This window comes from Bradyrhizobium sp. Cp5.3 (assembly GCF_000426265.1).
Lineage (GTDB): Bacteria > Pseudomonadota > Alphaproteobacteria > Rhizobiales > Xanthobacteraceae > Bradyrhizobium > Bradyrhizobium neotropicale.
This window is the reverse complement of sequence record NZ_AUFA01000001.1, coordinates 568802-625990: the sequence shown is the minus strand read 5'-3', so window position 1 is coordinate 625990 and position 57189 is coordinate 568802. Positions and strand designations below refer to the sequence as shown.

The 57189-nt window shown below is 65.1% G+C and carries 52 protein-coding genes and 1 tRNA gene (2 of these 53 only partly in view); 28 read left to right on the top strand and 25 right to left on the bottom strand.

The window, feature by feature from the left end:
- From K289_RS0102885 to ptsN, 8 genes are all read left to right on the top strand, one after another.
- Positions 1-74 carry the final stretch of a UbiA family prenyltransferase gene (locus K289_RS0102885; RefSeq protein ID WP_027550094.1) on the top strand. Its footprint begins 1252 nt before the window's first position, so the window shows 74 of its 1326 coding nt (coding positions 1253-1326); its start codon lies beyond the left edge, outside the window; its stop codon occupies positions 72-74.
- A gap of 118 nt (positions 75-192) precedes the next feature.
- Entirely contained in the window at positions 193-807 is a 615-nt protein-coding gene (locus K289_RS0102880; RefSeq protein ID WP_027550093.1) for a ribonuclease D, read from the top strand.
- A gap of 183 nt (positions 808-990) precedes the next feature.
- Positions 991-1731, top strand: a complete 741-nt coding sequence (gene lptC, locus K289_RS0102875; RefSeq protein WP_027550092.1) for an LPS export ABC transporter periplasmic protein LptC — start codon at positions 991-993, stop codon at positions 1729-1731.
- Between the two features lie 5 nt (positions 1732-1736).
- The gene (locus K289_RS0102870; protein WP_027550091.1) at positions 1737-2447 is read left to right on the top strand and encodes an LptA/OstA family protein; all 711 of its coding nucleotides are present in this window, start codon (positions 1737-1739) and stop codon (positions 2445-2447) included.
- A 217-nt stretch (positions 2448-2664) separates the two neighbouring features.
- A complete protein-coding gene (gene lptB / locus K289_RS0102865) occupies positions 2665-3654 on the top strand; it encodes an LPS export ABC transporter ATP-binding protein (RefSeq protein ID WP_027550090.1) in 990 nt (329 codons plus the stop codon).
- Between the two features lie 194 nt (positions 3655-3848).
- Positions 3849-5465: an RNA polymerase factor sigma-54 gene (rpoN, locus tag K289_RS0102860; protein WP_027550089.1), complete on the top strand. Its 1617-nt coding sequence runs from the start codon at positions 3849-3851 to the stop codon at positions 5463-5465.
- A gap of 82 nt (positions 5466-5547) precedes the next feature.
- On the top strand, positions 5548-6147 hold the full coding sequence (hpf, locus tag K289_RS0102855; RefSeq protein WP_027550088.1) for a ribosome hibernation-promoting factor, HPF/YfiA family: 600 nt from the start codon (positions 5548-5550) through the stop codon (positions 6145-6147).
- Positions 6148-6360: 213 nt separating this feature from the next.
- Positions 6361-6822, top strand: a complete 462-nt coding sequence (gene ptsN / locus K289_RS0102850; protein ID WP_027550087.1) for a PTS IIA-like nitrogen regulatory protein PtsN — start codon at positions 6361-6363, stop codon at positions 6820-6822.
- Between the two features lie 105 nt (positions 6823-6927).
- Here the strand turns inward: ptsN and K289_RS0102845 are convergent, their stop codons facing one another.
- From K289_RS0102845 to K289_RS0102810, 8 genes are all read right to left on the bottom strand, one after another.
- Complete coding sequence (locus K289_RS0102845; protein ID WP_027550086.1) at positions 6928-7200, bottom strand: DUF1150 domain-containing protein; 273 nt, start codon at positions 7198-7200, stop codon at positions 6928-6930.
- 50 nt (positions 7201-7250) lie between these two features.
- Positions 7251-7676: an Hsp20 family protein gene (locus K289_RS0102840; protein ID WP_027550085.1), complete on the bottom strand. Its 426-nt coding sequence runs from the start codon at positions 7674-7676 to the stop codon at positions 7251-7253.
- A gap of 247 nt (positions 7677-7923) precedes the next feature.
- A complete protein-coding gene (locus tag K289_RS0102835) occupies positions 7924-9012 on the bottom strand; it encodes a sn-glycerol-3-phosphate import ATP-binding protein UgpC (protein ID WP_027550084.1) in 1089 nt (362 codons plus the stop codon).
- 6 nt (positions 9013-9018) lie between these two features.
- Entirely contained in the window at positions 9019-9867 is an 849-nt protein-coding gene (ugpE, locus tag K289_RS0102830; RefSeq protein WP_027550083.1) for a sn-glycerol-3-phosphate ABC transporter permease UgpE, read from the bottom strand.
- A complete protein-coding gene (gene ugpA, locus K289_RS0102825) occupies positions 9867-10748 on the bottom strand; it encodes a sn-glycerol-3-phosphate ABC transporter permease UgpA (protein ID WP_027550082.1) in 882 nt (293 codons plus the stop codon). Before ugpA ends, ugpE begins: the two co-directional genes overlap by 1 nt.
- Positions 10749-10798: 50 nt before the next feature.
- On the bottom strand, positions 10799-12118 hold the full coding sequence (gene ugpB / locus K289_RS0102820) for a sn-glycerol-3-phosphate ABC transporter substrate-binding protein UgpB (protein WP_027550081.1): 1320 nt from the start codon (positions 12116-12118) through the stop codon (positions 10799-10801).
- Positions 12119-12411: 293 nt separating this feature from the next.
- Positions 12412-13617: a CaiB/BaiF CoA-transferase family protein gene (locus tag K289_RS0102815; RefSeq protein ID WP_027550080.1), complete on the bottom strand. Its 1206-nt coding sequence runs from the start codon at positions 13615-13617 to the stop codon at positions 12412-12414.
- 195 nt (positions 13618-13812) lie between these two features.
- On the bottom strand, positions 13813-14238 hold the full coding sequence (locus K289_RS0102810; RefSeq protein WP_027550079.1) for an organic hydroperoxide resistance protein: 426 nt from the start codon (positions 14236-14238) through the stop codon (positions 13813-13815).
- A gap of 158 nt (positions 14239-14396) precedes the next feature.
- On the opposite strand from K289_RS0102810, the gene K289_RS0102805 reads away from it, so the two are divergent.
- A complete protein-coding gene (locus tag K289_RS0102805) occupies positions 14397-14858 on the top strand; it encodes a MarR family winged helix-turn-helix transcriptional regulator (protein WP_027550078.1) in 462 nt (153 codons plus the stop codon).
- 59 nt (positions 14859-14917) lie between these two features.
- Here the strand turns inward: K289_RS0102805 and K289_RS0102800 are convergent.
- Together K289_RS0102800 and K289_RS0102795 are read right to left on the bottom strand one after the other, a co-directional pair.
- Positions 14918-14993 (bottom strand) — tRNA-Ala (locus tag K289_RS0102800).
- 100 nt (positions 14994-15093) lie between these two features.
- A complete protein-coding gene (locus tag K289_RS0102795; RefSeq protein ID WP_027550077.1) occupies positions 15094-15501 on the bottom strand; it encodes a TIGR02300 family protein in 408 nt (135 codons plus the stop codon).
- Between the two features lie 160 nt (positions 15502-15661).
- Here K289_RS0102795 and aroA point away from each other — a divergent pair, with 160 nt between their 5' ends.
- From aroA to K289_RS0102735, 12 genes are all read left to right on the top strand, one after another.
- Positions 15662-16999 (top strand): 3-phosphoshikimate 1-carboxyvinyltransferase, encoded by a 1338-nt coding sequence (gene aroA, locus K289_RS0102790; RefSeq protein WP_027550076.1) that lies wholly within the window; start codon positions 15662-15664, stop codon positions 16997-16999.
- Positions 16996-17634, top strand: a complete 639-nt coding sequence (gene cmk / locus K289_RS0102785) for a (d)CMP kinase (protein WP_027550075.1) — start codon at positions 16996-16998, stop codon at positions 17632-17634. Before aroA ends, cmk begins: the two co-directional genes overlap by 4 nt.
- Positions 17635-17899: 265 nt before the next feature.
- Positions 17900-19609, top strand: a complete 1710-nt coding sequence (rpsA, locus tag K289_RS0102780; RefSeq protein WP_027550074.1) for a 30S ribosomal protein S1 — start codon at positions 17900-17902, stop codon at positions 19607-19609.
- Between the two features lie 299 nt (positions 19610-19908).
- Positions 19909-20889, top strand: a complete 981-nt coding sequence (gene sppA, locus K289_RS0102775; protein ID WP_027550073.1) for a signal peptide peptidase SppA — start codon at positions 19909-19911, stop codon at positions 20887-20889.
- 172 nt (positions 20890-21061) lie between these two features.
- Entirely contained in the window at positions 21062-21367 is a 306-nt protein-coding gene (gene ihfB, locus K289_RS0102770; protein WP_027550072.1) for an integration host factor subunit beta, read from the top strand.
- A 72-nt stretch (positions 21368-21439) separates the two neighbouring features.
- Positions 21440-21832 carry a lipopolysaccharide assembly protein LapA domain-containing protein gene (locus K289_RS0102765; RefSeq protein WP_027550071.1) on the top strand — a complete coding sequence of 131 codons (393 nt, stop codon included), beginning with the start codon at positions 21440-21442 and terminating at the stop codon, positions 21830-21832.
- Positions 21833-21898: 66 nt separating this feature from the next.
- On the top strand, positions 21899-22558 hold the full coding sequence (locus K289_RS0102760) for a phosphoribosylanthranilate isomerase (RefSeq protein ID WP_027550070.1): 660 nt from the start codon (positions 21899-21901) through the stop codon (positions 22556-22558).
- Positions 22555-23796: a tryptophan synthase subunit beta gene (trpB, locus tag K289_RS0102755; RefSeq protein WP_035683608.1), complete on the top strand. Its 1242-nt coding sequence runs from the start codon at positions 22555-22557 to the stop codon at positions 23794-23796. Before K289_RS0102760 ends, trpB begins: the two co-directional genes overlap by 4 nt.
- On the top strand, positions 23793-24629 hold the full coding sequence (gene trpA / locus K289_RS0102750) for a tryptophan synthase subunit alpha (protein ID WP_027550068.1): 837 nt from the start codon (positions 23793-23795) through the stop codon (positions 24627-24629). Before trpB ends, trpA begins: the two co-directional genes overlap by 4 nt.
- Positions 24630-24740: 111 nt before the next feature.
- Positions 24741-25682, top strand: a complete 942-nt coding sequence (gene accD, locus K289_RS0102745; protein ID WP_027550067.1) for an acetyl-CoA carboxylase, carboxyltransferase subunit beta — start codon at positions 24741-24743, stop codon at positions 25680-25682.
- Positions 25679-27022 (top strand): folylpolyglutamate synthase/dihydrofolate synthase family protein, encoded by a 1344-nt coding sequence (locus tag K289_RS0102740; RefSeq protein ID WP_027550066.1) that lies wholly within the window; start codon positions 25679-25681, stop codon positions 27020-27022. The genes accD and K289_RS0102740 overlap by 4 nt, the downstream gene beginning before the upstream one ends.
- A 135-nt stretch (positions 27023-27157) precedes the next feature.
- A complete protein-coding gene (locus tag K289_RS0102735) occupies positions 27158-27901 on the top strand; it encodes a metallophosphoesterase (protein ID WP_027550065.1) in 744 nt (247 codons plus the stop codon).
- Positions 27902-27962: 61 nt separating this feature from the next.
- Here K289_RS0102735 and trxA read toward each other — a convergent pair whose 3' ends face one another.
- From trxA to ubiE, 11 genes are all read right to left on the bottom strand, one after another.
- Positions 27963-28283 (bottom strand): thioredoxin, encoded by a 321-nt coding sequence (gene trxA / locus K289_RS0102730; RefSeq protein ID WP_027550064.1) that lies wholly within the window; start codon positions 28281-28283, stop codon positions 27963-27965.
- Positions 28284-28350: 67 nt separating this feature from the next.
- Positions 28351-31860 (bottom strand): double-strand break repair helicase AddA, encoded by a 3510-nt coding sequence (addA, locus tag K289_RS0102725; protein ID WP_027550063.1) that lies wholly within the window; start codon positions 31858-31860, stop codon positions 28351-28353.
- On the bottom strand, positions 31854-35000 hold the full coding sequence (addB, locus tag K289_RS0102720; RefSeq protein WP_027550062.1) for a double-strand break repair protein AddB: 3147 nt from the start codon (positions 34998-35000) through the stop codon (positions 31854-31856). Before addB ends, addA begins: the two co-directional genes overlap by 7 nt.
- 235 nt (positions 35001-35235) lie before the next feature.
- Positions 35236-35958 carry a nucleotidyltransferase family protein gene (locus K289_RS0102715; RefSeq protein ID WP_027550061.1) on the bottom strand — a complete coding sequence of 241 codons (723 nt, stop codon included), beginning with the start codon at positions 35956-35958 and terminating at the stop codon, positions 35236-35238.
- 122 nt (positions 35959-36080) lie between these two features.
- Positions 36081-36398 (bottom strand): PilZ domain-containing protein, encoded by a 318-nt coding sequence (locus K289_RS0102710; RefSeq protein WP_027550060.1) that lies wholly within the window; start codon positions 36396-36398, stop codon positions 36081-36083.
- An 89-nt stretch (positions 36399-36487) separates the two neighbouring features.
- Positions 36488-38011 carry a tRNA (adenosine(37)-N6)-threonylcarbamoyltransferase complex ATPase subunit type 1 TsaE gene (tsaE, locus tag K289_RS0102705; protein WP_027550059.1) on the bottom strand — a complete coding sequence of 508 codons (1524 nt, stop codon included), beginning with the start codon at positions 38009-38011 and terminating at the stop codon, positions 36488-36490.
- Positions 38008-40512 carry a PAS domain-containing sensor histidine kinase gene (locus K289_RS0102700; protein WP_027550058.1) on the bottom strand — a complete coding sequence of 835 codons (2505 nt, stop codon included), beginning with the start codon at positions 40510-40512 and terminating at the stop codon, positions 38008-38010. Before K289_RS0102700 ends, tsaE begins: the two co-directional genes overlap by 4 nt.
- Before the next feature lie 266 nt (positions 40513-40778).
- The gene (dut, locus tag K289_RS0102695; RefSeq protein ID WP_027550057.1) at positions 40779-41237 is read right to left on the bottom strand and encodes a dUTP diphosphatase; all 459 of its coding nucleotides are present in this window, start codon (positions 41235-41237) and stop codon (positions 40779-40781) included.
- Complete coding sequence (gene coaBC / locus K289_RS0102690) at positions 41234-42685, bottom strand: bifunctional phosphopantothenoylcysteine decarboxylase/phosphopantothenate--cysteine ligase CoaBC (protein WP_027550056.1); 1452 nt, start codon at positions 42683-42685, stop codon at positions 41234-41236. Before coaBC ends, dut begins: the two co-directional genes overlap by 4 nt.
- Positions 42686-42742: 57 nt before the next feature.
- Complete coding sequence (ubiB, locus tag K289_RS0102685) at positions 42743-44317, bottom strand: 2-polyprenylphenol 6-hydroxylase (RefSeq protein WP_027550055.1); 1575 nt, start codon at positions 44315-44317, stop codon at positions 42743-42745.
- Positions 44314-45075, bottom strand: coding sequence for a bifunctional demethylmenaquinone methyltransferase/2-methoxy-6-polyprenyl-1,4-benzoquinol methylase UbiE (gene ubiE / locus K289_RS0102680; protein WP_027550054.1), 762 nt, complete (start codon positions 45073-45075; stop codon positions 44314-44316). Before ubiE ends, ubiB begins: the two co-directional genes overlap by 4 nt.
- Before the next feature lie 81 nt (positions 45076-45156).
- Here ubiE and mutM point away from each other — a divergent pair, with 81 nt between their 5' ends.
- Complete coding sequence (gene mutM, locus K289_RS0102675; RefSeq protein ID WP_027550053.1) at positions 45157-46038, top strand: bifunctional DNA-formamidopyrimidine glycosylase/DNA-(apurinic or apyrimidinic site) lyase; 882 nt, start codon at positions 45157-45159, stop codon at positions 46036-46038.
- A 268-nt stretch (positions 46039-46306) separates the two neighbouring features.
- On the opposite strand, the gene K289_RS0102670 is transcribed toward mutM, so the two are convergent.
- On the bottom strand, positions 46307-47047 hold the full coding sequence (locus tag K289_RS0102670) for a ParA family protein (protein WP_027550052.1): 741 nt from the start codon (positions 47045-47047) through the stop codon (positions 46307-46309).
- Positions 47048-47287: 240 nt separating this feature from the next.
- Between K289_RS0102670 and ggt the strand changes: the two genes are divergently transcribed.
- Positions 47288-48967 (top strand): gamma-glutamyltransferase, encoded by a 1680-nt coding sequence (gene ggt / locus K289_RS0102665; RefSeq protein WP_027550051.1) that lies wholly within the window; start codon positions 47288-47290, stop codon positions 48965-48967.
- On the opposite strand, the gene K289_RS0102660 is transcribed toward ggt, so the two are convergent.
- Complete coding sequence (locus K289_RS0102660; RefSeq protein WP_027550050.1) at positions 48968-50332, bottom strand: serine protease; 1365 nt, start codon at positions 50330-50332, stop codon at positions 48968-48970.
- Positions 50333-50422: 90 nt separating this feature from the next.
- On the opposite strand from K289_RS0102660, the gene K289_RS0102655 reads away from it, so the two are divergent.
- Positions 50423-51226, top strand: coding sequence for a molybdopterin-synthase adenylyltransferase MoeB (locus tag K289_RS0102655; protein WP_027550049.1), 804 nt, complete (start codon positions 50423-50425; stop codon positions 51224-51226).
- Between the two features lie 693 nt (positions 51227-51919).
- Here the strand turns inward: K289_RS0102655 and K289_RS0102645 are convergent.
- Positions 51920-52921, bottom strand: a complete 1002-nt coding sequence (locus K289_RS0102645) for a D-glycerate dehydrogenase (RefSeq protein ID WP_027550048.1) — start codon at positions 52919-52921, stop codon at positions 51920-51922.
- Between the two features lie 323 nt (positions 52922-53244).
- Between K289_RS0102645 and K289_RS0102640 the strand changes: the two genes are divergently transcribed.
- Entirely contained in the window at positions 53245-53775 is a 531-nt protein-coding gene (locus K289_RS0102640) for an SH3 domain-containing protein (RefSeq protein ID WP_027550047.1), read from the top strand.
- A gap of 89 nt (positions 53776-53864) precedes the next feature.
- Here K289_RS0102640 and irrA read toward each other — a convergent pair whose 3' ends face one another.
- Positions 53865-54356 carry an iron response transcriptional regulator IrrA gene (gene irrA / locus K289_RS0102635; protein ID WP_027550046.1) on the bottom strand — a complete coding sequence of 164 codons (492 nt, stop codon included), beginning with the start codon at positions 54354-54356 and terminating at the stop codon, positions 53865-53867.
- A gap of 355 nt (positions 54357-54711) precedes the next feature.
- Between irrA and fabA the strand changes: the two genes are divergently transcribed.
- The 3 genes from fabA to fabI form a co-directional block, all read left to right on the top strand.
- Positions 54712-55233 (top strand): 3-hydroxyacyl-[acyl-carrier-protein] dehydratase FabA, encoded by a 522-nt coding sequence (gene fabA, locus K289_RS0102630; RefSeq protein ID WP_027550045.1) that lies wholly within the window; start codon positions 54712-54714, stop codon positions 55231-55233.
- 40 nt (positions 55234-55273) lie between these two features.
- Positions 55274-56497: a beta-ketoacyl-ACP synthase I gene (fabB, locus tag K289_RS0102625; protein ID WP_027550044.1), complete on the top strand. Its 1224-nt coding sequence runs from the start codon at positions 55274-55276 to the stop codon at positions 56495-56497.
- A 151-nt stretch (positions 56498-56648) separates the two neighbouring features.
- Positions 56649-57189: the 5' portion of an enoyl-ACP reductase FabI gene (fabI, locus tag K289_RS0102620; protein ID WP_027550043.1), read on the top strand. The gene runs 260 nt beyond the window's last position; only the first 541 of its 801 coding nucleotides appear in the window; its start codon is at positions 56649-56651; the stop codon falls past the right edge of the window.

Here is a 57189-nt window from a genome sequence, read left to right as displayed (position 1 = left end):
TCTACACCTTCCGCGATGGCGCGAGCCGCATTACCGTGGCGGCGATGATCTGCATCATGCTGGCGGCGATCTGACGGCGCCTGCCGGGGAACAGCCGGCGCTTGCGCGACCCGCCTGCAGTGGATACATCGCGGGCAGCCCGATTAAGCCCATTGTGCCGACGCACCGACTAGACTGAGGTTTTGAAACGCCATGACCGTACGCCTGCATCGCGGCGACTTGCCCGATCTGTCCCGCTACACCGGAGCGGTGGCGATCGACACCGAGACGATGGGGCTGAACCCGCATCGCGACCGGCTCTGCGTGGTGCAGCTCTCGCCCGGGGACGGCAGCGCCGACGTGGTGCAGATCCCGAAGGGGCACACCGATGCGCCGAACCTCAAGGCGCTGCTCGCCAATCCCGCGATCACCAAGATTTTTCATTACGCGCGCTTCGATATCGCCGTTCTGTACCAGGCCTTCGGCGTGATGGCAGAGCCGCTCTACTGCACCAAGATCGCCTCCCGCCTGACGCGCACCTATACCGACCGCCACGGCCTCAAGGACCTCGTGCGCGAGGTGCTCAATGTCGACCTCTCCAAGCAGCAGCAATCCAGCGACTGGGGTTCCGACAGCCTGACCGAGCCGCAGCTCGCTTACGCCGCCTCCGATGTGCTGCATCTGCATGGCTTGCGCGAGCGGCTCGATGCCATGCTGGTGCGGGAGGGCCGCACGGCGCTGGCCCAGGCCTGCTTCGACTTCCTGCCGACGCGCGCCCGGCTCGACCTCCAGGGCTGGGAGGCCGAGGACATTTTCGCGCATTCCTGAAGGCCCCGGCCGGCTGCCAAAGAGGGGTCTTAAGCAGGCCTGCGCCCCGTTTCGGACACAGTCGTAACGGCCTGTCGCAGGCTGCATATTCCGGCGCCGCCGGGTACAATGGGGCGTCCTCGATTGGAGCCTTTGACTGGACAGGCCTGGACTGGACAAGGCTAGCGACGCCCCGGAGCATTGGTGAACTCGGCCCAGAATCCAACCTACGACGCCGCGCTTGCGGCGAAGTTTGCCAGCGCGGCACGGCACAGCCGCCTCGTCCGGATTCTGCGCATCGCGGTGCCGGCGACGGTGCTCCTCTCCTTGGCTGCGATCATCGGCGTGTCGATCTTCAATCCGTTCCGCATGCTGATGCCGAAACTGCCGCTCGATTCCGGAAACCTGGTGGTGTCGGGCACCAAGATCACCATGGAATCGCCGCATCTTGCCGGCTACACGCCGGACCAGCGGCCCTACGAGCTCTGGGCCAAGACCGCAACGCAGGACATCACCGACCCCGACCATGTCGATCTCTCGGACTTGCGCGCGAAAGTGCTGATGGAAGATCAATCGACCCTGTTCCTCGATGCCCGCACCGGACGGTTCGACAACAAGCAGCAGCAGCTCGACCTCCATAAGGACATCTTCCTGCGTACCTCGACCGGCTACGAGGCGCGGCTCAACTCCGCCTTCGTCGACATGGGCAAGGGCACGGTCTCCTCGGATGACCATGTCGACGTCAAGCTCACCAACGGCACGCTGTCCGCAGACAGGCTGCGCATCGCCGAAGGCGGCGACGTCATCCGCTTCGAGGGCAACGTCGTGATGCATCTGGACAAGCTGAGCACGGATGAGCCGGCTGCTGCTCCGCCTGCACCTGTTGAACCAACCCCGCCGGCGAAAACGCGCACGCCGCAGAACAAGTCTGCCAATTCAAGATGATTTTCATGGCCAAGTTTTTTCAGCGCAGTGCATGCAAGGCTGGCGTGGCCGTCGGCGCGGCTGCATTCGTCTTCGGTGTCGCGCTGATCGCAACGGGCGCGGCACATGCGCAGAGCACCATGCAAGGCGTGCCCAACGCGATGCAGGGCTTTTCGCAGAACCGCGACCAGCCGATCCAGATCGAAGCCGCTTCGCTGGAGATGCGCGACAAGAAGAAGGAGGCGACCTTCGCCGGCAATGTGAAGGTCGTGCAAGGCGACACCACCATGACCTCGAAGACGCTGGTGGTGTTCTACGAATCGGGCGGCGACAAGCCGGCAGCGCCGCAGCCCACGGCGGCGAAGGGTACGAAGTCCGCGCCGATGCAGTCGGCGACGCCGGGTCCGGGCGGCAGCTCCGCGATCAAGCGGCTGGAAGCGCGCGGCAATGTCGTCGTCACCCAGAAGGATCAGGTGGTGACGGGCGAGACCGCCATCTTCGACACCAAGACCAACCTCATCACCATGCTCGGCGGCGTGGTCCTGACGCAGTGCAAGAACGTTCTGCGCGGCGACCGGCTGATGGTCGACATGACCACCGGCGTGTCCCGTGTCGAATCCGACAGCGGCAAGGTGCAGGCTCTCTTGCCGCAGGGCGGCGGCAGCGATTGCGGCGGGGCGGGCAAGCCAGGGGCTGGTCCGCCTCTGCAATTGCCGGGTGCAAGTAAACAAAAGTAAATTCCAAAAGTGAATTCAATCACTTAAATCGGACGCGGGCGATCCGAGGTTGAAGCTTGCCCGACAAGATTGTATCTACCCAACGGGCTTTCGAGGCGGGATCCGCCGCTATCAAGGGTGTCTCCTGGGCAGGAGGCATCCTTTCACTCATGCTGCGCGAGCGAATCGCACACGCGCAGCAGGTCGCGGGATCACCGTGAAAGGCTAGAAGGCGGGGATGGTCGATTTACTCAGCATGTTCCGTCGGCGCCCCGCCAAACGCGGCCGGCCAGGATTCGCGCGTCAGGACATCACCGCGCTCGGCGACAGAGTCGGTGGTCTCATGGCCAGTCCGGTCCGGGATGCGCCGCCGATCGCGCGTGATCAGCCGCTCCAGGCGCCGGACCAGTTCCGCGCCGAGCCGCGGCCGCGTCCGCAACCGGCCCAGCCCGCCCAGGCGGCCGCCAGGCCCAACGGTTCGGGTGGCCCGCAGCTTCTCAGGCGGCCGGGCTTTCTGGCTGTGCATAGCGTGGAGAAGAGCTTTGGCAGCCGCCAGGTCGTGCGCGGCGTCAGCATCTACGTGCGCCGCGGCGAAGCCGTCGGCCTGCTCGGCCCCAACGGCGCCGGGAAGACCACCGTGTTCTACATGATCACTGGCCTGATCAACGCCGATCGCGGCGCGATCGAGCTCGACGGGCACGACGTGACGAAGCTGCCGATGTATCAGCGCGCCCGGCTCGGCATCGGCTATCTGCCGCAGGAAGCCTCGATCTTCCGCGGCCTCACGGTCGAGCAGAACATCCGCGCCGTGCTCGAAGTGGTCGAGCCTTCGCGCAAGAAGCGCGAGCAGCAGCTCGACGCCCTGCTCGACGAATTCAACATCACGCGCCTGCGCAAATCGCCGTCGATCGCGCTGTCCGGCGGCGAACGGCGCCGCGTCGAGATTGCGCGCGCGCTGGCGACGCGTCCGAACTACATGCTGCTCGACGAGCCCTTCGCGGGCATCGATCCGATCGCGGTCGGCGACATTCAGGACCTCGTTCGCCACCTCACCAATCGTGGTATCGGCGTGCTCATCACCGACCATAATGTGCGTGAGACCCTTGGCCTGACCGACCGCGCCTATATCGTTTATGCCGGTGAAATCCTGACCGAGGGCAGTCCGGAGGAGATCGTCAACGACCCGGACGTACGCCGCCTTTACCTTGGCGAGGAGTTCCGCCTCTAAAGCGTTTTCCAGCGAAGTGGACACCGGTTCGCGTGAAGAAAACGCGTCAAAACTAAAAGCCAGAGCCCCCGTTCCGATTTAATCGGAAAGGGGGGGGCTCTAGCCCGATTTTCCATTTCGTCAAGGCGTGTACATCGGGCCCGGACTAGGATAAGCAAAAATCGGACCAAATTTTTGGGAACGGTTCTTGCTTCATGGCGCTGACGCAGAGATTAGAGTTCCGGCAGTCGCAGTCGCTGGTGATGACGCCGCAGTTGATGCAGGCGATCAAGCTGCTGCAACTGTCCAATCTCGATCTCACGACCTTCGTCGAGGAGGAGCTCGAGCGCAATCCGCTGCTGGAACGGGCCAGTGACGAGCCGGCCGGCGGCGAAGCCCCGGCCGAGGCAGCCGAGTTCAACGATTCCGATGAATCGGGCGGCAGCAATGCTGACGAGACAGGCACCGGCGAGGCGTTCGAGCCGGGCCAGGAAGAGTGGATGAGCAAGGATCTCGGCACCCGCGCCGAGATCGAGCAGACGCTGGACACCGGGCTCGACAACGTCTTTTCCGAGGAGCCGGCCGAGGCGGCCGCGCGCAAGGCCCAGGATGCGGCGCCGAGCGTCTATACCGAATGGGGCGGCGGCGCATCCGGCGACGAGGACTACAATCTCGAAGCCTTCGTCGCGGCCGAGACCACACTTTCCGATCATCTCGCCGAGCAGCTCGCGGTGGCCTTCTCCGCGCCCGCGCAGCGCATGATCGGGCAATACCTGATCGACCTCGTCGACGAGGCCGGCTATCTGCCGGCGGATCTCGGCCAGGCCGCCGAGCGGCTTGGCGCATCGCAGCAGGACGTCGAGGAGGTTCTCGCCGTGCTGCAAAAATTCGATCCGCCCGGTGTCTGCGCGCGTAATTTGAGTGAATGTCTCGCGATCCAGCTCCGCGAGCTCGACCGCTACGACCCGGCGATGCAGGCGCTGGTCGAACATCTCGATCTCCTCGCCAAGCGCGATATCGCGGGCCTGCGCAAAGTCTGCGGCGTCGACGACGAGGACATTGCCGACATGATCGGCGAAATCCGAAGGCTCAATCCCAAGCCCGGCATGAAGTTCGGCACGTCGCGCCTGCAGACCATGGTGCCGGACGTCTATGTTCGTCCGGGTCCCGACGGCGGCTGGCAGGTCGAGCTGAACAGCGACACCTTGCCGCGCGTGCTGGTGAACCAGACCTACTATTCCGAGCTGTCGAAGAAGATCGGCAAGGACGGCGACAAGTCCTATTTCACCGACGCTCTCCAGAACGCGACGTGGCTCGTGCGCGCGCTCGACCAGCGCGCCCGCACCATCCTCAAGGTTGCGACCGAGATCGTGCGCCAGCAGGACGGCTTCTTCACGCATGGGGTGGCGCACTTGAGGCCGCTCAATCTCAAGGCGGTTGCCGACGCGATCCAGATGCATGAATCCACGGTGTCGCGCGTCACCGCCAACAAGTACATGGCGACAAATCGCGGCACATTCGAATTGAAATATTTCTTCACCGCCTCGATCGCATCGGCCGATGGCGGCGAGGCGCATTCGGCCGAAGCCGTTCGTCACCACATCAAGCAGCTGATCGACTCGGAAGATCCGTCCGCGATCCTGTCGGATGACACCATCGTGGAACGGTTACGCGCCTCGGGCATTGATATTGCCCGCCGCACGGTCGCGAAGTACCGCGAAGCCATGCGCATTCCCTCTTCGGTGCAACGCCGCCGCGACAAGCAGAGCGCTCTTGGTAACGTCCTCTCCACCGCATCGTCCGATCGCTCCCGCAACACTGAACCGGCCTGATTGCGTCGGCGCCAAATCGCGCTACTCTCAATCCCCCATTGAGACCGATCCAAGCTAGGCCCCCAACCAAGCGAGGCATCACATGACTCTCCGGATCTCGGGAAAAAGCATCAGCGTCGGCGACGCCTTGCGCGGCCGCGTTGCCGACCGAACCGACGAGGTTTTGCGCAAATATTTCGACGGCAATTATTCCGGCCATATCACGCTGAGCAAGGATGGCTTCGGCTTCCGCACCGACTGTGCGCTGCATCTTGATTCGGGAATCACGCTGGAGGCCGATTCGAACGCGCCGGACGCCTATGCCAGCGCCGACCAGGCGCTGCTGATGATCGAGAAGCGGCTGCGCCGCTACAAGAGCCGGCTCAAGGACCGCTCGGCCCGCAAGTCGCATGCCGCCTCCGCTGCGCGCGCCGGGCTCGATGCCACGAGTTACGTCCTGGAGGCGCCGACCGAGGGCGAGGACGAGGTCACCGGCTACAACCCCGTAATCATCGCAGAAGCCAGCACCTCGCTGAAACTGCTGTCGGTCAGCGAAGCCGTCATGGAACTCGACCTCAGCGGCGCCCCCTGCCTGGTGTTCCAGCATGGCTCCTCCGGCCGGGTGAACATCATTTACCGCCGGGCGGACGGCAATGTGGGCTGGATCGACCCGCCGGGGGGCAAGCCGGACGGCAAGGCCTGAAGGCCCGGCGCCCGCCCCCGCGCCCCTTAACAATGACCGGGGCAAAGGCTTACGCGGGAGTTGGCACCGGGATTGCGTTGGAGTAGAAGCGCCCCACATCAGCACCGGGGCTAAGTCCCCCTCCTGCTTCACCTTCTTGACGCCGGCCCGGCGTGGTCACGACCAAGCTGGCCAATTCGGAACCTGACGGTTTAATTCACCTCGGAAAGCTCCATGCCGATTACCGATCTGGTCGCACCCGAGGCGATTCTCCCGGCATTGAAGGTCAACAGCAAGAAGCAGGCCTTGCAGGAACTCGCGGCCAAGGCTGCCGAGCTCACCGGACAGAACGAACGCGCGGTCTTCGAGGTGCTGCTGCAGCGGGAGAAGCTCGGCACCACCGCGGTTGGTTATGGCGTCGCCATTCCGCACGGCAAGCTGCCCAAGCTCGAGAAGATTTTTGGTCTGTTCGCGCGTCTCGATCGCCCGATCGATTTCGAGGCGATGGATGGACAGCCGGTCGATCTCGTCTTCCTCCTGCTCGCGCCGGAAGGCGCTGGCGCCGATCACCTCAAGGCACTGGCCCGCATCGCGCGCCTGTTGCGCGACCAGGACATCGCCAAGAAGCTGCGCGCCTCACGCGATGCGCAGGCGATTTATTCCGTGCTCGCGCTGCCGCCCGCATCCGCGGCGTAACGCGCCAACTCGATCAGAACAGCTCAGTCGAGAAAATGAAAACGGGCACGCCTTCGTGTGAGGGCGTGCCCGCTTGAAATTCTATTGATGCGAAGCGCGTCGCGCTCAGTGCACGCTCACCGCTTGCAGCTCGTTGCTCCAGGCATTGGCGATCGCGGCTTCACGGCTGTCGGTCAGCATGATCGGCGTGCCGTCGGCGGCGTGGAGCGCGAAGAGTTTGAGGCCCGGCGCGATCTTGGGAGCTTCGGGAAACAGGCCCGGCACATCCTCGGAGCGGATCTGCTTCACATAGGCGATATGGCCTTCGCCGAGGGTTGCCAGCGTCTCGGGCGAGAGATTCTTGGCTTCGTATTCGAACGCAACGTGACCTTCACTCATGGTCTCGACTCCTCTGGGAAACTAAGCGGTCGAGTCCGCTACTCGTTCCATTATTCGTGCTCATTGATAGCGATTGTCTTAACGATCCTTTCCGGTTCCGGCCGGGCAAGATCGACCGACAACAGCCCGTTCTTCAGATCCGCACCCAGCACCAGCATCCCCTCCGCCAGCACGAAGGTGCGCTGGAAGTGGCGCGCGGCAATACCGCGATGGATGTATTGCCGGGACTTGTCGTCCTGCTGCCGCCCGCGGATCACGAGCTGGTTTTCCTCAATGGTTACATCGAGTTGGTCGCGGGTAAAGCCGGCGACCGCCAGCGTGATCCGTAAGCGTTCGGGCGCACCGTCAGACCGTTCACACCTCTCGATATTGTAGGGAGGGTAACCGTCGGCGCCTTTGACGACGCGATCGAGCACGCGCTCAATCTCGTCGAAGCCCAGAAGGAACGGACTGGAAAGCGTGGGAACACGAGACATAGTTTACAAAGTCCTCTCGAAGCGACTTTGGTGTTTCAGGGCCCGAAATCGGCACCCCTTGGTCAAGAATATGGTCATATCCCCGTGCGGGTTCAAGCACCTAGCCGGGACCTGTGGATTGGCCGATTCGGGGCGGCGCCAAGTGCCGAATTCGGAATCTCGCGCCATAATCTTAAGATCCGCCCCCACACCGGCTACTTTGCATGGGGTTGTTTTCGATATTTTGATGGACCCGTGACGGAAAGCCTCAGGCCTCGATCCGCTTCCGGCCGTCGCCGCTGAATAGATGCAGCTTCTCGCGCACCGCGGCGACGCGGATCTTCTGGCCGATGGCCGGGGCCTCGGTTCCGGGGATGCGGACGATGACCTCGCCGGGCGGCAGCTCGCCGGGATTGGCGGCGACGCGCTGCTCGTCCTGCTGGCGCGAGCCATAGACGAAGGTCTCGGCCCCGACGCGCTCGATCGCTTCCACGGCGAGCGGAAGCGCAACGCCACCGGCCGGCGCCTGGTCGGTGATGACGAAATCCTCGGGGCGGATGCCGAGGATGCCGGCCTCGGCCGCACGGCCGTCGCCGAGCTGCGACCTGATCTCGTCGGGCCGCGTCGACATCAGGTTCATCGGCGGTGCGCCGATGAAGGAGGCGACGAAGGTCGTGGCCGGCTTCTCGTAGATCGCCAGCGGATTGCCGATCTGCTCGACCTGGCCGCCATTCATCACGACCAGGATGTCGGCGAGCGTCATCGCCTCGAGCTGGTCGTGGGTGACGTAGATCGATGTCGTGTTCAGCCGGCGCTGCAATTTGCGGATCTCGACCCGCATCGCGATGCGCAGCTTGGCATCGAGATTGGAGAGCGGCTCGTCGAACAGGAACACTTTTGGCTGGCGCACGATGGCGCGGCCCATGGCGACGCGCTGGCGCTGGCCGCCGGAGAGCTGGCGCGGCTTGCGCTCCAGCATCGGCGCGAGCTCGAGGATGCGCGCGGCTTCCTCGACGCGGGTCTTGATCTCGGCCTCCGCCATGCCGCGGTTGCGCAAACCGTAGGCCATGTTGTTGTAGACGCTCATATGCGGGTAGAGCGCGTAGTTCTGGAACACCATCGCGATGTCGCGATCGGCGGGCTCGATCTGGTTGACGACACGGCCACCGATGTCGATCTCGCCGCCGCTGACGGTCTCCAAGCCGGCGACCATGCGGAGCAGCGTCGACTTGCCGCAACCGGAGGGGCCGACCAGCACACAGAACTGGCCGTCGCCGACATCGACGTCGACGCCTTTGATCGCCTCGAAGCCGCCGGGATAGGTCTTGCGGACGCTGCGCAGGGTGACGTTAGCCATGAAAACTCACTTCTCCGTCTCGACGAGGCCGCGCACGAACAATTTCTGCATGACGACGACGACGAACACCGGCGGCAGCATCGCCAGCACGGCGGTCGCCATGACGACCGGCCACTCGGTGAGCGCGTCGGTGGTGGTGATCATCTTGCGGATGCCGACCTGGATGGTCTGCATGTCGTCGCGCGTGGTGATCAGAAGCGGCCAGAGATACTGATTCCAGCCGAGGATGAAGAGGATCACGAACAGCGCGGCCATGTTGGTGCGCGACAGCGGCAGCAGCGTATCCCAGAAGAAGCGGAGGGGCCCGGCGCCGTCGATGCGCGAGGCCTCCAGCAACTCGTCCGGCACCGTCATGAAGAATTGGCGGAACAGGAGCGTTGCGGTGGCCGACGCGATCAGCGGCAGCGACAGGCCGGCATAGCTGTCGAGCATGTGCAGGTCGGCGACGATCTTGTAGGTCGGATAGATGCGCACCTCGACCGGCAGCATCAAGGTGATGAAGATGATCCAGAAGATCGGCATCCGGAACGGAAAGCGGAAATAGACGATCGCATAGGCCGAGATGATCGAGATCGCGATCTTGCCGACGGCGATCAGCAGCGCCATCACCAGCGAGTTGAGCATCATGTTGGCGACGGGCTCGCGGGTCGAGCCGCTCGTGCCGACGAAGATGGTCTGGTAGTAGACCTCGAAGAAGTGCCCGCCCGGCAGGAGCGACATCTGCCCGTTCGCGATCAGCGCGTTGTCCTGGGTGGAGGCGACGATGGCGAGATAGACCGGAAATGCGACGATCGCGATCCCGATCCAGAGGATGACGTGGGCGACATAGCGCCGAAAGCCTTCTTCCTCGACCATCAGTAGGTCACCTTGCGTTCGACGAAGCGGAACTGGATTCCGGTGAGCACGATGACGAGGACCATCAGGATGACCGATTGCGCCGCGGAGCTGCCGAGATTTCCGCCGAGCAGTCCGTCGGTATAGACCTTGTAGACCAGTGTTACTGTCGATGTTCCCGGCCCGCCGCGGGTCATGGTGTCGATGATGCCGAAGGTGTCGAAGAAGGCGTAGACGATGTTGACGACCAGCAGGAAGAAGATGGTCGGCGACAGCAGCGGGAAGGTCACGGTCCAGAATCGCCGCATCGGGCGGGCGCCGTCGATCGCTGCCGCCTCGAGCACGCTCTTGGGGATGCTCTGCAGGCCGGCGAGGAAGAACAGGAAGTTGTAGGAGATCTGCTTCCAGGCGGCGGCGAGGATGACCAGCAGCGCGGCCTGGTTGCCGTCGAGCAGCGGATTCCAGTCGATGCCGCCGGCGCGAAGATAGCGCGAGAGCACGCCGAGCGAGGGATGCAGCATGAAGATCCAGAGCACGCCGACCACGGGTGGGGCGACCGCATAGGGCCAGATCAGCAGCGTGCGGTAGAGTGTCGAGCCGCGCAGCGGCTTGTCAGCCATGACGGCGAGCAGCAGCGCGAAAGACAGCGACAAGATGGCGATCGCGAACGAGAAGAAGAAGGTCCGGACGATCGCCTCGAAATAGGCGGGGTCCTTTAACAACTCGATATAGTTCTCGAACCAGACGAAGCTGGTCGACAGACCGAAGGCGTCCTGGAGCAGGAAGGACTGGATCACCGCCTGCGCGGCCGGCCAGTAGAAAAAGATCAGGACGATCGCGAGTTGCGGCGCAACCAGCGCGTAGGGCAATAGCTTTGACTGGAAAATGGCCTGCTTTTGCATGATGTCAGGAGAGCGGCAGGCCACGCATCCGCGGCCCGCCGCTCATCGCCTCACTTGACCGCGGTCTTTTCGAACTGCCGCAGCATCGTGTTGCCGCGCTCGACGGCAGCGTCCAGCGCCTGTTTGGCGGTCTTCTTGCCGGCCAGCGCCTGCTCGATCTCTTCCGACCAGACGTCACGGAGCTGCACCATGTTGCCGAGGCGCAGGCCGCGGGAATTCTCGGTCGGCTCCTTGTTGGTCAGCTCGAGCAGCGGCGTCTCGAGGTAGGGCTGGTCCTTGTAGAAGCCCTCGGCCTTCGCCTTCTCATAGGCCGCCTTGGTGATCGGCAGATAGCCGGAGGCCTTGTGAATATACACTTGGCGATCGGTGTCCGAGAGGAAGGTCAGGAACTTCGCGACACCCTTGTACTCGTCAGCCGATTTGCCGCCCATGATCCAGAGCGAGGCACCGCCGATGATCGAGTTCTGCGGCGCGCCCTTGACGTCCGGGTAGTAGGGCATCGGCGCCGCCGTGAAGGCGAACTTGGCCTGCGCCTTGATGTTAGCGAACAGCGACGACGAGCTCAGGTAGATCGGGCACTCGCCGGAGGTGAAGCGGCCCTCGCCGGTGTTGGTGCGGCCGGCATAGTCGTAGGTCTTGTCTTTCTGCAGCTCGACCAGGTTCTCGAGATGCTTGACCTGAAGCGGCCCGTTGAACTCCAGCACCGTGTCGAAGCCGTCGAGGCCGTTGGCCTTGGTCGAGAGCGGCACGTTGTGCCAGGCGGAGAGCTGCTCGAGATTGACCCAGGTCACCCAGGAGCCGGAGAAGCCGCAAGTGGTGTAGCCGGCAGCCTTGAGCTTCTTGGCATCCTCAAAAACTTCCGGCCAGGTCTTCGGCGGCTCGGCGATACCGGCCTTCTTGAGTGCGTCGAGATTGACCCACGTCACGGTGGACGACGAGTTGAAGGGGAACGACAGCATCTCGCCCTTCGAGGTCGAGTAGTAGCCGGTGATCGCGGGCAGGTAGGCCTTGGGATCGAACTTCTCGCCGGTCTCGGCCATCAGCTTGTAGACCGGTTTGACCGCGCCGGTCGCGGCCATCATGGTTGCGGTGCCGACTTCGAACACCTGCATGATGTGGGGCGCGTTGCCGGCGCGGAAGGCCGCGATGCCGGCGTTCATCGTATCGGGGTAGCTGCCCTTGTAGGTCGGGACGACCTTGTAGTCGCTCTGCGAAGCGTTGAAGTCGTTGGCGAGCTTGACGATGACGTCGTTGTTGGCGCCGGTCATCGCGTGCCACCACTGGATTTCAGTCACCGCCAGCGCCGGCGAGGCGGCCATGCCGAACGTGACTGCAACAGCGGCAGCCGCACCAAAATGTCGAAGAGCCATCAAGAAAACCTCCCTTGGGCCGTCAAAAAGATCGCTTGCGCTAGCAGCGACGTATGACGTTCACATGACTGTGTAAGCGGCCGAAACGAAAGCGGCAAGCGCGGGAAAAGGGAAGCTGTCAAATAGGCGAAGGCGCATCCGGCAGCCGCCGCCGTGCGCGGCGCAGCATTAGGATTGCCGACACGTGCAATGTTGCCGCGAAAGCGGAGTGGGGCCGCAGATTAGCCTCTCCCGCTTGCGGGAGAGGGAGCCGCACTGCCTTTGCGGCTACGCGGGTGCTTATTCCATGAAGCCTAGCGCTTGCGCTCGGGGCCGCAGACCACGCCCTTGGCGACCATCGCGTCGATCTCGGCCTTCGAATATCCGAACTCGCCGAGCACCTCGGCCGAGTGCTGGCTGAATTTCGGCGGCAGGCGGCGCAGGCTCGGCTTGCTGCGGTCGAGCCGGATCGGCGAGGCGACGCCCTTGTACCAGTCCTTCTCGATGACATCGCCGCGGTAGATCGTGTGCGGGTTGGTCAACGCCTGGTCGATCTTCTGCACCGGGCCTGCCGGCAGGCCCGCGGCGAGCAGGCGATTGCAGAGCGGCTCGGCCTCGTGCTGGCTGAACACGGCGGCAAGCTCGGCGCGCAGCGCCTCGCGATTGGCGATGCGGTCCTTGTTGCGGGCAAAGCGCGGATCGGTGCCGAGCTCGGGCTTGCCGATCTCCTTCGCGAGCTTGCGGAAGGTGCCGTCATTGCCGACGCCGATGAAGATGTTGTCGGTCCTGGTCGGGAAGATCGCGTAGGGCACGAGATTGGGATGCTCGTTGCCGGTCAGGCCGGGCGGCTTGCCATGCATGAAATAGTTCGCGGTATGCGGATGCATGATGGCAAGGCCGGTCTCGTACAGCGTGGTCTCCAGGAACTGGCCCTGGCCCGAGCGCTGCCGCTCCGACAGCGCCATCAGGATGCCAATGGCCGCATAGAGGCCGGTGGTGATGTCGACGAGCGGCACGCCGATCCGCATCGGTCCGCTCTCCGGCGAGCCGGTCGCCGCGATCATGCCGGTCATGGCCTGGATGATGGCGTCATAGCCGGGGTTGCCGCCGCGCGGACCGTCGGCGCCGAAGCCGCAGATCCGGCAATGCACGAGGCGCGGGAATTTCTCGCGCAGCACCTCGTTGCCGATGCCCCATTTCTCCAGAGTGCCCGGCTTGAAATTCTCGATCAGGACGTCGGCCGTCTCCAGCATCTTCAGCAGCACTATGCGGCCGCCCTCGGAGGCGAGGTCGAGGCCGATCGAGCGCTTGTTGCGGTTGATGCCGACGAAATAGGCCGCGTCTTCCTCGTGGAAGGGAGGGCCCCATTCGCGCACCTCGTCGCCCGCCGGCGGCTCGACCTTGATGACGTCGGCGCCATGATCGGCGAGGATCTGGGTGCAGTAGGGACCGCCGAGCACGCGCGTGAGGTCGATGACGCGCAGTCCGCTCATTGCGCCGTTAGCGGATTCGGAAGTCATGGCAGCAACCTTCGCTTCAACCCTGTGTCGATCGTTGATCACAGGCCTAGCGAGGTTCGCTCATGCCGGCAATGGCTTCCCGCGTAGAGGCGTATGCGCCGCGGCTTCCCAATCCCGCAGGGTGGCAAATCGAGGGCGAATCAAACTGGAATGGCCGGCCCGAGGGGGATCTCGGGCCGGCCGATCCGCCGTCGATCAGACGACCTTCAGGCGGACATCGACATTGCCGCGGGTGGCGTTGGAATAGGGGCAGACCTGGTGGGCTTTTTCGACCAGCGCCTCGGCCTCCGCACGGGCAAGGCCCGGCAAGGAAATGGCCAGATCGATGTCGAGGCCGAACCCGCCCTCGGAACGCGGGCCGATGCCGACCGTTGAGGTGACGGAGGTGTCAGCCGGGACCTTCGGGCCGCCCTGCGAGGCCACGAACTTCATCGCGCCGATGAAGCAGGCGGCATAGCCGGCCGCAAAGAGCTGTTCGGGATTGTTGCCGGCGCCACCGCCGCCGCCGAGTTCCTTCGGCGTGGTGAGCTTGACGTCGAGGGCGCCGTCGAGGGTTGCGGCATGGCCATCGCGGCCGCCGGTAGCCTTCGCGCTGGTCTTGTAGAGGACATTCACGGACATCATCGTCTCCCTGGGGTTCCGGTTGGGGTGCAATCTTTATTGCAAACAATTAGATTGTACGCAATTGAAATTGCGCGGCCTCACATTTAATTGTTCGCAATTGAATGTGCCGCCACCCCGTCCCACAATGCGGGCAAGCGAATCTCCTGAGGCTCACCATGGTTCGGAAACATTCGGCGGCCGATCAGCCGCTGCGGCTCGATAACCAGATCTGCTTTGCGGTCTATTCGGCCGCCCACGCCTTCAATCGGGTCTACAAGCCGCTGCTCGACCGGCTCGGCCTGACCTATCCGCAATATCTGGTGATGCTGGTGCTGTGGGAGCAGGACGATGTGCCGGTGAAGGACATTGGCGAAAAACTGTTCCTGGACTCCGGGACGCTGACGCCGCTGCTGAAGCGGCTCGAGGCGGCCCATTTGGTGCGGCGCACGCGCTCGAGCGAGGACGAACGTCGGGTGCTGATCGCGCTGACGGCGCAGGGGCACGCATTGAAGGACAAGGCGCGCAGCGTCCCGCAGTCGATCCTGGCCGCGTCCGATTGCTCGGTGTCAGAGCTGGTCGGCATGAAGAACGAGATCGTCGCGCTGCGCGACAGGCTCAATGCGGTGATCGGGGAGTAGGGACTAAGAGAGCCGCTTCTTCGTGAAGGCGCGCGACGCGTAGCCCGAAGGGCGAAGCGTGGTGGAGCCAGGCGGGATCGAACCGCCGACCTCTTGCATGCCATGCAAGCGCTCTCCCAGCTGAGCTATGGCCCCTTAAGTCGTCCAGTTGGGATGATCCTGGTGGATCACTCCCGGCCGCCGAGCCCTAGGTGACTCGCGCGGCTGCACCCTTTTTCACAGATCAGGGTTGATCTCAAGTCTCTTCATCACCTCCGACATCACCAATGATGTCGGTCACGTCCTCATCGCCCTCTTCTTCGTCGGCAATGAAGGTCGAATCATCGTCATCGTCGTCATCGAGGGTCTCGTCGACCTCGATATCCTCCTCCGATTCGGGCACGACCGCCTTGACCTTGCCGGTGTTCTCCTCGGCATCGGCCTCCTCGAGCGAGACCATCTCTTCGGTCTCCGCCGGTTCGGGCGCGGTGTCCTGGGCCATGCTGCGCGCCTCGGCGCCGCGGGTGGCACGCACCGGGGCGATCGGGGCAATCGGCACCACCTCGCCAGTATAGGGCGAGATCACCGGACTCTTGTTGAGGTCATAGAACTTCTTGCCCGTGGTCGGGCAAATGCGTTTGGTTCCGAGTTCGGACTTGGCCACGGCAGGAATCCTGGGAATGTCTGAAAAGCGGTGTTTCACTTGGCTAGTTGGCGGCCCGCTGTCAATAGCGCATTACAGAAGAAAGACATGCCCGTGACGGGGCTCGGACCATGTGGTACCTGCGCCTGTCCCGCGAAGGGGCACATCCAAGGACACAATCTTGACTCATTCCGACCAACCGCGGCCGCTCCAGTCTCGCGCCAGCGGCGCCCTGACCGGGAAAGTACGGGTGCCCGGAGACAAGTCGATTTCCCACCGCGCGCTGATTCTGGGCGCGCTCAGCGTCGGCGAAACCCGGATTTCCGGTCTCCTCGAGGGCGAAGACGTCCTCAACACCGCCAAATCCATGCAGGCGCTGGGCGCCAAGGTCGAGCGCACGGGCGATTTTGCCTGGAACGTGCGCGGAGTCGGGGTCGCAGGCTTCGCCCAGCCCAACGCGCCGCTCGACTTTGGCAATTCCGGCACCGGTTGCCGGCTGGTGATGGGCGCGGTCGCCGGATGCCCGATTTCCGCGGTGTTCGACGGCGACGCCTCGCTCCGCAGCCGTCCGATGCGCCGGATTCTCGATCCGCTCGAAAAGATGGGTGCCAGGGTGGTTTCCGGCGGTGAGGGCGGCCGCCTGCCACTGACAATCCAGGGCGCGCGCGATCCGCTGCCGATCACCTACCAGACCCCGGTTGCGTCGGCGCAGATCAAATCGGCCGTGCTGCTCGCGGGCCTGGCTGCGCCGGGCACGACGACGGTGATCGAGAGCGAGGCGAGTCGCGACCATACCGAGCTGATGCTGAAGCATTTTGGTGCCGACATCACCTCGACGACCGAAGGTACTCACGGCCGCCGCATCACCCTCGTCGGGCAACCCGAGCTGCATGGCGCCGAGGTCGTGGTCCCCGCCGATCCATCCTCGGCCGCTTTTCCGATCGTTGCCGCGCTGATCGCCGAAGGTTCCGACCTCGTGCTGACCGATGTCATGACCAACCCGCTGCGCACCGGCCTGTTCACGACGCTGCGCGAAATGGGCGGCTCGATCGAGGAGAGCGAGGTGCGGGGCGATGCCGGCGAGCCGATGGCGCGCTTGCGCGTGCGGGCCTCGAAACTGCGCGGGGTCGAGTTGCCGCCGGAGCGCGCACCCTCGATGATCGACGAATATCTGGTGCTGGCGGTGGCGGCGTCGTTCGCCGAGGGCACCACCATCATGCGCGGCCTGCACGAGCTGCGCGTCAAAGAATCCGATCGCTTGGAGGCCACGGCCGACATGCTGCGCGTCAACGGCGTGAAGGTCGAGATTTCCGGCGACGATCTGATCGTCGAAGGCCGCGGCCATGTGCCCGGCGGCGGGCTCGTCGCCACCCATATGGACCATCGCATCGCGATGTCGGCGCTGGTGATGGGCTGCGCAGCGGATCAACCGGTGAAGGTCGACGACACCGCCTTCATCGCCACCAGTTTCCCGGATTTCATTCCGATGATGCGCGCGATCGGCGCGGAGTTTTCATGATTATCGCCATCGACGGACCCGCGGCCTCGGGCAAGGGCACGCTGGGCAAACGCCTCGCCCATCATTACGGCTATCGTCACCTCGATACCGGCGTGATCTATCGCGCGGTTGCCTATGCGCTCATGCAATCAGGCCATGACCTTCGCGACGAGGAGGCCGCGGTCGCCGCAGCGCTGGAGCTCGATCCCGAAAAGTTCGGCAATCCCGTCCTGAAGACCCAGAAGGTCGGCGAAGGCGCCTCCGTCGTCTCCGCGATTCCCAGGGTCCGCGAAGTCCTGGTCAACTTCCAGCGACAATTCGCCGCCGACCCTCCGGGGGCGGTGCTCGACGGCCGCGACATTGGAACCGTGATCTGCCCGGACGCCGATGTGAAGATCTTCGTCATCGCCGACCCCAAGGTCCGCGCCCGCCGCCGCACCATGGAGGCGAAGGCGCGGGGCGAGGAGGCCGACGAGGCGGCGGTGCTGGCCGACATTATCCAGCGCGACGAGCGGGACAAGAACCGGCCGATTGCGCCTCTGAAACCGGCCCCGGATGCTTACTTGCTAGATAACTCCCAACTGGATATAGAAGGCGGCGTCCGGGCCGCCATCGACATTATCGAGGCCGTCCGAGCGGGCCGTCCGCGGGGTTAAGCCGCGGCCGTCATTGGAGGAAGCGCCCGCTCCCGCTCCTTGAGGTCGATACTTCGGTTCCCTGTTTGGGGCCGGCGACATCCAGGCTTCGGATCAAGATTTTCCACGTATCGAACGTGCGGGCCAAGCCGGCCCGCTCCTGCTGTTCTCGGCAAAAGCCGGGACGACGAGCGGTCGCTTGAAGGTTTTGCGGACCTTCCGACACTGCACGCACGATACGCCCTTAAACCCACTGGCCGGCGAGACGTCCGCAACTGGAGAACAAATGGCTTCGATTTCTGCTGATACCTATAGCCCCTCGCGCGATGATTTCGCCGCGATGCTCGACGAGTCCTTTGCCGGCGGCAATTTGCAGGAAAGCTCCGTCGTCAAGGGCAAGGTGGTTGCAATTGAAAAGGACATGGCCGTCATCGACGTCGGCCTGAAGACCGAGGGCCGCGTCGCGCTGCGCGAATTTTCGGGCCCCGGCCGTGAAAGCGATCTCAAGGTCGGCGACGAGGTGGAAGTGTTCCTCGATCGCATCGAAAACGCCCTCGGCGAAGCCGTGCTGTCGCGCGACAAGGCGCGCCGCGAAGAGAGCTGGGGCAAGCTGGAGAAGGCGTTCCAGAACAACGAAAAGGTCAACGGCGTCATCTTCAACCAGGTCAAGGGCGGCTTCACCGTCGACCTCGACGGCGCCGTGGCGTTCCTGCCGCGCTCGCAGGTGGACATCCGTCCGATCCGCGACGTTGCGCCGCTGATGAACAACTCGCAGCCGTTCCAGATCCTGAAGATGGACCGCCGCCGCGGCAACATCGTCGTCTCCCGCCGCACCGTGCTGGAAGAGACACGCGCCGAGCAGCGCCAGGAGCTGGTGCAGAACCTCGAAGAGGGTCAGGTCATCGACGGCGTGGTCAAGAACATCACCGATTACGGTGCGTTCGTTGATCTCGGCGGCATCGACGGCCTGCTGCACGTCACCGATATCGCCTGGCGCCGCGTCAACCACCCGACCGAGGTGCTGTCGATCGGCCAGACCGTGAAGGTCAAGATCATCAAGATCAACCACGAGACGCACCGCATCTCGCTGGGCATGAAGCAGCTCCTGGACGATCCGTGGCAGGGCATCGAAGCCAAGTACCCGCTGGGTGCCCGCTTCACCGGCCGCGTCACCAACATCACCGACTACGGTGCGTTCGTCGAGCTCGAGCCGGGCATCGAAGGCCTGATCCACGTCTCCGAGATGTCGTGGACCAAGAAGAACATGCATCCCGGCAAGATCGTTTCGACCTCGCAGGAAGTCGAAGTGCAGGTGCTGGAAGTCGATTCCGTCAAGCGCCGCATCTCGCTCGGCCTCAAGCAGACCATGCGCAACCCGTGGGAGGTCTTCGTCGAAGGTCACCCGACCGGTTCGGTGGTCGAGGGCGAGGTCAAGAACAAGACCGAGTTCGGTCTGTTCCTGGGTCTCGAGGGCGACGTCGACGGCATGGTCCATCTCTCCGACCTCGACTGGAAGCTTCCGGGCGAGCAGGTGATCGACAACTACAAGAAGGGCGACGTGGTGAAAGCCGTGGTGCTCGATGTGGACGTCGAGAAGGAGCGTATCTCGCTCGGCATCAAGCAGCTCGAAGGCGACCCCTTCGCCGAGCCGGGCGATGTCAAGAAGGGCGCGGTCGTGACCTGCGAAGTGCTCGAGGTGAAGGAGAGCGGCATCGAGGTGAAGATCGCCGGTACCGACTTCACCACCTTCATCAAGCGCTCGGAGCTCGCCCGTGACCGCAACGACCAGCGCGCCGAACGCTTTGCCGTCGGCGAGAAGGTCGATGCCCGCGTGATCCAGTTCGACAAGAAGGCCCGCAAGGTCCAGGTGTCGATCAAGGCGCTCGAAGTCGCCGAAGAGAAGGAAGCCATCGCGCAGTACGGCTCCTCCGATTCGGGTGCGACGCTCGGCGACATTCTCGGCACCGCGCTCAAGAACCGCGGCGAGAACAAGTAAGCGAAACGCTTGCGTCGCAAAGATCAAAGCCCCGGCGACCCGCCGGGGCTTTTTTGCGTCCGTAGCCCGGATGAAGCGCAGCGAAATCCGGGGGCGTTCCGCGATTGAAGGCATCCCGGATTGCGTTGCGCTCCATCCGGGCTACGCGGCTTCCAAAACTCGGTCGTCGTCCCGGCCTTCTAGGACGACAGCAAGAAGCCTTCATTTCTTCAAATTGCGCCGCAATTGATGTATCCAGATAATCAAATGGTCACGCTGTGACGGCACAACGCGCCTGACCTTTATTTGGAGATTTTTCGATGTCGCTCGATTCGGACATCATCGTCGATCGGCGCAGGATCCGTCGCAAGCTGACGTTCTGGCGTGTCATGGCCGCGGTGATCGCGGTCGCGGCGATCGCGGGCTTCGCCCTGATCGCAACGCCCGGCGCGCGTGGCACCTTCGCGTCCGCCGGCTCGATCGCGCGGGTGCAGATCGAGGGGCTCATCCGCAGCGACGCCGAGCGCACGCGCGCACTGGAGCGGCTGGAGAATTCACAGGCCGCGGCCGTCATCGTTCACATCAATTCGCCCGGCGGCACCACCGCCGGTTCCGAACAGCTCTATGATTCGCTGACGCGGCTCAAGGCCAAGAAGCCGCTGGTCGTGGTGGTCGAAGGTCTCGCGGCCTCCGGCGGCTACATCACCGCCATCGCGAGCGACCACATCATCGCCCAGCAGAGCTCGCTGGTCGGTTCGATCGGCGTGCTGTTCCAGTACCCCAATGTCGCCGAGCTGTTGAAGACCCTCGGCGTCAAGGTCGAGGAGGTGAAATCCTCGCCGCTGAAGGCCGCGCCCAACGGTTTCGAGCCGACCAGCCCCGAAGCGCGCGCCGCGCTCGATGCTCTGGTGAAGGACTCCTACGCCTGGTTCAAGGGACTGGTGAAGGAACGGCGTGGCATGGACGACACGCAGCTCGATAAAGTTGCCGACGGCCGTGTCTTCACTGGTCGGCAGGCGATCGATCTCAAGCTGATCGATCAGCTTGGTGACGAAAAGACGGCCGTGGACTGGCTCGTCGAGCAGAAGGGCGTGAAGAAGGGCCTTTCGGTCCGTGACTATAAGCTGGAGTCCCGCTTCGGCGATCTGTCGCTGTTCAAGGCGACCGCGGTCGTCACGCTCGAAGCGCTTGGATTCGGCTCGATTGCGCACCAGATCGGGCAGACTGGCGTCGTGCAGGCGGTCGATCGGCTCGGAATGGACGGAATGCTGGCCCTTTGGCAGCCGGCAGCGTCGAATTGACGGGAACCAGGCGTGTCCTTTGGGATTTACCCGTTGAACGAGTGCCGTGACAGCCCGCTTTTTTGGTGTTTGTCACGCACTTTCCCATCCGCCATCCCTCATTTAGCGTCTTGACAGTTCAACGTATTTTCACGGAAATGGTTGTCCGCACGCTCCCGGGTCCTATCTCTCGATGATCAAATCCGAACTTGTTCAGCGTATCGCCGAGCACAACCCGCATCTTTACCAGCGGGATGTCGAGAACATTGTGAACGCGATTCTCGAAGAGATCGTCGCGGCCCTTGCGCGCGGTGATCGCGTCGAGCTGCGCGGTTTCGGCGCTTTCTCGGTGAAACACCGCCCGGCACGCGCCGGCCGCAATCCACGTACCGGCGCCCATGTGCCTGTCGACCAGAAGAGCGTTCCGTTCTTCAAGACCGGCAAGGAAATGCGCGAGCGGCTGAACCGCGACGACCCGGATCCCGGTGCCGCCGATTAAAGGCTGTCGTCCGGATTTAACCGAACGGCCGCATGATGGGGCCGTAAGCTTGATTCAAGGCGAGCGATCGCGATGCGAAAGTTTCTGACCGCGCTGGTCGTGATTCCGCTGGGCTTCGTCCTGGTCGACTTCGCCATTGCCAACCGGCACTTCGTCACAGTCTCCTACGATCCCCTGATTTCGGACGACTCGTCATTGTCGTTCTCGTTGCCGCTGTTCCTGCTCCTGATCGTCGTGGGCGTGCTGGGCGTGGTGGCGGGCGGCTCAGCCGTCTGGCTCGCCCAGGGGCGGTGGCGGCGTGCGGCGCGCCGGAACGAGGCCGCGGCGCGGTCCGCCAGGGCCGAGCTGGCCGACCTGCGCGCGGCCGCGGCTCCGGCAAAGCCCGATCCGCAGCGCCTCCCGGTCCCCTCCGGGGCCGGCCTTTACGGCCCCGTCGGGCGAGACAAGCAGCGCGCGACGTTGTAGAAGCGGCCGCAACCGAAAACCCTGTTTTCCGGCCGCGGACGCGCGGCCTCCACCCGTTTTGAGACCATGCCCCTGCTCGTCAAGATCTGCGGCCTGTCAACGCGCGAGACGCTTCAAACGGCGCTCGACGCGGGCGCCGACATGGTGGGGTTCGTGTTCTTTCCGCCGTCGCCGCGGCATCTCTCGCTGGAACTGGGGCGCGATCTCGGCCGGCAGGTGAAGCAGCGCGCGCTGAAGGTGGCGCTCACGGTTGATGCCGATGATGCGACGCTCGACAACATCCTGGACGCGCTGGCGCCGGACATTTTCCAGCTCCACGGCAAGGAGAGCGTCGCGCGGCTGCGCGACATCAAGCAGCGATTCGGCCGCCCGGTGATGAAGGCCGTGCCGGTCGAGACCGCGGCTGATCTTGCCGCACTGCCCGGCTACGCCGCGGTCGCCGATCGCATCCTCTTCGATGCACGCGCGCCGAAGGACGCCACGCGGCCAGGCGGCTTGGGTGCGCCGTTCGACTGGCATCTGCTCGAAAATCTCAAGCTCGCGCTGCCCTACATGGTCTCGGGCGGCCTGCATGCCCAGAACGTCGCGGAAGCCCTGCGCATCACCCGTGCCGGCGGCGTCGACGTGTCCTCCGGTGCCGAGAGCGCCCCCGGCGTCAAGGATCCGGAGCTGATCGAGGCCTTCATTCGCGCCGCGCGCACCACCCAAGAGTTGAGCGTTCGATGAGTATCGCCAAAAATACCGCCAAGACTCCCGCCAAGCCAAATTCCTATCGCAGCGGTCCCGACGAGCGCGGCCATTTCGGCATCTTCGGCGGACGGTTCGTCGCCGAAACCCTGATGCCGCTGATCCTCGACCTGGAGAACGCCTACAACGAGGCCAAGGCGGACCCGGCCTTCCAGGCCGAGATGAACGGCTATCTCAAGCACTATGTCGGCAGGCCTTCGCCGATCTATTTCGCCGAGCGCCTGACCGAGCATCTCGGCGGCGCAAAAATCTATTTGAAGCGCGAGGAGCTCAACCACACCGGCTCGCACAAGGTGAACAACGTGCTCGGCCAGATCATGCTGGCGCGGCGCATGGGCAAGAAGCGCATCATCGCCGAGACCGGCGCCGGCCAGCACGGCGTCGCGACCGCGACGCTGTGCGCGCGGTTCGGGCTCGAATGCGTGGTCTACATGGGCGCCGTCGACGTCGAGCGGCAGCAGCCCAACGTCATCCGCATGGAGATGCTGGGCGCGAAAGTGTTCCCGGTGCAGTCGGGCACGCGCACGCTGAAGGACGCGATGAACGAGGCGCTGCGCGACTGGGTCACCAACGTGCACAACACATTCTACTGCATCGGCACGGTGGCGGGGCCGCACCCCTATCCGACGCTGGTGCGCGACTTCCAGTCGGTGATCGGCAACGAGACCAAGGTGCAGATGCAGGAGGTCGAAGGCCGCCTGCCGGATTCGCTGGTCGCCTGTATCGGCGGTGGGTCGAATGCCATGGGCCTGTTCCATCCGTTCCTCGATGACCCTTCCGTCGAGATCTTTGGCGTCGAAGCCGCGGGCCACGGGCTCACGCAGCTGCATGCGGCGTCGATCGCGGGCGGCCGTCCCGGCGTGCTGCATGGCAACCGCACCTATCTTCTGATGGACGAGGACGGCCAGATCCAGGACGCGCATTCGATCTCGGCCGGTCTCGATTATCCCGGCATCGGCCCCGAACATTCCTGGCTGCACGAGATCGGCCGCGTGAACTATCTCTCCGCGACCGATGATGAGGCGCTCGCGGCCTTCCAGCTGCTGTCGCGCCTCGAAGGCATCATCCCCGCACTCGAGCCAGCTCACGCCATCGCCAAGGTGATGGAGCTCGCGCCGAAGCGGCCGAAAGATCACCTGATGGTCGTCAATCTCTCCGGCCGCGGCGACAAAGACGTGCCGCAGGTCGGCGACATCCTGAAGGGCAAGACCAAGTGACCACGCGTATCGACACCCGTTTTGCCGAGCTGAAGAGGGCGGGCCGCTCGGCCTTCGTGACCTTCCTGATGGCCGGCGATCCAGATCCGGCAACCTCGCTCGAGATCATCAAGGCGCTGCCGAAGGCGGGCGCCGATGTGATCGAGATCGGCATGCCCTTCACCGATCCGATGGCCGACGGCCCGTCGATCCAGGCAGCGGGCCTGCGCGCGCTCAAGGCCGGCATGACGCTGAAGAAGACGCTCGATCTGGTGCGCGGCTTCCGCAAGGACGACAATGCGACGCCGATCGTGCTGATGGGCTACTACAATCCGATCTACATCTACGGCGTCGACAAGTTTCTCGCCGATGCCAAGACCGCCGGCGTGGACGGTCTCATCATCGTCGACCTGCCGCCGGAGGAAGACGACGAGCTCTGTCTGCCCGCGATGAAGGCCGGCCTCAACTTCATTCGCCTGGCGACGCCGACCACCGACGACAAGCGCCTGCCGGCGGTGCTCGCCAACACTTCGGGCTTTGTCTACTACGTCTCGATCACCGGCATCACCGGTGCAGCGGCCGCGGACTCCACGGCCGTGAGCGAGGCAGTTGCCCGCATCAAGCGGCACACCAAGCTGCCGGTCTGCGTCGGCTTCGGCATTCGTACGCCGGAAGCTGCTCGCGCCATCGCTTCGCATGCCAACGGTGCGGTCGTCGGCACCGCGCTGGTCGATGCACTCAAGAACAGCCTCGATGCCGAGGGGCGGGCGACCAGCAAGACCGTTAACGCCGTTGCCGAGCTGACGGCATCCCTGGCCCAGGGTGTCAGGGGCGCGCAGCAGGCGGCGGAGTAGGCCATAATTCCGCTCGCAAGGCGGACGACACGGCGGCTTGCCGGGGCAAGTTTCGGCGGCCATATATCCCTTCAGGCTCTCCCAGCGCGGGATGGCTAATCGGAGCAAACCATGAACTGGCTTACCAATGTGGTCCGGCCGAAGATCCGCAACATGCTGCGGCGGGAGACGCCGGAGAATCTGTGGATCAAGTGTCCGGATTCCGGGCAGCTCGTGTTCTACAAGGACGTCGAGGCCAACCAGTTCGTCATCCCCGGCTCGAACTACCACATGCGCATGGGCGCGGTGGCGCGGTTGAAGTCGATCTTCGACAACGAGACCTGGTTCGACGTGGCGTTGCCCGAGGTCACCCCCGATCCGCTCAAGTTCCGCGACGAGAAGAAGTATGTCGATCGCATCAAGGATGCGCGTGCGCGCACCAATTTGAACGACGCGATCAAGGTCGGCTACGGCAAGCTTGAAGGCGCGGCCGTCGTCGTCGCCGTGCAGGATTTCGATTTCATGGGCGGCTCGCTCGGCATGGCCGCAGGCGAAGCCATCGTGCGCGGGCTCGAGCTCGCGGTCGAAAAGAAGTCGCCCTTCATCGTGTTCGCCGCGAGCGGTGGCGCACGGATGCAGGAAGGCATTCTGTCGCTGATGCAGATGCCGCGCACGACCGTCGCCGTGCAGATGCTCCGCGAGGCAAAGCAGCCCTATATCGTCGTGCTGACCAACCCCACCACCGGCGGCGTCACGGCATCCTATGCGATGCTCGGCGACGTGCAGATTGCCGAGCCCGGCGCGCTGATCGGCTTTGCCGGTGCGCGCGTGATCGAGCAGACGATCCGCGAAAAGCTCCCCGAGGGCTTCCAGCGCGCCGAGTATCTCAAGGAGCACGGCATGGTTGACATGGTCGTGCACCGCCATGACCTCCGTCCGACGCTCGCGCGGCTCTGCCGCCTGCTGACGAAATCGCCGGCGCTGGAGACTGCATCGAAGCCGACGCAGCCGGTGGTAAGCCCGGCGCAGATCGTAGCGGCCCCCGAGGTGGCGCCGGCCGCGCCGCACGCGTGAACGCCTCCGCCGACAGCGCGAAGCCGTCGCTCGGTGAACTGATCGGGCGGCTTTCGGCCCTGCATCAGAAACGCATCGATCTCGGCCTCGAGCGGATGCATCGTCTGCTCGAGCGGCTCGGCCATCCCGAGCGCAAGCTCCCACCGGTGATCCACATCGCCGGCACCAATGGCAAGGGTTCGACGCTTGCCTATCTGCGCGCGATGCTGGAGGCCGCAGGCCTGCGCGTCCACGCCTATACCTCGCCCTATCTCGTGCGGATCAACGAATGCTTCCGGCTCGGCCGCCTCAGCGGCGGCGTGCTCGTTGGCGATGACGAATTGCGCGCCGCGCTCGAACAGGTCGAGCGCGTCAATGCCGGCGAGGCCGCAACGGTCTTCGAGCTCAAGACTGCCGCCGCTTTCCATCTGTTCGCGCAGAATCCGGCCGATGTCGTGCTGCTCGAAGTCGGCCTCGGCGGCCGGCTCGACTCGACCAATGTCGTCGATGCGCCCGCGGCCTGCGTGATCACGCCGATCAGCATGGATCACATGGATTTCCTTGGGCCTACCCTGGCCTCGATTGCCGCCGAGAAAGCCGCGATCATCAAGCGCGGCGTGCCCGTGGTGTGCGCCGAGCAGGCGCCGGAGGCGATGGCCGTGATCGACGCCCAGGCCAAGCGCATGCGTGCGCCGCTGTTCGCCGCCGGCGAGAGCTGGCATGTCAATGTCGAGCACGGGCGGCTGGTCTATTCCGACGATCGCGGCCTGATGGATCTCGCGGCGCCGCGCCTGTTTGGCCGCCACCAGTTCGACAATGCCGGCCTTGCGATCGCGACGCTGCGTGCCACCAACGCGTTCAAGATCAATCATGCCGCGTTCGAAGCCGGCATCGTCGGCGCCGAATGGCCGGCGCGGATGCAGCGCATCACCTCGGGCGAGCTGCTCGGCTGGGGACCGCAGGGGTCGGAGATCTGGCTCGATGGCGGGCACAATGCCGAGGGCGGGCGCGTCGCGGCCGCCGCGCTCGGCGATCTCGAGGAGCGGGTGTCGCGGCCTCTGGTCGTCATCGCCGGCATGATGGCCAACAAGGACGCGCAGGGTTTTCTGGGCAATTTCGCCGGCCTCACCCGCCACATCATCGCGGTGTCGATCCCTGACACCGAGAATGCGATGCCGGTCGACCGCCTCGCGGACGCCGCGCGCGGCTTCGGCATGCGCGTCGAGATCGCGCCGGGCATCGAGGCCGCGCTGCGCGCGTTGTCGCGACTCGCCTATGAGGTGCCGCCGCGCATCCTGATCACCGGCTCGCTCTATCTCGCCGGCCACGTGCTCGCCATCAACGGCACGCCTCCTGCATAGTCTCTCGCGTCCCGGACAAGGTGCAGCGCGTTAGCGATGCACCGCAGATCCGGGACCCAGGGGCCACATGGGCTCCGGCTCAGCAGCGCATCGTTTCACGCTGCGCTGCGTCCGGGGCATGAGATAGGAACGACGATGCGTTTCGCCGCGATTGCCGACGTCCATGGAAACTACCTCGCGCTGGAAGCCGTCCTCGCCGACATCCGCGCGCAGGGCATCAAGGACATCGTTGATCTCGGCGACATGTTGAGCGGCCCGCTCGATGCGCGGCGGACCATCGAGATCCTGATGAATCTCGACGCCATCCACGTGCTCGGCAATCACGACCGTTATCTCCTCGACCGGCCGCCGGAGAAGATGGGCTCCTGGGATCGGCCCGCGCATGCGCAGCTCGAGGCCGGACATCTCGACTGGCTGCGCGCGCAGCCGATGACGCGGGTCCTTCACGACCAGGTCTTCCTGTGCCACGCGACGCCGGACAACGATGAGGTCTATTGGCTCGATACCGTGCATTCCGACGGCACGGTGGCGCTATCGCCGCTCGACCGAATCGAACAAATCGCGCAAGGCATCACGCAGTCCCTGATCCTCTGCGCCCACACGCATCTCGCGCGTGCCGTGCGCGTGAGCGACGGCCGGCTGATCGTCAATCCCGGCAGCGTCGGCAGTCCCGGCTATCGCGACAAGCATCCGTTTCCGCATGTCGTCGAGGCCGGCACCCCGCACGCGCGCTACGCGATCCTCGAACGGATTGACGGTGCCTGGCAGGTCACGTTCCGCCACATCGCCTACGATCACGAGGCGATGGCCGCACTCGCACGCAGCAACGGCCAGCCGGAGCTCGCGAACGCGCTGGCGACGGGCTGGATCAAATCCTGACAAGCAAAACGGCCAGCATTTCGCCGGCCGTTGTCGGAAATAATCGTTTTCGCGACGCGGATCAGACCGCGGAGGTGATCCACTGCTGCAGCTTCGCCTTCGGCGCTGCACCGACCTGGCGGGAGGCCATCTCGCCGCCCTTGAAGATCATCAGGGTCGGGATCGACATCACGCCGTACTTCGACGCCGTCTTCGGGCTCTCGTCGACGTTGAGCTTCACGATCTTGACCTTGTCGCCCATCGCGCCGGCGATCTCGTCGAGCGCGGGTGCGATCATGCGGCAGGGGCCGCACCATTCGGCCCAGAAATCGACGACCACGGGGCCGTTCGCCTTGAGCACTTCGGCTTCGAAATCGGCGTCAGAAACCTTGCCAACGGCCATTGGAGTACCTCGTTCGGTTGAAAGAATCGGCGCGACTTGGAATCGCGCCCGGGATCATGTCGTCAACCTATGAACGGGTCCTTGCCGGGTCAAGGATGCTCACGCCGACATGAAGGGATGCCAGCGCCGCGTCCAGCGCGGGGGCTGAAATCTCCATATATTCAAGGGCCTCGGTCCAGAGCAGGACGGCCCGGATCGGCTTTTGGGGATAAAGGCGGGCGAGCACCGCCCGGTACAGCGCAAGCTGCCGGACATAGGCTGCGGGCGCTTCCGCCGCGCTCTTGGGGGCCACCTGGTTGGTCTTGAAATCGACGATCAGGACCTCGCTCAGCGTCACCACCAGCCGGTCGATCTGCCCGGAGACCAGCGCCGGCGGCCGGCCCGGCCGCTCCAGGCGGCCGACGATGGCTACTTCCGCCCGGCTGCCGGCGGCAAAGACCGGCGCAAAGCGCGGCGCGGCGATCAAGGCGAGCACCTTGTCGGCCAGCGCGGCGCGGTCGGCCTCGGCCCAGTCCGCGGCATTGCGCGCCATGAAGCCGAGCGCGGCCTCGCGCCGGCGCTCGGCGGCGATGTCGGGCAACGATTGCAGGAGACGGTGCACCAGCGTGCCGCGCTGCAGCGCCAGGGCGCGGGACTGGACTGATTCGCCGGTCCGCACCGTTCGGCCTTCGTCAGCGCCTTGCCCGGAGGGGCGCACTGGATCCTCGTCGATCAGCTCGCGCGGCGCGGGCGTTCGCAGCCAGTCCGGCAGCTCGATTGTTTGGTCGACAGCGGTCGCGGGCGTCCCAAGCGCCGCAACATCCTCCGGCCGCGCGAATCGCGTGACCGGACCATGCGGCATCTCGACTGTCTGCTTCTCAAGGCCCGAACCCGTGAGCCCGGTGTCGATCAGGTCGTACCAGCTCAGCTTGCGGACCGTCTTCATGTTGCCGGGCATGCAGCCGCCGACGATCAGCCGGTCGGCCGCGCGCGTCATCGCGACATAGAGCAGGCGGCGATACTCGTCCTCGGTCTCTTCGAGCATCGCTTTGCGCGCGTCGACGAGCGGCTTTGGATCGTCCGCCTTGCGACCAGCCCAGACCACCACCTCGCCGCCATTGCCACGCGGCACATGGATCAGCCGCAGCCGCTGCGTGTCCGCGGGCGAGGACGTGGTATCGACCATGAAGACGACCGAGGCCTCCAGGCCCTTGGCGCCATGCACGGTCATCACCCGCACCTCGTCGCGCGAGATCTCCATGTCGCGCTTCACCTCGGTGTCGGCCGAGCGCAGCCAGGCTATGAAGCCCTGCAGCGAGGCCGGCGCCTTGCGCTCATAGTTCAGCGCGAGCTCCAGAAACTCGTCGAGCGCGTCGTTGGCTTCAAAGCCGAGCCGGCGCAGGATCCGCGCGCGTCCGCCGTCACCCCCGAGCAGCCATGCATAGAAGGCGAACGGCGTCTCGTCGCGCGCCCGCGCCTCGCAGGCTTCCAGGCACAGCAAGGCCGCCTTGAACCTGTCATTCGTTGCCGCGTGTTCGCCGAGCGCGCGGCGCAGCGATCCCTTGCGCTCCCAAGCGAGCGTGAAGAGGTCGTCCTCGTCGAGGCCGAACAGCGGGCTTTTCAAGGCCACCGCGAGCGCGAGATCGTCCTGCGGCAGCAGCAACGCATCGGCGAGGTTGATCAAATCGATGATCGCGATGTGCTCGGTGAGCTTGAGCCGGTCGGCGCCGGCGACCGGAATGTTGGCGTGTTTCAGCGCCTGGATCACCGCGTCGAAGGCATTGCCGCGCCGGCGCACCAGGATCAGCATGTCGCCATAGCGCAGCGGCCGCCGTGCGCCTTCGTGCCCCGTCAGCGTGCCGCTCTCCACCAGCCGCCTGATCTCGGCCTGGATGCGGCGGGCGAGCTTCACCTCGGGACTGGTGACGGAGACGCCGTCGAACGGCGCGCGCCAGCCTTCGATGTCCTGCCGGTCGTCGGCCTCCGCGAGGTCCCACAGCTCGATCACGCTCGGGCCGGCATCGGCGAGCGCATTGTGCAGGGGATGGCCGATCTCGATCGCGTGGATGCTCTTGTAGATCTCCGGCTCGCGGAAGACGTGATCGACCGAGTGCAGGATCGTCGCGCCCGAGCGGAACGAATAGGTGAAGGCCACCGGATCGAACTTCAGCCCGGCAGCGGTGAACTTGCGGTGCAGCTCGCGCCGGCGCGCGTCGAATTCGTGCGGTGCGGCGCCCTGGAACGAGAAGATCGACTGCTTCTCGTCGCCGACGGCGAAGATCGTGCGATTGAGCCCCTCGCGCGCACCTTCGCCGGCAGTGAATTCCGAGATGATGTGCGCGACGATGTCCCATTGCCGCGGGCTCGTGTCCTGGGCTTCGTCGATCAACACGTGATCGACGCCGCGGTCGAGCTTGTAATGCACCCAGCCGGAGGTGACGCGGTTCAGCATCGCCAGCGTCTTGTCGATCAGGTCGTCGTAATCGAGCAGCCCGCGCTCCTGCTTCTCGCTGCGGTAGTTCGCGGCAGCAGCCGTCGCAATGTGCAGGAGCGCCTCGGTGCGGTCGCGCACGGTCACGGCGCGGCGCTTCTCGATCAATCCACCCAGGCGTTGCCCCTCGGCCTCGAACAGTCGCGCGACGGACGGATTGTGGTCGGCGAATTTCTTGGTCAGCACCGCCTTGCGCGGCATTTTTTCATCGGTGAGGAAGACGCCGAGATAGGCGTCGACCTGCGCGCTGCCGGAAAACACCTTTGCCTCGCGAAGGCGGCCTGCCTGATCGTTGTCGGATTTGCTGCCGTCCTCCAGCGCAAAGGCGATGTCGTCCCAGCGCGAGCGTGGCAGGAACGGGCCGTCGAGGATCTCGTTCTCGATGTCCTCGATGCGGTCGCCGGCATCGACGCCCAACGCGGCCGCCATCTGCGCCGCCGCGGCCCCGGCGTTGCCGGCCTCGTCCGTCCAGGCCATGAAGTGATCGCGGCTGAGGCAAGCCTCGCGCACGACCTCCTTGAAGGTGACGTCGGCGGCGTTCGCCATCGCGGTCAAAAGCGCGCGGCCGGTCACAGTCTCCGGATCGCGTGCCGCCTCCAGCAGCACTTTCAGGTTGGCGCGCTCCATCATGTCGGTCTGGTCGCGCTCGTCGATGACGGCGAAGCGCGCCGGCACGTTGGCCTCGAACGGGAACTGCTGGAGCAGGCGGGTGCACAGCGCGTGGATGGTCTGCACCTTCAGCCCGCCCGGCGTTTCCAGGGCGCAGGCGAACAGCTTTCGCGCCTCGCGCCGCAGCTTCGCGTTGGGGTACGGAATGCCGGCGGCGCGGATCGCCGCATCGAGCGCGTCATCGTCCAGCGTCACCCAATGCCCGAGCGTGGTGAACACGCGCTCGGCCATGTTGGCGGCCGCGGCCTTGGTGAAGGTGATGCAGAGGATCTTTTCCGGTGGCACGCCCGACAGCAACAGGCGGATCACACGCTGCACCAGCACATGGGTCTTGCCCGAGCCGGCATTGGCCGACACGAAGGCCGAGGCAGTCGGGTCCGACGCGCGAGCCTGCGTGGCGCGCACCGCATCGGGAATGGGACGCGGGGCCTTCACCATTCTTCGATCCCCAATCCGCCGGCCGCCGACCATTCCTTGATCCGGGCGAGATCGTCATAGGCGCCGTAGCGGTTGGTCCACATCGGCAGGTTCAGCGAGGTGTAGGGCTGGTTCTCGTCCTCGAAGGCACGAATGAGCGCCTCCAGCTTGGCCCTGGCCTCCGTGGCCGCGGTGTCCGGCGGCTGCGGCGTGTCGTTTTGCTTGATCTTGAGCTCGAGGATGCGCTCCTCGCCCGGCGGATTGTTGCCGCTGAGGCGGACATAGACGAGCTGGCTCACAGACGTGCCGGCGTCGATGTCGGGGAAGCCGCCCTCGCGCAGGATTGCTGCTTCCAGCGTGAGCTGCGGCGACAGGCCCATGCGCACCTGCTTGCCGGTCGGCGGCTGGCCGGTCTTGTAGTCGAGGATCGCGTAGCCGCCGCCCTGGCGCCGCTCGATGCGATCGGCGCGGGCGGACAGGCGGAAGCTGCGTTCGTTGTCGAGCGGGATCGAGATCTCGCCATGGGTCTCCGCGGTGATCGCCTCGATCGCGTCGCGGCGCGCGGTCTCCCATTCGCCGAACCAGCGCGCGATGCGCTGGAAGCGCGGCCACCACAGCGCCCGTGCCTCGGGGCGCTCCATCAGCGGCGCAAAATACTTCTCGCCGATCGCGCGCAGCACGCGCGCGGGATCGTCAGGCAGACGCGCCGCATAGGTCTCGGTGAACTCGCCCAGCGCATCATGGATCGCCGAGCCGCGGTCGGCGGCCGAGAGCGGCATGTCGACGGGATCGAGCGCGTCGAGCCGCAGAATGTGCCGGGCATAGATCGTGTAGGGATCGCGCAGCCAGTCCTCGATCGCGGTGACCGACAGTTTGAGCGGCCGCGCGGCGCGCGGCGGTCGCGGCTCGGGCTGCTTGATCGGCCTGACCGTCTCGGGCTGGTCCAGCGCGCCCGCGAACTTCACGAATTTCTCGCCGGCTTGCGTCGCGGCTTTCCAATGCGCATCGCCCGCGACCGCTTCCAGCCGGTGCAGGAAGCGCGAGGCCACCGCCGGCGCGCCGCCGGCCTTGGCGGAATGGGTGAGGATGACCTCGTCGGCGCCGAGCAGTTGCGCGAAGTCATGGGCGGAGAGGCCGATGCGCCGCTCCGGCAGATCGAGGCCGAGCTCATGCCGCATCGGCCGGCTCAGCCAGGGATCGATGCGCGGCGCCGGCGGCCAGACGCCCTCGATCAGCCCGCCGACGATGACGCGGTCGGCCTGCATCAGGCGTGATTCCAGCGGGCCGTAGATCTGGAGCCGGGCGCCCGGCTTGTCCGGCCGGCGCACGGCGCGATCGCCGAACGCGGTCTGGAACACGTCCGGATAGTCCGCCAACGGCACCATCAACCCGCTGGTCGTCCCGCCGCGCAGGAGATCGTCGAAGGAAGCTGCGAGCGCGAGGCCCTCACGTTCTTCGAAGGCCAGCGGGATGCCTTGCTCATCGCGCGACAGCTCGATCAGGATCTCGCGATGCCGGTGCGCGAGCTCGGCGAAGTCGTACGGCTTCGACGACGCCAGGCTCTCGATCGGCGCCAGTGCTTTCTGCAAGGCATCGATCAGCGCCTGGATGCGATCGAGATCCTCCGCCTTCAGACGCACACGCGGCTCGGCACGGTGCAGCGCGGAGACTTCGTTGCGCCATAGCTTTGCAAGCTCCTCGCGAAAACGGTTGAATTCGCGCAGCAGGCCGGCCGTGCCCGCGGGCGGGCGCGTGCCGCGCAACACCGCAAGCTCGAGGCCTTCGATGGCCGCTTTCCATGCACCCGGCGCGCGGCCGAGCCGGCACAGCGGATGCTTCAGCAACGCCAGCAGCGTCGGCGGCTCCAATCCTTTTGTCGCCGCCTCGGCAGAGAGGCGCGCAAAGATGCCGGCGGGGGTTTCCATCAGCACGTCGCCGCCGGAATCATCGAAGGCGAGGTCCCATCGCGTGAGCGCGGCCATCACCCGCCGCGCCAGTGCGCGGTCCGGCGTCACCAGCGCCGCGGACTTGTCGAGATGCCGCGCCTCGCGCATCGCGATCGCGATCGCGAGCGCTTCCATCTCGGGGTTGGGCGCCTCGACGATCGAGAGATTTTTCATGCCGCCGGCGATCTTTGCGGCGACGTCGGGCTGCTTCAACCGGTCGTGCCAGATCTCCGTCTTGGCGGATGGCCGCATCGATTCGGATGCGAGAAGATCGCGGCCGCCTTCCGTCGGCGGCTGGAGAATATCGACATCGCTCCGCTTGATGCCAAAACGCTCCAGCAGCGCGTGCATGGCGTATTGCGGATGGTTCGAGGCCGGATGCTCCGCGAACTTGCCCAGCGAATCGCGCACGCCGCCGATGATCCGCCAGGCGTCCTCGTCGAGATCGGTGTCGAGCCCCGGCAGTACCACGGCGCCATGCGGCAGCGAAGCCACCGCATGCAGGAATTTTGCGGTGGCCGGCATCGAGCCGGTCGAGCCGGCCGCGATCACGGGTCCGCTCGGATGCGCGGTCAGCCGTTTCGCTTCCGCCGCGATCAGAAGATCGCGCCGCGCTGCGGGCTCGATCCTGTTGATCTCGGCGAGATGACCGGGCCAGGCGATGCGCGCGATGCGCAGGAACTCGAGCGAGTGCTGCCAGTATTGATCGAGCTGGTCCGGCACCAGGCCATCGAGCGCGCTCCAGTCGACGCCGCGTGTCACCATGTCGTCGATCAGGCGTGCCAGATCGCCCGCAAGCGCAAGCGTCGAGGCGGGACCACCGACCACCAGCGGCGCCAGCACCGGGCCCTTGGCCCAGGCCGCGACGAGGCGCGCCAGCGTCAGCCGCCGTTCGAGCTCGCCGAGCCGTGGCGAAATGTCGAGCGGTGCGGCGGCCGAAAACTGCTCGGCCTCGTCGGCGAAGGCGAGCTCGTCCTCGTCGATGTCGCCGAGCGCGACGATGCGCGGCAGCACCGCCGCATCCGCCGTCATTTCGTCGAGGAAGATCTCGCGGACGACGCGCATGGCGCGCCGGGTCGGTAGGTACAGCGTCGCGTCGGCAAGCCGCGCCGGCTCCTTGCGCGCCTCGAATCCCTCGACCAGCCGGCCGTCGAGCAGGGCCGCGACGACCGTGCGCAGAAAGGGAACTGAGATGGGAACGCTGAATACGCGCATGGGCCGCCTGATTCGGAATCAGGCGCCAATATAGGGAGGCAGGCTCAAATGGTCATGGGCGAGGGAGAGGTCTTCCCCGCTGTTCGCGGCGTGGTGGCTTTCGTGCCGCGGACGCAGACATCGTAGCGTGGGCAAAGGCGCGTTCGCGCCGTGCCCACCATATCCTTCATCCGAACATCAGCCTGAAGGGTGGGCACGCTTCGCTTTGCCCACCCTACGGCGCCTGCGAGCGGGCCTACGCCACGCTCTCCAGAAACGCCTCTTCCGCGGCATGCACCGCGTCGGGCGTGCCGACATGCATCCAGACGCCGTCGAGCCGCAGGCCGAACAGGCGTTCCTGCTCGTTGGCGCGGTCGAACATCCTGGTCAGCGAGAACTCGCCTTTCGGGGCGTCAGCGAAGATCGACGGCGACAGGATCGCCGCGCCCGCATAGACGAACGGAACGACCTCTTTTTCCTTGCGCTTGCGCAGTGCGCCGTCCGGCAGCATCCCGTAGTCGCCGCGGCCGCTGTAGCCAATGCTGGTCGCGGTCGGCGCCATCAGGAGGAGGATGTCCATCCGCGCGGGGTCGAAGTTCTCCGCAAGGCGCGCCAGATTCGAGCGCACGCCGTCGATCCACAGCGTGTCGGAATTGACGTGGAAGAACGGTGCATCGCCGAGCAGAGGCAGCGCCTTGACGACGCCGCCGCCGGTGCCGAGCACCTGGTCGCGCTCATCGGAAATGGTCACGCGCGGATGCTGGCGGTGCGCGACGTGGTTGATGATCTGATCCGGCAGATAGTGCACGTTGACTACCGCCTCGGTCACGCCGGCCTGGCCGAGCTTGTCGAGCACGTGATCGAGCAGCGGTTGTCCGGCCACCGACACCAGGGGCTTCGGCATCTTGTCCGTCAAGGGGCGCATGCGCAGGCCGAACCCCGCGGCAAGCACCATGGCTTTGGTCGGTTTGACGGACATCCTAGCTTCTCAGACCTCCAGATTTCGCGTTCGCAGCAATCCTAGCACGGGCCTTGGCCAGCCGCACCGCATCTCAACCGCCTTAATCGCCTGCCGTGACGGTTGTACGACGGGTGTTGCCATCACGCCCCGACAGATGTGGAACGCGCCTTTTTCTTCCCTTGGCCCAGCTTGAGGAAATTGACGCCGATCTGATCGCCATTGACCCAGGCGAGTTCGCAGCGCCGGTAGGCCAGTCCGGTGGACGACAGCAGCAGGAAGAATTCCTTGAGATGCAGGCCTTCGACGGAGCCGTCGATGGTCAGCTTGGCGCCAGCCGCGGAGACGTCCTCCATGGTGCAGTCGCGCCGCCAGGTGCCGTCGATCCCCATCATGTGGGCCGGGATCCCGCGTTCGAAAACAACCCGGCTGTTCCCGCGCTGATCCGTCTTCGTCGCCATCTGCCCTTGCTCCAGCCCCGTAGTTATCCGGCTGCCTTGCTGCCAGACTACCGGCGTCTTGGCTAACACCCGGTAAATCGGGCTTCTGGTCAGGATTGCGGCGGCGGGACGTTGGCGAGGTACCATTCGCGCAAATGAGCCAGCGCGGGATGCGCCAGCGAGCGCTGGAGGTAGGTCCAGATCCGCGGCTGGTGGCGCAGATAATGCGGCTTGCCGTCGCGGCGGTTGAGCCGGGCAAAGGTGCCGAGCAGCCGCGTATTCCGCTGCGCCGACATGATGGCGTAGAGCTCGGCGAAGCCGGCCGGATCGAACCCCGCGTCCTGCGCGCGACGCTCCTTGATGTAGCGTGACAGCAGCGTCAGCTCGAGGCTCTCGGGCACGTCGATCCGGGCGTCCTGAAGCAGCGACACCACGTCGTAGGACTGCGGTCCAAGCACGGTGTCCTGGAAATCGATCACGCCGACGCGCTCGATGCCGGCGCGATCGGCAAGCCAGATCATGTTGGGCGAATGGAAGTCGCGCAGCACCCAGGTCTTCGGCGCGGCCATCGGCTTCTGCAACAGCTCGCGCCACATCGCGACAAATTCGGCGCGCGCCTCCTCACTCAGCGGAGCGTTGCGGTCGGGCAGATACCATTCCGGCATCAGTCCGATTTCGATCAGCAATGCGTCGGTCTCGAAGACCGGAATGGCGTAGGTCGTATCTGCCGCCAGCGGCAGTGTCTCCGGCAGCACCTTCGCGTGCAGCGCGGCCAGCATGTCGATCCCGGCCTCATAGCGCTCGGGAAGCGGCCGCGGCGGATCGCCTTCGATCACACCTTCGCTGCCAAAATCCTCGGTGATCAGGAATCCGTGGTCGAGATCGCTGTGATGGATCACGGGCGCGGAGATGCCTTCCGCGCGCAGGCCCTCGTCGATGGCGACGAAGGGTTTGACGTTCTCGGCAAGATGCACCGCGGCGCTGTAGGACTTTCCGTTGTAGATCGCGGCCCCATCGGGGCGCTGCGGAAAGTTCATGAGGATGACGACGCCGTCATCACGCATCAGTCGTGCGTACGAGCGGGTCGACGCGTCGCCGTTCATGCGCCGTCGCGTCGCCTCGATATAGCCGGACGCATCGAGGAATTCGCGCAGCGCCTTCAGCCGCGCGACTTGCGCAGCGCCCTTGCCGTAACCGGTGATGTCGGCGGCGCGCGCGGTCGAGTCCAGCGCCGGCCGGTGCGTCAGTGCGATCTCGATGCGGTCCGCAGGCATCGCCGATGGCGCGCGCTCCGGCCATTCGATCAGCACGAGCGTGCCCTCCGGCAGTGGCGACAGCCCGATCTCCTCGAGCTCGTTCTCGTCCTCCACGCGGTAGAGATCGGCATGCAGCACCGGGAACGGCGGCAGCTCGTAGCCCTGCACCAGCGTGAAGGTCGGGCTCGGCACTTCCAGCGCCTCGTCGTCGGCGAGATAGCGGATCATGGCGCGTGCGGCCGCCGTCTTGCCGACGCCGAGATCGCCGGAGAGCGCGATGACGTCACCCGGGCCGACCAGCAGTGCGAGATCGGCCATCAACTGTGCGGTGGCCGTCTCGTTGACGAGCGTGACGGAGAATGTGGTCGGCGCAGTCATTCGGCGGCGTCGCGATGCGCCGCCTGGTCGGTCGGGAAGTCGCAGATCACGACCGTGCCTCTGCCGACGATCGAATCCACCCGCACCTTGCCGCCATGCAGCTCGACGAAGGAGCGCACCAACGAAAGCCCGAGTCCGGCCCCGCGGTGACGCGAGCCCTGCGAGCGGCTTTCGAACCAGTTGAACACCTTGTCCTTCATGTCGGCGGGTATTCCAGGCCCGGAATCTGTCACAGTGAAGACCACACTGCGGTCGGTGCGGCGCGCGCTGATGCCGACGGTGGAATCCTGTGGAGAAAACCCGACCGCGTTGGCGAGGAGGTTATAGAGCACCTGCACCACGCGCTTCTCGTCGCCGACGAAGCTGCCGACATCGGGCGCGATCTCGACCTTGAGGCGGATGCGGTCGGTGGCGAGCCGGTCCTGGATGCCCTCGGCGGCAAGCTCGATGGTCTTGCTGACGTCGACCGGGCCGAGCTCCAGCTTCATGGCGCCGGCGTCGATGGTGGCGAGATCGAGGATGTTGTTGGTCAGCGCCAGCAGCGCATTGGTCGATTTGGTGACGTAGTCGAGATATTCGGCCTGTTTCGGCGTCAGCGGTCCGGTCGAGGGATCGCTGAGGAAATGCGCGAAGCCGATGATGGTGGTGAGCGGCGAGCGCAGCTCGTAGGAGACGTGGTGGACGAAATCCACCTTCATCTGGTCGGCCGCCTCCAGCGCTTCGTTGCGCTCGCGCAGGGCACGCTCGACGTTTTCGGTGTCGGTGATGTCCTGGAACGTCAGCATGGTGGCGCCGTCGGGCAGCGGCCGGATCATGCCGTCGAGGACGCTGCCGTCCTTGCGTTCCAGCTTCAGCGGCACGTCGCCGCGGTTCTCGATCGAGGTGATGGCCTCGCGGATCTGCCGCCAGACCATGGGATCGTCGAATAGCTGATGGCACCAGCCTTCCACGGTCTGGATGTGCGGCTCCTCGCGCAGCGCGTCGCTCGACAGCTTCCACATCCGGGCAAAGGCCGGGTTGAACAGCTGTGCCTTGCCGTTGCTGCCGAACACCGCAACGCCCTCAGCTAGGCTGTCCAGCGTCTCGCGCTGGACGCGGATCAGGCCGTCGAAGCGGCGGGCGAGGTCGAGGCTTTCGGTGACGTCGTCGAACAGATAGGTGACGCCGCCTTCCGGGTTCGGCGTGGTGACGACCGAGAGCGCGCGCCCGTCGGGCAGGAACCAGGTGTCCTTGGCGGTCTCGACCGCGCGATAGGCCTCGTGCAACTTGGCCTTCCAGGCGCGGAAGTCCGGTTGCTCCTGCAGCTTGCGTGTGGCGCGGAGCTGGTCGAGCACGCTGGAATCGTCGGGATTGGAATCGAGGAACGTGCGGTCGAGGTCCCACAGCCGCCGGTAGGAATCGTTGTAGAAGGCGAGCCGCCGCTGGCCATCGAACACCGCAACCCCTGAGGAGAGCTGATCGAGCGTGCGGCGATGCGCTTCCGCCATCCGGACCAGCGCCGAGCTCAGCGCATCCGCTTCGCTGGCATCGATCGCCACGCCGACACTGCCGCCGCCGACCTTGACGGCGCGCACGTCATAGATGCGGCGCTCGCCGCCGATCACGATCGGCAGCCGCGAGGTGAAGTTGGCAGCGTCCTTCAGGCCGCGCTCCATCGCGGTGCGGTCGGCGCTGTCGAGCAGCTCGAGCTTGCGCTGCTGGGCGTCGGTGATGCCTGTCGCCTCGGTCGCGCGCACATAGGCCGGATTGGCATAGGCCAGCGCGCCGTTCTCGGCCTTGGCCCAGATCGGCCACGGCGCTGCGGCGGCAAAGCCGCGCAGCATCTCGGTCTCGTCGAGCAGCGCCTTGTGGCGCAGGCTGGTCTCGGCCAGTTCGCGACGCAGGCCCGAGAGCTCGCGAATCCTGACAATGGCCTGGCCGCCGATGGCGCGGCCGATGGCCTCCAGCGTGTGGCCGGTGGCGGTGGTCAGCGTGAGCTGGAAGCCGTCGCCATGGTCGCGCAATGCGTCGACCGCATGGTCCATCCTCAGCGCCGGTTCCGGCGGAAGCCATGTTCCGAAAGCGAGCACGCGCTGTGGTGAGGAGTCGCGCGGCAGCACCATGGAGATGTCGCCGGAGATCTGCGCGCGGTTGTCGCCGGCCGGCCAGGAGATCAGGATCTGCGGCTCGGCGAACAGCAACGCACCGAAGCGGTCGGCCTGGAGCTGCAGTTCCCCGATCCGCGCGCGCAGCCGCGCCTCGCTCTTCGCCGTGCGCACGCGCGTGCGCATCAACAGGATCGCCGCCATGACCGAGAAGCCGAGCAGGGCCAGCGCGGTGGTCAGCACCGCGATTTCCTGCCGGTTGAAGTCCAGCAATGTGGAGAGGGTGTCGACGAGGTCGGCGGCCTGAGCCGGCGCAGCCGGCAGCAACGCCGCCAGCGCACTTCCCATCAGGCCGTTGCGCGCCAGCGATGTGCACGACAGCAGCGTCCGACGCATCGACACGATCACGCCTGACATAATTGCCCCAAGACCGCACGAATTTACGCGCGACGACTTTCCCCCGCCGCACGCGAATCAAACGACAATATCCCCATCGTGACTCGACCGGTAAGAGTCCAGATCGTGAACGTAAAGGCGGCCCCACAAAAATGCCGGCCGGCTTGTTCCAGCCCAGGTAAATCTGCGGTGATTCGGCAGAAATTGCCGTGCGTTAGCTTGTCGTGCGGATTGCTTGCCACGATGAAGGCGCTCTCCCTCTCCCGCGAGCGGGAGAGGTAAGGGAACTAGCGGCCGGTCGAGCCGAAGCCGCCGGCGCCGCGATCCGTGGACGACAGCGTGGCCACGGGAACCAGCGCGGCCTGCACCACGGGCGCGATCACCATCTGCGCGATACGCTCGCCGCGCTTGATCACGAAGGGCGCTTCGCCATGGTTGATCAGGATCACCTTGATCTCGCCGCGATAGTCCGCGTCGATGGTTCCCGGCGAGTTCAGCACGGTGACGCCATGCTTGGCGGCGAGTCCGGAGCGCGGCCGTACCTGGGCCTCGTATCCTGCGGGCAGTGCAATCGCGAGACCCGTCGGCACCAGCGCATGCTTGCCGGGCGCGAGCGTCAGAGGCTGAGCTTCCGGAACCGCGGCCATCAGATCGAGGCCGGCGGCTTCAGCGGTCTGATAGGCGGGCAGCGGCAGGCCCTCGGCATGGCCCAAGCGTTGCAGTTCGACGGTGACCTTCGTGCTCAAGATGCTGGCTCCAGGGATTTGTCGGTCACGCTTTTTACGACATGCGCGATCAGTTCGGTGGCGACCTGTTCCTTGGTCATCACCGGCCAGGAATCAACTGCGATCTCGCCATCCTTCTCTCCGTTCTTGCGGCTGATGAGATGGACGGTGTTGCGATCGCCGCCCATCACGCCGGTTGCCGGCGAGACGTCGTTGGCGACGATCCAGTCGCAGCCCTTGCGGGCAAGCTTGGACTTGGCGTTGTCGATGAGATGCTCGGTCTCGGCGGCGAAGCCGATCACCAGCGGCGGGCGCTTGTCCGTCAGCTTCGAGATCGTGGCGAGGATGTCGGGATTCTCGACGAGCTGCAGCGGCGGCATGCCGGCGGACGTCTTCTTCAGCTTCTGCTCGCCTTCGTTTGCGACGCGCCAGTCGGCAACCGCGGCAGCGAAGATCGCGATGTCGACGGGAAGCGAGGACTGGACGTGCTCCAGCATCTGCCGTGCTGATTCGACATGCTTGACGGTGACGCCGTTGGGATCGTCGAGATCGACCGGGCCGCTCACGAGGATCACCTCGGCGCCGGCGGCCTGCGCTGCCGCGGCAATGGCGAAGCCCTGCTTGCCGGAGGAGCGGTTGGCAATGTAGCGGACCGGATCGATCGGCTCGTGCGTCGGACCAGCGGTGATCAGCACGCGCTTGCCGGCAAGCGGGCGCGGCACCGGGGGGCGCAGCAGGCGCTCGGCGGCCGCCGCGATCTCGACCGCCTCCGACATCCGGCCGACGCCGGCTTCGCCGGCTTCCGCCATCTCGCCGGCATTGGGGCCGATCAGCGCCACGCCGTCGCGCTGGAGCTGCGCGACGTTGCGCCGCGTCGAGGCGTTGTTCCACATCAGCGGATTCATCGCCGGCGCAAGCAGGATCTTGCGGTTGGTGGCGAGCAGGATGGCGCTGGCAAGATCGTCGGCATGGCCGTGAGCCATCTTGGCCATCAGGTCGGCGGTTGCCGGCGCCACCACGATCAGATCGCAGTCGCGCGCCAGGCGGATATGGCCGGCATCGAATTCGCTCTGGGGGTCGAACAGGTCGGTGTAGACGCGCTCATGCGAGAGCGCGCTCACCGCCAGTGGCGTGACGAATTGCTGCGCCGCCTTGGTCAGCACGCAGCGGACCTCGATGCGGCGCTCCTTGAGCCGGCGGATCAGGTCGAGGGATTTGTAGGCCGCGATCCCGCCGCCGATGATCAGGGTGACGCTGGCCTCGGGAAGGGCGCCGGTGCGTTGGGATGCGGAGGCTGGAGCGACATCGGGCGGCGCCGCCAATGGCGTCAGCGGCTCCTCGCGTCCCTCGATCAGCTCGCGCAGGATGACCCGGACCTCTTCCTCGACCGATCGGCGGTTCTTGGCCGAGCGCAGGCGCAGATAGGTTTTGACGTTCTCGTCGAGCTTGCGGATGGTCAAGCTTGCCATGACGCCCTCCAGCATCGGAATGATAGCGATGCTATCATCCGTGTGATTGCAGTGCAATCATAGATTCCGGACGGCGATCAGGATGCCGATGAAGGTCGCGGCGATGATCCAGAGCGCCACAGTGCGCCAGCGGTTCTTGCGGCCCTCGCTGCGGCCCATTGCCGCGATGCTCTCCGGCGACAGCCGAAGGCCCTCCCGCGTCATGGTCTCGAGCTGCTCCAGCACCTTGACCGAGCGTGCCGCGATGTCGGGCAGGTTCATCAGCACGCGGGCGATGTCGCCGGTCCCCGCGAGCGCGCCCTGCACCCGGCCGAGCGGGCCGAGATTGCGCTCGATCCATTCGCGCACCACGGGGTCGGCGATCCTCCAGATGTCGAGCTTGGGATCGAAGTTACGCGCCACGCCCTCGACCACGACCATGGTCTTCTGCAGCAGGATCAGCTCGGGGCGCGTCGTCATGTCGAACAGGCCGGTGACCTCGAGCAGCAGCGTGAGCAGCCGCGCCATCGAGATTTCCTCGGCCGTGCGGTTGTGGATCGGCTCGCCGATGGCGCGGATCGCCTGCGCGAAATTCTCCACCGAGTGATGCGCGGGCACATAGCCCGCCTCGAAATGCACCTCCGCGACGCGGCGATAGTCGCGGGTGATGAAGCCGAGCAGGATCTCGGCGAGGAAACGCCGCTCCTTCATCCCCAGCCGGCCCATGATGCCGAAATCGACCGCGACGAGGCGTCCCGTATCGTCCAGGAACAAATTGCCCGGATGCATGTCGGCATGGAAGAAGCCGTCGCGCAGCGCGTGCCGCAAGAAGCTCTGGATGACCTTGCGGCCGAGATCGGGCAGGTCGACCTGCGCCTCCCGCAAGCGGACGTGATCGTTCAGCGCGATGCCGTCGATCCACTCCATCGTCAGCACGTTGTGCGTGGTGCGGTCCCAATCGACGGTCGGTACGCGGAAGTCGGGATCGTCCTGCGTGTTCTCCGCCATCTCGGACAGCGCGGCCGCTTCCAGCCGCAGATCCATCTCCATCGCGACCGAGCGCGACATGGTATTGATGACCTCGACGAGGCGCAGGCGCCGCGCCTCGGCCGAGTAGGTCTCGGCCTTGTGCGCGACGAAGAAGAAATCGGAGAGGTCGCGACGGAAGCGCGAGGCCACGTTCGGCCGCAGCACCTTGATTGCGACCGGCTTGCGGATGCCGTCGCGCAGCACCTCACCGCGGTGCACCTGCGCGATCGAGGCGGCCGCGACGGGGGGGCCGAAGCTCACGAACACGTCCTTGAGCGGACGCTCCAGCGACGTTGAGATCGCGGTTTCAGCTTCTTCCTGCGGAAATGGCGGCAGGCGGTCCTGCAGGCTTTCGAGGTCGCGCGCCATGATGACGCCGACGACATCGGGGCGCGTTGCCAGGAATTGCCCGAGCTTGAGATAGGCCGGCCCCATCCGGGTCAGCGCGCGCGACAGCCGCGGTCCGTGCTTGGGGCCACGGCGCTCGACAATCCGCGCAAGCTTCAGCGCGAGCTGGCCGGGCGGCGGCACCAGGCTGGGGTCGACGGAGCCGAACACGCCCTCGCGCGCGAACACGAATGCAGCGCGCATCAGGCGCGCAATGTGGGGAATCGCAGAGATCACAAACGCCAGCCCGAATGCAGTGCGACGATGCCGCCGGACAGTGTCTGCCAGCTGACGCGGGCGAAGCCGGCATCGCGGATCATGTCGGCGAAGACGTTGGGCTTCGGAAACTTGCGGATCGATTCGACGAGATATTGATAGGACTCGGCGTCGCCCGTCACCATCCGTCCGAGCGGCGGAATGACCTTGAACGAGAACAGGTCGTAGATGCGGTCGAGCCCGGGCATCTCGACGGTCGAGAATTCCAGGCACAGGAAGCGGCTGCCGGGTCTCAGCACGCGATAGGCCTCGCGCAGCGCGAGATCGATCCGCGGCACGTTGCGAATGCCGAACGCGATCGTATATGCATCAAAACTGCGATCGCCAAAGGCCAGCGCTTCGGCATTGCCTTCGACGAAGTCGACCTGGGTTTCCAGGTGCCGCTTGGCGGCGCGCTCGCGCCCTACTGCCAGCATGTCAGCGTTGATGTCACACACGGTGGCGTGGAAGCCGGGCCCGGCCGCCTTGGCGGCGCGGAAGGAAATGTCGCCGGTGCCGCCCGCGACGTCGAGCAGCGCGAACGGCCGGTCGCTCCTGGGCGGATCGAGCGTGTTGATCATGATGTCTTTCCAGACCCGGTGCAGGCCGCCCGACATCAGGTCGTTCATCAGGTCGTAACGCGAGGCGACGCTGTGAAACACGTCGTTCACCAGCGTCTGCTTGTCCCCCAAGGGGACGTCCCTGAAGCCAAAATGCGTGGTATCGCCCGGCCGATCCATTACTCTACTCCGCGAGGCGGACCATAGCGCGGCCGCCGCAATGGCGCTATCACACTGCCCTCATAAGGTGAATGCCTGACCATGCCTGAATTGCCCGAAGTTGAGACCGTCCGCCGCGGCCTCCAGCCCGTCATGGAGGGCGCCAAAATCATCAAGGCCGAGGCTCGCCGGGCCGACTTACGTTTCCCCTTTCAGCCGGACTTCGTGGCCCGGCTCCGGGGCCAGGTCGTCACGGGGCTCGGCCGCCGCGCAAAATATCTCATGGCGGATCTCGCCTCCGGCGACGTGCTCTTGATGCATCTGGGCATGTCGGGCTCATTTCGTGTCATCAAGCCGGACAACGACGTGCAGCCTGGCGAGTTTCACTATCCACGCGGCAAGGACTCGACGCACGACCACGTGCTGTTTCGGATGTCCTCGGGCGCCGACATCGTGTTCAACGATCCGCGCCGCTTCGGTTACATGAAAGTGATTGCGCGCAACGCGCTCGACGAGGAGCCGCTGCTGCGCGGACTCGGCCCCGAGCCGCTCGGCAATGAATTCGACGCGGCGATGCTGGCAAGGTCCTGCGCCGGCAAGACCACCAGCCTGAAGGCCGCGCTACTCGACCAGCGTGTGGTGGCGGGGCTTGGCAACATCTATGTGTGCGAGGCGCTGCATCGCTCGCATCTGTCGCCGCGGCGGATCGCGGCCACGCTCGCGACCAAGAGGGGCGAGCCGACCGATCACGCCAAGCGGTTGGTGGGTGCGATCCACACGGTGCTGAATGACGCGATCAAGGCCGGCGGCTCGTCGCTGCGCGACCATCGCCAGACCTCGGGCGAGCTCGGCTATTTCCAGCACTCGTTCAAGGTCTACGACCGCGAAGGCGAGACCTGCAAGACGCCGGGCTGCGGCGGCACCGTGAAACGCTTCACCCAGAACGGCCGGTCGACCTTCTGGTGCCCGAAATGTCAGAAATGAGGATCAAGCTCTCGGCCGAGAGGCCGTGAGTCTCCGCGAGGGCGACGAGCCCACCACGCGCGTCATTGCGAGCGCAGCGAAGCAATCCAGAATCTTTCCGCGGCGATAGTCTGGATTGCTTCGCTGCGCTCGCAATGACGGGATGGATGGAGCCTCCGAGAAACGAAGCGTAGCAATCCGGCAGGGCTGGTGGCCGGATTGCTCCTTTGCTTGGGCTCGTCGACCGGATGGGGAAGAGCGCGCTTGGCGCCTGAAGCGATCGCTCCGCTCAGGACGCCAGTGTGGTCTCGTCAGACGCACGCTCGGCGGCGACGTGCAAGATTCCGTCCGCTGCCGAGATGACCTGATCGATGAGAAGATTGGTCGTGGTCGAGAGGTCGAGCCGCGTCGCGATCCAGCGCCAGAGGCCGCGGATCTCCTCGGCTGACTTGCCGCTCGGCGCGAATTCGCTGACGGCAAGGCCGGCTGCGAGCGAATCCTGGTGGTCGTTGCGCATCACGATCAGCGGGCGCGCGAGCACCTCGGTGAGATCGAGCGCCGCCTCCTCGGCAAGCGCGTCGGCCGCATTGTCGATGCGCTGGCCTCGGATCGGCGTCTGGTTCAGCACGAAGCCGTAGGGCCGTTTCCAGGCGCGCGCGACGCTCAGCGTCGAGAGGGTCGCCTCGATGTCGGCGACGCTCGGGCGCGCCGGGATCAGGCAGAGATCTGAATGGCGGATCGCGGCGGTGGTTGCGGCGCTGAGGCCCGCCGCGGTGTCGACGATCGCAAGCTGGAGGCCGCTGTCGGCCAGCATCTTCAGACGCGGTTCGATATTGGCGGCGTGATAGATCGGCTCGACGACGGGGTCCTTATCGCTGCGGCGGCGCTGCCAGCTGGACAGGGTGCCCTGCGGGTCGGTCTCGATCAGGCGGACGGTGAAGCCGGCCTGCCTGGCTGCCAGCGCGAGGCCGATGGCAAGCGTGCTCTTGCCGCTGCCACCCTTTTGGGTGGCCAGTACGATCGTATGCATGGAAGGTGAATCCTTTGGATTGCTGGGTCTTGGGAAACGCCACGCGAACGTGCATCGCTTCTCGATGCTGAGCTCTTCTTGCTCAGGACCTGCCCGGCCCGATCCAAAGGGGATCGCGGATGTCCGAATCAACGGTAAGGATGATGGCAGAACAGGGAATGCCAGCTAATCCGTACCAATACTGGACCCGTAGTCGCGCGTATGATGTCGTCGCCGTCGCGAACAAGAGGGACGAGCAGCATGAGCAGGAATTGGCGGGACCTGACGGCAACCACCTTTGAATGCCAGAAAATGCCGGCGCTTTCGAGCCGCGGCATGGTTGTCAGCAACCATCCGCTGGCCTCCAGCGCCGGCGCCGAGATGCTCGCCGCCGGCGGCAACGCCGTCGACGCCGCGATCGCAACGCTGTTCACGCTGACCGTGGTCGAGCCGATGATGGTCGGGATCATCGGCGGCGGCATGGCCCATATTCGCCTGGCTGACGGCAGCCATCGCTTCATCGACGGCCAGAGCACGGTTCCCTCGGCGGTGCGGGAGGACACGTACACGTCCAAGCCGGGATCGGCGCATGATGTGTTCGATACCGTCGGCAACGAAAATCTCAACGGCCCGAAGGCGGTTGCGGTGCCGGGCTCGCTGAAGGCCTGGTGCGAGACGTTGCGCCGGTTCGGCACCATGCCGCTCGCCGATGTCATGCAGCCCGCGATCAAGCACGCCGCGCGCGGCTATGCGGCGACCCCGTACCTGCACGAATGCATCAGCGAGAGCGCCGCCGAGATGCGCAAGGACAAGCCGATCGCGGCGATCTACCTGCCGAACGGTGAGCCGCTGAAGGTCGGCGAGCGCGTGGTGCAGGCCGAATATGCCGAGACGCTGCGCACCATCGCCGACCAAGGTGAGAAAGCGCTCTACGAGGGGCCGCTCGGCGAGATCCTCGTCGATTACATGGAGAAGACCGGCGGTTTCATCCGCCGCACCGATCTCACAGGCTACAAGACCGTCGAGCGGCAGCCGATCCGCGCCGACTATCGCGGCTGGACCATTTTGGGTCCGCCGCCGCCGGCGGCCTCCGGCGTGCATATCGCTGAGATGCTGAACATCCTGGAAGGCTACGATATCGCAAGCCTCGGCTTCGGGACGCCCGAGACCATTCATTACCTCGCCGAAGTCCTGAAGATCGCCTTCGCCGATCGCGCGGCGGCCAGCGGCGACCCTGACTATGTCGGCGTGCCCGTTGAGCGGCTGACGTCGAAGGCCTATGCCGAAGAGCGCCGCCGCGCCATCGATCCGGGGCGGGCGCAGGCCTGGGGCGCCGGCGTGTCGCAGCTCGAGGGCGCACACACCACGCATATGACGGCAGCGGACTCCTTCGGCAACGTGGTCGCGACCACGCAGACCATCAACAATCTCTTCGGCGCCAAGATACTGATCCCGGGGCTGGGCGCCATCGCCAACAATTACATGAACCTGTTCGATCCGCGTCCCGGCCACGCGCTGTCGCTGGCGCCCGGCAAGCGGGTCACCACCTCGATGTCGCCGATGATGGCGCTGAATGGCGGCAAGCTCCGCTATGCGCTCGGCCTGCCCGGCGGCAAGCGCATCTTCCCGAGCGCAATGCAGGCGCTGGTCAATCTGATCGACCACGGCATGAGCTTGCAGGAGGCGGTCGAAGCGCCGCGGGTCTGGACCGAGGGCAATGCGCTCGAGGTCGAGCAGGCCGTGCCGGAGAGCGTGCGTACCAAGCTCGCGAGCATGGGCCACAAGATCGACGCCGTCTCGACGGTGGCCGGCGGCATGAACGGCATCGCCTTCGAGGATGACGGCACCATGACCGGCGCCGCATGCTGGCGCGCCGACGGCACGCCGGTCGGCATTTCGGGCGGCCTCGCGCGTAGTGGTGTCAGGTTCAGGTTGGACTGATCAGGACTTCCGCACGCAGATCACGCGCACGACGGCGGCTTTCGCATCCGTCGATGTGCCATTCGCTGGAACGCCGTTCGCCTTCAGGAAATCGCGCACCGTCGCCGCGGAGACCATCACCGCCTGTGACGCCGGCACAGACGTCGCAGGTCCCGCGACCATCGCCGGCTTCAACAAGGCGACGCCGGCGAACTTGCCCTCGCCGTCGATGGCTGGGCCACCGGAGAACCCGACGGCGGGCGGCGGCGACAGCGCGGAATCGCTGCTCGTGACCGGCGCCAGCGCGGCCTTGAGACTCGAGACGCCGGCGGCACCGCCCTGGTTCTGCGGATCCGCGATGCCGATCAATTCAACGCTGGTCTTCGCCGCGCCGCTTGCGAGGCTGAGCGGCTTCAGGCCGCGCGCGCCGTAGATGTGCAGCAGCGCGAGATCGTGTTCCTTGTCCTCGGCGAGACGGTCGGCGTTGCCGTGGCCGCCGATCGTGATCGCAAGGCAGCTATCGGTAACCAGGCGATCGGTGACGATCGCGCCATCGTCGCTGACGACGATGCCGGTGCCGTATTCGACCGTCTTGCGCGGCGGCGGTCCAGCCATCTGACCGGACGGAAACGCATTGAACGCGCTCGACATCGCGATCACGACCGGCTCGACGGTGTTCTCCATGGCCTGGTCGTAGAGGATCGTCATGATGCGGACCTCATCGCCCTTGAGTGTGCCGCGCACGTAAAATTTCTTCAGCCCCTGAAGTCCGGAGAGAACGAAGAAGTCGGGCTTCACCACGGTGTAGTCGACTTTGCGCCCGGCCGGCTCCTTCTTCTCCATCTCGGCGAGCTTTGCGGTGGTCGGGCTCGCTTCCTTGCGGCGGCCGAGCAGCACCTGCACCGTGCCGGTCGGCGAGGTCCATTTCGAGCCGTTGGCATCGGTCACCTGCTGCGGCACCAGCTTGCCGGGAATGCCGAGCCGGGCGCCGCTGGTCGGCTCCATCACGATCTTCCAGCCGACGCTCTCCTGCTTGCGGCGTGCGGTCTCCGCGAGCGCAGCGCGCTCCTGCGGATTGAGCACGCCGGATGGCTTGCCGCCCTTGGCCTTCTGGTACTCCTTGATCGCATTGACCATGCGCTCGCTGACGTCGCCGGTGATGGCGCCGTTATACTCGCCGACCCAGGCGAGGTCGGACTGCAGCGACAGCCGTTCCGCTTGCCCCATGGCGTCCGCCGTCTCGGACGGCGTCTGCAATGCGGGGGGGCGGATCGGCACGGTCTGGACCGTCTTCGGCTTGGTGCCGGTGACCTGCGGCGTCGTCATCTGGGCGTTCGCGCCTGCGGCAGCCGCGAACATCAGTGTTGCCGCAAGCATCGATCTCATGACAAATCCAGCCAGCCCATTGAACGTGCTGCCATTGAAGCACATCTCGTTGGTCGCGAACAATCTTTGGGTGGTTCAGGAGTAGAGAAGGTGCTGAGCCCGGACGAACTCGAACGCTATGCCCGCCATATCGTGCTGCGCGATGTCGGCGGGCCGGGCCAGGCTGCGCTGAAGCGCGCGTCGGTGCTGGTGATCGGCGCCGGCGGGCTTGGCGCGCCGGCCCTGATGTATCTTGCCGCCGCCGGCGTCGGCACGCTCGGCGTGGTCGACGACGACGTGGTGTCGCTGTCCAATCTGCAGCGCCAGGTCATCCATACGACGCCCGATATCGGCCGCCACAAGGTCGAGAGCGCCGCCGAACGGATTTCGGCGCTCAATCCGCATGTGCGCTTCGTCGGCCATGCGACGTGGCTCAACGCCGACAACGCGCTCAGCCTGATCGGCGACTATGACCTCGTGCTCGACGGCTCCGACAATTTCTCGACCCGCTATCTGGTCTCGGACGCCTGCTTCTTCGCACAGAAGCCTTTGATCACCGCGGCGCTCGGCACATTCGATGGCTCGCTGACGACCATTCGCGCGCATGAGAAGAACGAGCAGGGCGAATTCAATCCGACCTATCGCTGCCTGTTTCCGGAGGCGCCGCCGCCCGGTACGGTGCCGGCCTGCGCCGAGGCCGGTGTGATGGGCGCGCTTGCCGGCGTGCTGGGCTCGATGATGGCGCTGGAGGCCATCCGCGAGATCGTCGGCTTCGGCGACGGCCTGGTCGGCCGCCTCCTGATGATCGATGCGCGCGCGATGCGCTTCGAGACGCTGCGCTATGCGCGCGATCCGGCCAATCCGCTCAATGGCGATGGGCCGGTCATGAGCGACCTGAGCGCCCATCGCACCTGATTGCGCTCCGTTACCTCGTCGCCGGCTTCTCGCTGTCCAGATGCGCCATCTGCTCGGCCGCGTAGCGCGTGCCTGATGCGACATCGGGCGGGAAGGCTTTTGCCAGCGCCGGCGCCAGGGGCCGCCAGCGCGGCGTGCCTTCATCGATTTCGCGGACTGGCGCAAGCAGGAGCGGCGCGCGACAGGCAGAAGCCGAGGTCCTTAAAACACGGAATAGAATAGCTGATCCGGTCGAGGCAGCTTAACTATTAAGCTTGGCAGTTCGATCAAATGCTGAGGCCAAAAAGGGATCCGGAATTCGCTTTGATCTTCGACCCAATTCTGGGGTCCTTGAAAGCGCCACGTAGCTCACAGCCGAACACTGAAATCCTCTAAAAAGACGGGACATCTTTATGCCGTCTAGGTTCAGCACCGTCCCGCGGAAGAACATTCGATGTGCCAGTAGTTCGACGAAGGCTCAAAGAATGAGGAAGCAAGGATGTTACCTCGTCTTCATGTTCAGAGACAGTAGCTTCGCCCGGCTCTATTTCGATGCGCCCTTCCAATCGGTCGGCGATCCATTGATCGCCACCTTCTAGCGCCCTGTAGTGCGAGAGGCTGCCAATCTTGACAGTTCCGTCATTAAGAACCGCGCCTGCATGCGAGGCGTGAAGGAATTTGTAGACTCCTTTGACCATGAGTGAGTCGTATCACTCAGAGCATGCTCGGCAGCACGCGATCCGGCGGCTTGTGCGCGTCGAGGAAGGTGCGGATGTTGATGATCACCTTCTCGCCCATCTCGACGCGGCCTTCGATCGTGGCCGAGCCCATATGCGGCAACAACGTCACCTTGCCGGCCTTGGCGAGTCGCACCAGCTTCGGATTGACCGCGGGCTCGTGCTCGTAGACGTCGAGGCCGGCGCCGCCGATCTCGCCGGCTTCGATCAGCTTGATCAGCGTGTCCTCGTCCGTCACCTCGCCGCGCGCGGTGTTGACGATGTAGGCGTCTTTCCGGATCAGCTTCAGCCGCCGCGCCGAGAGCAGATGATACGTCGCCGGCGTGTGCGGGCAGTTCACCGAGATGATATCCATTCGCGCCAGCATCTGGTCGAGGCTTTCCCAATAGGTCGCACCTAGCTCTTCGGCGATCTTCGGGGCGACGGGCCGGCGGTTGTGATAGTGGATCTGCAAGCCGAAGGCGCGGGCACGGCGCGCCACGGCCTGGCCGATGCGGCCCATGCCGACGATGCCGAGACGTTTTCCTCCGATGCGGTGTCCGAGCATCCAGGTCGGCGACCAGCCCGCCCAGGGTTTGCCTTCCGTCAGAATCGAGGCGCCTTCGATCAGCCGGCGCGGCACCGCCAGGATCAGCGCCATGGTCATGTCGGCGGTGTCCTCGGTCAGAACTTTTGGCGTGTTAGTGACGGTGATGCCGCGCGCATGCGCGGCCTCGACGTCGATATTGTCGACGCCGTTGCCGAAATTGGCGATCAGGCGCAGCTTGCAATCGGGCTGATTGACGACATCGGCGGTAATCTGATCGGTGACCGTCGGGACCAGCACGTCGGCCGTGCGCGCCGCTTCCGCGATCTGATCCGGCGACATCGGCGTGTCGTCCAGATTGATCCGCGCATCGAACAGCTCGCGCATCCGCGTCTCGATCGAGTCCGGCAGCTTGCGGGTGACGACGACGAGGGGCTTTTTCTTCACCGACATGTCCTGCTCTCATGAGACATTGCGGCCCGCCTCCATCATGAAAGGCTGGCCGTTGAGGCCTCATTAACCCGGTTGTTCGACACTGCCCTTGCCGCGTCGTCCCCGGCGTTTCCTTCAAGCTCTCCCGATATTTCCGGCCGGAAAATCGGGACAAACTGGTTGTTCAAGTGCCCGTCCTCTCTAGCAGAAGGCCGGGCCAAGACAAGAACCACGGATCCGGCTTCGGGAACACCCGCGTGGGGCGGGAGAGAGGGCGTACGGCAGAGTTTTGGACTTTGGGGTGAGGGCTCGGCTCGGCGGGGTCTTCAACAGGAGACGGGTTGATGGCGTTGGGGCGTTTTTGTTCGGTGTTGGCGCTCGTTTGCACCTGGTTGAGCGCCTCGGTCAGCCCCGGGCATTCGGCGAAGGACAATACCGTCCAGACCACCAGCGGCCTGCCGGTGCCCCGCTATGTCAGCCTCAAATCGGATCACGTGAACGTCCGCGCCGGCCCGACCAAGGACAATGACGTCGCCTGGGTCTACACCCGCGCAGGCCTGCCGGTCGAAATCACCGCCGAATTCGAGAATTGGCGCCGGGTGCGCGATTCCGAAGGCGCCGAAGGCTGGGTCTATCACTCGCTGCTGTCGGGCCGCCGCACTGCGGTCGTCACCATGAAGCATAAGGACGACCTCGCGCCGATCTACGACCGGGCCGATGCCGACAGCGCGGTTGCAGCAAAGCTCCAGGTCGGCGTCGTCGCGCAGGTGAAGAAGTGCACCGCAAACTGGTGTCACATCATCGGCAATGGCTTTGACGGCTGGATTCAGCAGGAACGCCTCTGGGGCGTCTATTCCGACGAGCAGGTGAACTGACGCGCACCGCCCCCGGAAATGACGGCGCAAAACGAAAATGGCCGGGACAAGCCCGGCCACGACGGTCTCAGATCGATTTCAGAGAAATCTCAGCGCTTCTTGCGCAGGCGCACGACCATGTCGATGCGCGAGATCTCGTAGCCCTCGGGCACCTCCGGCATCTTGGACAGCGCCAGATGCGGGTCCTCGATGTCGACCAGCTCATGGCTGTTCTCGAGGTAATAATGGTGGTGCGTCGTCACGTTGGTGTCGAAATAGGTCTTGGTGCCGTCGACGCTGACCTGGCGGAGCAGGCCGGCATCGGTGAGCTGATTCAGTGTGTTGTAGACGGTTGCGAGCGACACCGGGACCTTGGCCAGGGTCGCTTCCTCGTAGAGCATTTCAGCCGTCAGGTGGCGCGCACCCTTGCCGAACAGCAGCCAGCCGAGCGCCATCCGCTGGCGGGTCGGGCGCAGGCCGGCAGCCTGGAGCATTTCGTTGACGTCGTGCCACGGGCAGCCGGTCAGGGCCGGCTGGCGTCCGGCCAGGAGCGCCGCGGAATGGGCGTCGTCGTCGTGATGGGGCGCGTTATTCTCGCTCATTTCCAATTTCGGGCACGCGTGGACACTTATCTCCCTGCAATATATGGACGGATAGATGCAGATGCAAGTTTCTCGCAACTAGAGTGGTTCTAATCAAGCGGGGAACCGGGCGAGCATCCCGTCATTTTACCTTCATGAGAGCGCTTGGCTACCCGAAAAGGCCTGTGTTAGAGAGCGCGCGGTTCCGCTTAACCGGTTTTGGTGCAGCCAGGGCATTGAGGCCCGGCCTGCAGTCCATTCGGGCTCTTGGTATTCGCGCCAGACGAACGGCTATGGGCGTTGCTTTCCGAGCAAGACGGGACCCATTTTCGCCAAAAAACGCCGCTCAATCGGCATTTTGAACAGAGGCTTCCGCATGCTGAACAGGCGCAACGGTTACGAATATGAGGATTTGCTGGCATGTGCCCGCGGCGAGATGTTCGGCCCGGGCAATGCCCAGCTGCCACTGCCTCCGATGCTGATGTTCGACCGCATCACGGAAATCAGCGACACCGGCGGCGAATTCGGCAAGGGGCTGGTGCGCGCCGAGCTCGACGTGAAGCCTGATCTCTGGTTTTTCGGCTGCCACTTCAAGAATGACCCGGTCATGCCGGGTTGCCTCGGGCTGGACGCACTGTGGCAGATGGTCGGCTTCTATCTAGGCTGGGTCGGCGGCGAAGGCCGCGGCCGGGCGCTGGGCCTGAGCGAGCTGAAGTTCGGCGGCCAGGTGCTGCCCGAGGCGCGCAAGGTTGTGTACAACGTCGACATCAAGCGCGTGATGCGGTCAAAGCTGGTGCTGGGTATCGCCGACGGGTGGCTTTCGGTTGATGACCAGATTATCTATCGCGCCAAGGATCTGAAGGTCGGCCTGTTCAAGCAAGGCACGACGCTGGGCTAAGGCATATCACGAAGAAGACAACGATTTAGGCGAGGCTGTCATGAGGCGGGTTGTGGTCACCGGGATGGGCATCGTCTCGTCCATCGGAAACAACACCCAGGAAGTGCTTGCGAGCCTTCACGAGGCGAAGTCGGGCATCTCGCGGGCTGAGAAGTATGCCGAACTCGGCTTCCGTTCGCAGGTGCAGGGTGCGCCGACGATTGATCCTGCGACGGTCGTCGACCGCCGTGCGATGCGCTTCCTCGGCCAGGGTGCCGCATGGAATCACATCGCGATGGAACAGGCGATCCAGGATTCCGGACTTGGGCCTGACGAAGTCTCCAACATCCGCACCGGCATCATCATGGGTTCCGGCGGTCCGTCTGCCCGCACGATCGTCGAATCCGCCGACATCACCCGCACCAAGGGACCGAAGCGCGTCGGACCCTTTGCAGTGCCGAAGGCGATGTCGTCGACGGCCTCTGCGACACTCGCGACTTGGTTCAAGATCAAGGGCGTGAACTATTCGATCTCTTCGGCCTGCGCGACCTCGAACCACTGCGTCGGCAATGCCTATGAGACGATCCAGATCGGCAAGCAGGACGTGATCTTCGCCGGCGGCTGCGAGGAGCTCGACTGGTCGCTCTCGGTGCTGTTCGACGCCATGGGCGCGATGTCGTCCAAGTACAACGACACGCCCGCCACCGCTTCACGCCCCTACGACGTCAACCGCGACGGCTTCGTCATCGCCGGCGGCGCCGGCGTGCTGGTGCTGGAAGAGCTCGAGCACGCCAAGGCGCGCGGCGCGCGCATTTACGGCGAGATCGTCGGCTATGGCGCGACGTCCGACGGCTATGACATGGTCGCGCCCTCCGGCGAAGGCGCCGAGCGCTGCATGCGCATGGCGATGTCGACGGTGAAGACCAAGGTCGACTACATCAATCCGCACGCCACGTCGACGCCGGCCGGCGATCCGCCGGAGATCGAGGCGCTGCGAAGGGTGTTCGGAAGTGGCGAGAAGTGCCCGCCGATCTCGGCGACCAAGGCGCTGACCGGCCATTCGCTGGGTGCGACCGGCGTGCAGGAGGCGATCTATTCGCTGCTGATGATGAACAACGGCTTCATCTGCGAGAGCGCGCACATCCAGGAGCTCGATCCGGTGTTCGCCGACATGCCGATCGTGCGCAAGCGCATCGACAACGCCAAGATCGGCACCGTGCTGTCGAACTCCTTCGGCTTCGGCGGCACCAATGCCACGCTGGTGTTCAGCCGGCTGGATGTGTGATCTCGGATTTTGTCATGCCCCGCGAAGGCGGGGCATCCAGTCCGCCGCGGCCTCTCGATCAAGCACGACCGTCTCTGGGATACTGGATCGCCCGCCCCAGTGCGCAATTGCGCACAAGGCGGGCGATGACCTCCGAATAGTGGGAGCCATGATGCAGGAATTGATGAAGGGCAAGCGCGGTCTGATCATGGGCATTGCCAATGATCATTCGATCGCCTGGGGCATGGCGAGGACGCTGCATGCCCATGGCGCCGAGCTTGCCTTCACCTTCCAGGGCGAGGCCCTCGGCAAGCGCGTCAAGCCGCTGGCGGAATCGCTTGGCGTTGATCTGGTCCTGCCCTGTGACGTCGAGGACATCGCCAGCGTCGATGCGACGTTCGATGCGCTGCGCGCGAAATGGGGCCGGCTCGATTTCGTGATCCACGCGATCGGTTTCGCCGACAAGAACGAGCTGAAGGGCCGCTACGCCGACACCAGCCGCGAGAATTTTTCGCGCACCATGGTGATCTCCTGCTTCTCGTTCACGGAAGTGGCCAAGCGTGCCGCCGAACTGATGACGGAGGGCGGCAGCATGATCACGCTGACCTTCGGCGCCTCGGAGCGCGCGATGCCGAATTACAACGTGATGGGCGTGGCCAAGGCGGCGCTGGAAGCCTCCGTGCGCTATCTCGCCGCCGATTTCGGACCGCGCG

What these genes read in the sequence shown, in the direction of transcription:
- K289_RS0102880 (WP_027550093.1), top strand. Translation starts at nt 193, where the DNA reads ATGACCGTACGCCTGCATCGCGGCGACTTGCCCGATCTGTCCCGCTAC.
- K289_RS0102870 (WP_027550091.1), top strand. Translation starts at nt 1,737, where the DNA reads ATGGCCAAGTTTTTTCAGCGCAGTGCATGCAAGGCTGGCGTGGCCGTC.
- lptB (WP_027550090.1), top strand. Translation starts at nt 2,665, where the DNA reads ATGGTCGATTTACTCAGCATGTTCCGTCGGCGCCCCGCCAAACGCGGC.
- rpoN (WP_027550089.1), top strand. Translation starts at nt 3,849, where the DNA reads ATGGCGCTGACGCAGAGATTAGAGTTCCGGCAGTCGCAGTCGCTGGTG.
- hpf (WP_027550088.1), top strand. Translation starts at nt 5,548, where the DNA reads ATGACTCTCCGGATCTCGGGAAAAAGCATCAGCGTCGGCGACGCCTTG.
- ptsN (WP_027550087.1), top strand. Translation starts at nt 6,361, where the DNA reads ATGCCGATTACCGATCTGGTCGCACCCGAGGCGATTCTCCCGGCATTG.
- K289_RS0102845 (WP_027550086.1), bottom strand. Translation starts at nt 7,200, where the DNA reads ATGAGTGAAGGTCACGTTGCGTTCGAATACGAAGCCAAGAATCTCTCG.
- K289_RS0102840 (WP_027550085.1), bottom strand. Translation starts at nt 7,676, where the DNA reads ATGTCTCGTGTTCCCACGCTTTCCAGTCCGTTCCTTCTGGGCTTCGAC.
- K289_RS0102835 (WP_027550084.1), bottom strand. Translation starts at nt 9,012, where the DNA reads ATGGCTAACGTCACCCTGCGCAGCGTCCGCAAGACCTATCCCGGCGGC.
- ugpE (WP_027550083.1), bottom strand. Translation starts at nt 9,867, where the DNA reads ATGGTCGAGGAAGAAGGCTTTCGGCGCTATGTCGCCCACGTCATCCTC.
- ugpA (WP_027550082.1), bottom strand. Translation starts at nt 10,748, where the DNA reads ATGCAAAAGCAGGCCATTTTCCAGTCAAAGCTATTGCCCTACGCGCTG.
- ugpB (WP_027550081.1), bottom strand. Translation starts at nt 12,118, where the DNA reads ATGGCTCTTCGACATTTTGGTGCGGCTGCCGCTGTTGCAGTCACGTTC.
- K289_RS0102815 (WP_027550080.1), bottom strand. Translation starts at nt 13,617, where the DNA reads ATGACTTCCGAATCCGCTAACGGCGCAATGAGCGGACTGCGCGTCATC.
- K289_RS0102810 (WP_027550079.1), bottom strand. Translation starts at nt 14,238, where the DNA reads ATGTCCGTGAATGTCCTCTACAAGACCAGCGCGAAGGCTACCGGCGGC.
- K289_RS0102805 (WP_027550078.1), top strand. Translation starts at nt 14,397, where the DNA reads ATGGTTCGGAAACATTCGGCGGCCGATCAGCCGCTGCGGCTCGATAAC.
- cmk (WP_027550075.1), top strand. Translation starts at nt 16,996, where the DNA reads ATGATTATCGCCATCGACGGACCCGCGGCCTCGGGCAAGGGCACGCTG.
- rpsA (WP_027550074.1), top strand. Translation starts at nt 17,900, where the DNA reads ATGGCTTCGATTTCTGCTGATACCTATAGCCCCTCGCGCGATGATTTC.
- sppA (WP_027550073.1), top strand. Translation starts at nt 19,909, where the DNA reads ATGTCGCTCGATTCGGACATCATCGTCGATCGGCGCAGGATCCGTCGC.
- ihfB (WP_027550072.1), top strand. Translation starts at nt 21,062, where the DNA reads ATGATCAAATCCGAACTTGTTCAGCGTATCGCCGAGCACAACCCGCAT.
- K289_RS0102765 (WP_027550071.1), top strand. Translation starts at nt 21,440, where the DNA reads ATGCGAAAGTTTCTGACCGCGCTGGTCGTGATTCCGCTGGGCTTCGTC.
- K289_RS0102760 (WP_027550070.1), top strand. Translation starts at nt 21,899, where the DNA reads ATGCCCCTGCTCGTCAAGATCTGCGGCCTGTCAACGCGCGAGACGCTT.
- trpB (WP_035683608.1), top strand. Translation starts at nt 22,555, where the DNA reads ATGAGTATCGCCAAAAATACCGCCAAGACTCCCGCCAAGCCAAATTCC.
- accD (WP_027550067.1), top strand. Translation starts at nt 24,741, where the DNA reads ATGAACTGGCTTACCAATGTGGTCCGGCCGAAGATCCGCAACATGCTG.
- K289_RS0102735 (WP_027550065.1), top strand. Translation starts at nt 27,158, where the DNA reads ATGCGTTTCGCCGCGATTGCCGACGTCCATGGAAACTACCTCGCGCTG.
- trxA (WP_027550064.1), bottom strand. Translation starts at nt 28,283, where the DNA reads ATGGCCGTTGGCAAGGTTTCTGACGCCGATTTCGAAGCCGAAGTGCTC.
- addA (WP_027550063.1), bottom strand. Translation starts at nt 31,860, where the DNA reads ATGGTGAAGGCCCCGCGTCCCATTCCCGATGCGGTGCGCGCCACGCAG.
- addB (WP_027550062.1), bottom strand. Translation starts at nt 35,000, where the DNA reads ATGCGCGTATTCAGCGTTCCCATCTCAGTTCCCTTTCTGCGCACGGTC.
- K289_RS0102715 (WP_027550061.1), bottom strand. Translation starts at nt 35,958, where the DNA reads ATGTCCGTCAAACCGACCAAAGCCATGGTGCTTGCCGCGGGGTTCGGC.
- K289_RS0102710 (WP_027550060.1), bottom strand. Translation starts at nt 36,398, where the DNA reads ATGGCGACGAAGACGGATCAGCGCGGGAACAGCCGGGTTGTTTTCGAA.
- tsaE (WP_027550059.1), bottom strand. Translation starts at nt 38,011, where the DNA reads ATGACTGCGCCGACCACATTCTCCGTCACGCTCGTCAACGAGACGGCC.
- K289_RS0102700 (WP_027550058.1), bottom strand. Translation starts at nt 40,512, where the DNA reads ATGTCAGGCGTGATCGTGTCGATGCGTCGGACGCTGCTGTCGTGCACA.
- coaBC (WP_027550056.1), bottom strand. Translation starts at nt 42,685, where the DNA reads ATGGCAAGCTTGACCATCCGCAAGCTCGACGAGAACGTCAAAACCTAT.
- ubiE (WP_027550054.1), bottom strand. Translation starts at nt 45,075, where the DNA reads ATGGATCGGCCGGGCGATACCACGCATTTTGGCTTCAGGGACGTCCCC.
- mutM (WP_027550053.1), top strand. Translation starts at nt 45,157, where the DNA reads ATGCCTGAATTGCCCGAAGTTGAGACCGTCCGCCGCGGCCTCCAGCCC.
- K289_RS0102670 (WP_027550052.1), bottom strand. Translation starts at nt 47,047, where the DNA reads ATGCATACGATCGTACTGGCCACCCAAAAGGGTGGCAGCGGCAAGAGC.
- ggt (WP_027550051.1), top strand. Translation starts at nt 47,288, where the DNA reads ATGAGCAGGAATTGGCGGGACCTGACGGCAACCACCTTTGAATGCCAG.
- K289_RS0102660 (WP_027550050.1), bottom strand. Translation starts at nt 50,332, where the DNA reads ATGAGATCGATGCTTGCGGCAACACTGATGTTCGCGGCTGCCGCAGGC.
- K289_RS0102645 (WP_027550048.1), bottom strand. Translation starts at nt 52,921, where the DNA reads ATGTCGGTGAAGAAAAAGCCCCTCGTCGTCGTCACCCGCAAGCTGCCG.
- K289_RS0102640 (WP_027550047.1), top strand. Translation starts at nt 53,245, where the DNA reads ATGGCGTTGGGGCGTTTTTGTTCGGTGTTGGCGCTCGTTTGCACCTGG.
- irrA (WP_027550046.1), bottom strand. Translation starts at nt 54,356, where the DNA reads ATGAGCGAGAATAACGCGCCCCATCACGACGACGACGCCCATTCCGCG.
- fabA (WP_027550045.1), top strand. Translation starts at nt 54,712, where the DNA reads ATGCTGAACAGGCGCAACGGTTACGAATATGAGGATTTGCTGGCATGT.
- fabB (WP_027550044.1), top strand. Translation starts at nt 55,274, where the DNA reads ATGAGGCGGGTTGTGGTCACCGGGATGGGCATCGTCTCGTCCATCGGA.